The organism is Pseudarthrobacter sp. NamE5 (assembly GCF_005796225.1).
GTDB lineage: Bacteria > Actinomycetota > Actinomycetes > Actinomycetales > Micrococcaceae > Arthrobacter.
Genome location: NZ_VAHO01000006.1, coordinates 169532 through 225001, shown reverse-complemented (window position 1 = coordinate 225001; position 55470 = coordinate 169532). Strand labels below are relative to the sequence as shown.

Below are 55470 nucleotides of genomic sequence, written 5' to 3'. Positions count from 1 at the left end.
ACCGGCGGTTTACTTTTGGCATCAGTGGTCCGGAAAAACTTTTCACGCAACAGTTCCAAGGACTAATCGTTTTCCTGCTGGCCTGGAGCATGACCTCCTCTTCGTTGTTGCTGCTCCATGCCATAAACCCTGACGCAGCGCCGAACACGGAGTTGCTCACTCTGACAGCAGCTAACATCTTGGCCACACTGATGCGCTTTGTGCTCCTGCGCCTCTGGGTGTTTCGGGTGAGGCGGAACGGCGAGCATGCACGTATTCCGGTCACATCACCCCTCGCACCGACTGGAGGCATCCTATGAGCACAATCCTCGACGATCATGCGCCAAAGGGCACCGAAGGCTTGTCCGAGCCAAGGTCCGGCGGTGAAAAGCCACGGACGCCAAATCACCATCTGTTTTCACTATTTCACAGGGCTTGGCGCGGCCCGGAACACGACGAATATTGGGAACGCCCAGCTCTTCTAGCCTTTCTCACAGGAACGGCAGTGTTGTTCCTCTGGGGATTGGATGCAAACGGGTGGGCAAACCCTTACTACTCAGCGGCAGCTCAAGCTGGCTCACAAGATTGGAAGGCCTTCTTCTTCGGTTCGTTCGAGTGGGGCAACCTCATTACAGTCGATAAGACGCCCCTCAGTATCTGGGTTATGTCTCTCTCTGTGCGACTCTTTGGCCTCAGCAGCTGGAGCATACTTATTCCCCAGGCCTTGATGGGCGTTGTCACAACTTATCTGATCTACAGGGTAATACGACGTGGCTTTGGTCCCCGAACGGCTCTCTTCGGTGCCGCCATTTACGCCACGACCCCCGTAGTGGTCTTGATGTCCCGCTTCAACAATCCGGAGCCGTTAATGGGGCTGCTGATGGTGGCGTCAGTCTTGTTCACGTTAAAGGCCATGGAGTCCGGGCGGCTCCGAACCTTTGCCCTGGCGGGATTCTTGCTTGGACTCGCCTTCATGGCAAAACAAGTTCAGGCACTGTTGGTCGTACCAGCTTTGTGCACGACCGTGCTTATTTTCACCGCAGGTCGCTTTGTGCACCGGCTACGTCCGCTTCTGCTGGCTGCGGGAGCGCTCCTGGCAACAGGCGGCACTTGGCTGGTAGCCGTTGATCTAATTCCTTCCCCTTTCCGGCCCTACGTCGGGGGGTCGGTTACCAACAGCGCGGTCGAGCTCACCTTGGACTACAACGGCCTTTCGCGCTTTATCCATATCCCCATGAACACGGAGGGTGGCCGTGCGACGTCAGGCGACGAATTAGCACCTTACGACGGGGGTATACGCCGCATCTTCAATGGCAACTTTGCCCCGGAAATCGGATGGCTACTTTTTGCCGGAATCATATGTTGCGTCATTGTCCTGGTTCTCCACACGTCACCTGATAGTTCGCCGTACCAACGCCATTTGTCCGTTATGGCCTCCATTTGGTTCACAACTGTTATGGCAGTGCTTTGTTTTATGGGGACGATGGTGCATACCTACTACACATATGCTTTGGCTGCGCCACTTGCCCTTCTGACTGCTACAGGGTTGGCGTATCTCTGGCGTCTTCGAGTACGGCCCGTCCTCCGTCTAACCGGCGCGATACTAATTGGGGCCTCGGCCTATATGGCGTCCAGAATCATGGATTACAGCGATCAATGGCCGCTTGAGCTTAGAGCGGCTCTAATAATCTCGGGAGCCGCAGGAGCAGCGGCTTGGCTGGCGGCGTCCACGGGCAGTCGGTCCCGCACGCCGCTGTTACTGCTGATTGCAGCCACGCTGCTAATCGGACCCACTGCGACTAACTTGTACACCTTGGCGACGCCGCAGAAGGGTACTAACCCGCAATCTGGGCCGGTAGGCAACGATGCCACTTCAATGTCGCGGCTGATGCTCCTGGTGAAAGCGGGGAAGCCTCCCTGGGCGCAGCAAACTGCACTTGGCGCACCTCCCTCCCCTGCAGCAATCGATGTCCTACGCAACACCGCAGGTGCCCAGAGGTGGGCAGCGGCGACCTATTCAGCCCAGAATGCAGCGCTGTACCAGCTTGAATCCGGGCGCCCTGTCATTCCCTTAGGTGGGTGGCTGGGAACCGATCCTGTACCCACTTTGCAACAATTTCAGCGCCTGGTGTCAGAACGTCAAATTGGATACTTCATCTGGCAACAGGACCTTATGGACCGTGGAGAGCTGAGCCCTGAGACAATAAGTATCAGCCAATGGGTTCGAGACAATTTCCGGGAGCAGGTGGTCGACGGTGTCCGCCTCTACGACCTCCGAGGTTAGGAGCGGGAGGCTCCGCCCTTAGCTCCAAGTGGGACTTGCTATAAGAGCCATGTGGGTGGCCGTCGTTTCCCTAGGCGGCATGGTCTGCAGAAGAAGCATCAAGAAGTATCAGCAGTAACACGACCTACAAAAACAGAAGCCCGCCCCGCCATCGGCGGGACGGGCTTCTATGCAAGCGGATTTAGCGCTTGGAGTACTGCTGTGCCTTGCGGGCCTTCTTGAGACCGGCCTTTTTACGCTCGATGACACGGGCGTCGCGGGACAGGTAACCGGCCTTCTTCAGGGTGGCGCGGTTGTTCTCGACGTCGATCTCGTTCAGGGAACGGGCGATGCCGAGGCGCAGGGCACCGGCCTGGCCGGAGATGCCGCCGCCGTGAATGCGGGCGATGACGTCGTAGGCGCCTTCGAGATCAAGGATCTTAAAGGGCTCGTTGACGTCCTGCTGGTGCAGCTTGTTCGGGAAGTAGTTGTCCAGCGCGCGGCCGTTGATGGTCCACTTGCCGGAGCCGGGCACAACGCGGACGCGGGCAACGGCTTCCTTGCGGCGGCCAACAGCTGCGCCGGCAACGGTCAGGGCCGCGCGCTCCTTCTTCGGCGCAGCTTCGGCAGCTGAGCTTTCAGAGGTGTAGCTGGTCAGGGTTTCCTCGGCCTCGACGGCCTCGGTGGTCTCTTCGTTCTGAGCCACGATTCTCCTTGTATTGATAAGTTGTTTGGTGGCCAGGACTACTGGGCGACCTGGGTGATTTCGAAAGTCTTGGGCTGCTGCGCGGCATGCGGGTGCTCAGCACCGCGGTACACCTTCAGCTTGCCGAGCTGCTGGGCAGCAAGGGAGTTCTTGGGGAGCATACCCTTGATGGCCTTCTCAACGGCGCGGACGGGGTTGGATTCCAGCAGTTCCGCGTAGTTGACGGAGGTCAGGCCGCCCGGGTAGCCGGAGTGGCGGTATGCGCGCTTCTGCTCCAGCTTGGCGCCGGTGAGGGCTACCTTTTCAGCGTTGATGATGATGACGAAGTCGCCCATGTCCATGTGGGATGCATAGGTGGCCTTGTGCTTGCCGCGCAGCAGGATTGCGGTCTGGCTTGCAAGACGACCAAGGACAACGTCTGTGGCGTCAATGACGTGCCACTGGCGGTTGATATCGCCGGGCTTCGGGGTGTACGTACGCACGGTGTTTGCCTCGTTCTTGTTCTGGCGTTCTTGTTTAGGTGTCACTAGCTCGTGCACCTACTGTCTGCGCGCTACCGGAACAGAGGTGAGGGCTCTATGTAACCAGTCATCCTGTGGTTCCGAATGTGCACGTTGAGTAGTCATCCTGCAACCGGATTCTCAAGCGGGCACGCACCATCGGAATAGGACACGCACAACGACTACCAAGATTAGCGCGTCAGGGGGTTCAGGGTCAAAATGGGGTAGCCGGACGGTACCTAACTCCACCGGTCTGGCGGACACAGGGGGTTGCGGTGTTTGGAGTGGTTAGCGCGGGTTCGGTCGAGTGGCTCCTTGTAGTTGGCGCCGGCCTCATAGGCCTGACTCTCTCCCCTATCGCCGAGCTCCTCATCGCCAGGCGGCTTCCTAGGCTTGGCGGATTGCCCACACTTCCCGTACGGATTACGACGGCGGCCTTCACAGGCCTCGTGTGCGCCGCCTTTAGCTTGCGGTTTGAAATGAGCCTCACCCTGCCAGCTTTCCTATTCCTTGCCGTAATGGGCGTACAGCTGGCACGCATAGATATCGCCCAGCATCTATTGCCCAACCCGCTCGTAATACTGCTGCTCGCTGGCGGCCTATTGTTGCTTTTGCCGCCCGGGCCATTTGATCAGCAGGCTGAGGATCTGCTGCGAGCAGCGCTTGGTGCATTGATCCTGTTCGCTGGCTACCTTGTTTTGGGACTGATTTCCCCCGGCGGCATCGGGATGGGCGATGTGAAGCTTGCAGCGCCGGTCGGGCTTTACTTGGGGTACCTAGGCTGGAGCCAGCTGTTATACGGGGGCCTTCTCGGGTTCATACTTAACGGCCTGGTTACCGTGCTTATCCTCAGCCGAAAGTGCCGAGAAAAGGCTACAGAAGTGGCCCACGGCCCTACAATGCTCGGCGCCCTAGCTGCCGTCAGTCTTTTCGTCTCATAGCCATCCCGCAGTGCGGGCCGCCCAGCTCTCCTGGCTTAGCCCGCGCCTGACCAAGTAGTCGGCCGCGTACTCGCTTCTCTTTCTGAGTACTACCCTCTTCTTTCGAGTACGTACTTTTGAGAAGACACGAGAAAATCGAGTACTACTACGCATTGTTGCCCCTCCCCCTCGAATGACAATCTCTTCTTAGCGAAATCCAGCCGCTAAAGGATTTATGGGGGCAGCTGGAAATTCGTTGAAATTACCGATTATCCATTTCACCGAATTAAAGGAAATTACAATGACTTCTCTTATGGTCTCGATGATGGCTTTTGTTGCTGGCATCAAGGATCGTTTCGAATCGGAAAAGGGCGCCACGGCAACGGAGTACTCGCTGCTCGTAGGTCTCATTGCACTCGTCCTCGTGGCAGGCGTCGGTTTCTTCGGTGGCGAACTTAACAAGTGGTTCAGCTCCCTGGGCACGACCGTCAGCGGCTGGTAGCCCAATGAGTTCACGGTGTGCCGCGCTCTATGCGCGGCACACCGTAGTCATTTCAGCAGCATTAGTCCAAGGGGTTTTCTTGAAACGCAGGCACAGCAGGCAGCCGGACAAAGAACGAGGTGCGGTGGCAGTCGAATTCGCTCTGATCGCACCGATACTTCTCGCTTTGATCATTGCCATAGTTGAGTTCGCGCACGCCTACAACATCCAAGTCTCTGTTACGCAGGCATCCCGTGAAGCCGCCCGAACCATGGCCATCATGAAGGACGCAACAAAGGCTACGGCTGCCGGCAAGGCAGGTGCCCCTTCGATTAATACGAGCCTGTTGACCTTCGACTATTCCGCAGCAGCCTGTCCGGCGATGACCCCTACACCTAACGCGACTGTCATAGTCACCTACTCCGGTACCTCGCTTACGGGCTTTTTTGGATCGACTTTAACCCTGACAGGAAAAGGAGCCATGCGATGCGGTGGCTAAGAGTGAAGCGTAAGTCTACGGCGCCGGACGAGCGAGGCGCGGCTGGAATTACTGTCGCGGTCATGACGGTCGTGCTTATCGGGGTCGGTGCTGTAGCCGTTGACGTGGGCCAGATATATGCTGAACGGGCCCAGCTCCAAAATGGGGCAGACGCCGGCGCCCTGGCTGTGGCAGCAAGTTGCAAACCCGGACCTTGTACAGCTGCACTAGCCGCGTCTCTTGCCAATGCCAATTCCAACGACGGTGCCAGTGATGCAGCGGTCGACCTAAGCGTTGCCGGGCAAGTTACCGTGACAACCTCGACCAGGAGCGGGTCCTCAGGCTTTCTGAAGAAATTGTTTGCCAGTGCTCTTAATGCCGGGCCGGTCACGGTAGGAGCCACCTCGACGGCTGCGTGGGGATCGCCAGGAACAGGACCTGCGGCTCTCCCACTGACTTTTGCACCGTGCCAATTTGATTTTTCAGGCGCCCTTAAAACCATTCTCATCCACGGGTCGGAAACCTGCATCAGTGACAGCCCTTCCGGAGCAGCTGTTCCAGGAGGCTTTGAGTGGCTGACACCGGACACGGGAAGCTGCGGGACTACGGTAAGGCCGGACGACCCGGCGACCGTCGGTGTGAGAGACCCATACGCGATGACTAGCACTGGTTTGAGCATGCCAGGGACCTGCAAAACCGTAATTGAGGGGCTTCTAAACAAAGTGGTCCTGTTCCCCGTCTACTCCGCTAAGTCGGGCGTAGGGGCAGGCGCCAAGTACTACATCAAGGGCTTCGCTGCCTTCATGTTGAAGGGCTATCGCTTCCCCGGCATGTCAGGAGGCGATCTCACAGGTTTGAGTGGCAGCAACAACGGCATTCGAGGCCACTTCATCGAATGGGTGGCAGATCCCTCGGTCTATTCGGGTGACGGCTACTCGGGCGGTGGGGTCACTTTGCCGCCACATCTGATCAAGTAGAGCACCACTAAGGGGAAAGTAATGAAAGCACGCCTACTGGGAGGCATTGCCGCATTGGTTGTAGCGATCATAGGCACGATCCTTCTCTTCAATTACGTGCAAGGCGCGGATCGTCGCGCACTTGCCAATACCGAAACGAAAGACGTTTTGGTGATCAAGCAGGAAGTGCCTGCCGGCACACCGGCCAGCCAGCTTGGCCAGTACCTCGTTACAAAAACTGTTCCACGGACTGCCGTGGCGGAAGGTGTTGTCGACGACCTCTCGTCCATGACTTCGAAGGTAACGGCGGTAGCGCTGCAACCAGGGGAACAACTTTTGGCGAGCCGTCTCGTTGACACGACCGCCTTCCTGGGGCCGGCGAGGGTAGAAGTTCCTGACGGACTCCAAGAAGTTACAGTGCGCCTCAGCATAGAGCGGGTTGTAGGTGGCAAGATACAGGCCGGCGACACCGTAGGCGTGTTTATTTCACTCGCAGATGAGACGCAACTGACGTTCCACAAAGTGCTGGTGACGGCGGTGCAATTCGGATCCGGGCAGGCTGCACAGACGCAGGGTGAGGCTACGCAAGCCAGCGCCCAGGGCGCCCTCAACTCTGAAAACTCGGACAAGCCAGCTTCGAGCGACTCTTATCTCATCACATTCGCCAGGAACGCCGTTGATGCTGAAAAGCTGGTGTACGCCGCCGAATTTGGGAAGATCTACCTTTCCAAGGAGCCGGCCGACGCTACCGAAGGCACCAGCGGGGTCATCAATAGCACAAAGGTATTCCGATGAGCCGCTTCATATTGATCTCCTCGTCAGTCGACTACGAACGCAAAGTTCGGGCGTCGGTAGCACCCCTGAGCGGGTCGCTCCAGTACTTCCAAGCCGACTACCTGCCCGAATCTCCCGACGACATCCTTCGGCAGCAAGCCGGCGAACCGCCGGAAGTACTCATCCTCGGCCCAGGACTTCCGCAGGATGAAGCTCTCAAGTTTGCCGCGGTGATGGATCTTCAGTTTCCGGAGATCAGTATCGTCCTTGCGGCAGAAGACGACGGAGAGCTGGCCCTAAACGCCATGCGGTCAGGCATCAGGGACCTTCTGCCTCCCTCCGCTGACATGGACCAGGTGCGAGCCTTGGTGGAACGAGCAAGTCTTGCCGCCGCTGGCCGAAGGCGGGGATTGGCTCCCAGCACGGCCGAGCGTCCGACAGCGGAGGGTGGGCGCGTTATTGCAGTCATGTCCCCTAAAGGCGGAGTGGGCAAGACGACCGTCGCCACGAACTTAGCGGTCGGTCTGGGTCAGATTGCACCGATGAGCGTCGTGGTTGTGGATCTGGACTTGCAGTTCGGCGACGTAGCAAGCGGATTGATGCTCGAACCCGATTTCACCATCACAGACGCTGTGGTTGGAGCTGCAAGCCAGGATGCCATGGTCCTCAAGACCTACTTGTCCATGCATCCGGGGAACATATACGTGCTGTGCGCACCACGCAATCCCATCGACATGGACAAAATCAGCGGAGAACACATCAGCCATCTGTTGCGCCAGCTGCGAGCGGAGTTCCAGTACGTCGTGGTCGACACGGCTCCCGGGCTCGGCGAGCATGTGTTGGCGACTTTGGAACAGGCAACAGACGCCGTCTGGGTCTGCGGCATGGACGTCCCAAGCATCCGCGGATTGCGCACCGGGTTCCAGATACTGTCTGAGCTCGACCTGCTCCCAGACAACCGGCATGTTGTCCTGAACATGGCGGACCGCAGGACGGGCCTAACCGTCCAGGATGTCGAAGCCACCATCGGGGCCCCGGTAGACATTGTCTTGCCCAAGTCACGGGCTGTTCCCTTCTCAACCAACAAAGGAGTCCCGCTCCTGCAGGACGGAAGCCGGGATTCCGCAGCTAAAGGCCTGCGGCAGTTGGTTGAGCGTTTCAAACCGAATTGGGAAGCCCCCCGCAAAAAGCTTCATAGAAGGGCGGTAGTGCAGTGACTCTCTCACATCGATTTGCAAAGTTGCGGGGAGAAGCCGGAGACGCGTCAGAGGCCCCTGGCACCATCTTGAGCACGTCTCAGCCCTCCACCCTAGGTGCGATTCAGCAAGCACAGGCGGTCGACAAGAACTCTGCAGCCACTCCAGAACCGGTATCGACCGGCACAGCAAGCGAAGCCCTTGCCAGCCTCAAGGAACGAGCGAGCCAGGCTCTTTACGAAAGGCTTGGCTCCCGGATAACCGACTCCTCCCTGGAGGAAGCTGAGCTTCATCAGTTCGTGAAGGACGAACTGAAAGCCGTCGTCGATGAGGAACAAGTTCCCTTGTCCCAGGGAGAACGACAGCGCCTCACGCGCGAGATCATCGACGACGTTCTGGGCCACGGTCCAATGCAGCGATACCTGGATGACCCATCCGTAACGGAAATTATGGTGAATCGTGCCGACCAGATTTACGTGGAGCGGAACGGCCACCTGTTTCTCACGGACACCAAGTTCAGCAGTGAAGATGCGCTTCGCCGCGTGATCGAACGCATCGTTACCCGCATCGGACGCCGTATCGACGAGTCGTCCCCCTTGGTTGACGCACGTTTACCCGATGGTTCCCGCGTCAACGCCATTATCCCGCCTCTTGCGGTCAACGGAGCGTCCCTGACAATTCGTAAATTTGGGCGTGAGGCACTAACAGTGCAAAAGCTCATCAGTTTCGGAAGCTTGTCCCCCGAAATGGCTGAGCTCCTGCAAGCTTGTGTGCATGCGCGCATGAATATCATCGTTTCCGGCGGTACCGGCACCGGAAAGACGACGATGCTGAACGTGCTCTCGTCGTTCATTCCGGCGACTGACCGCATTGTCACCATCGAGGACGCAGTCGAACTGCAACTCCAGCAGGATCACGTGGTGCGTTTGGAAAGCCGGCCGGCCAACATCGAAGGAAAGGGCGAGGTCTCAATCAGGGATCTGGTCCGCAACTCTCTCCGAATGCGGCCTGACAGGATTGTGGTCGGTGAGGTCCGAGGCGGCGAGTCACTGGACATGCTGCAGGCGATGAACACCGGTCACGACGGATCGATTTCAACTGTGCACGCCAACTCACCACGGGATGCAGTAGCCCGTTTGGAAACTCTGGTGCTCATGGCGGGCATGGACCTTCCACTGCGGGCAATCCGCGAACAAATTGCGTCGGCAGTGAACCTGATCGTCCATATTTCGAGGCTTCGGGATGGATCGCGCCGGGTCACACACATCACGGAAGTACAGGGCATGGAAGGTGACATCGTCACGCTTCAGGATGCCTTTGTCTTTGATTACTCGGCTGGTATCGACGCTAACGGTCGTTTCCTGGGAAAGCCGATTCCTACAGGAGTGAGGCCCAGGTTCACAGACCGGTTCGAAGAACTGGGAATCAGGATCTCGCCCGCGGTATTTGGGGCCCAAGCCGTAAGGGGTCGGTGATGGAGGCTGCCGATGCCCCGCTGATGATGGTAGCGGGCGTACTACTGATTTTTGTGGCGCTGATCATCCTGTTGGCTGTTGTCCTGAAACCTGGCAATCAGATTCCCCTTTCCCGCCGTCGACCAGATGTTCCCGCAACAGCTTCGAGACTCACCATTTTGACCGATACGGCCGTAGGTGCAATTGACAGGCAACTGAAGGGAAAGAGCAGTTTCCTGGTAAGCCGCGAGAAACTGGAACGTGCGGGCCTAAGAACTCCCCCTGCCAATTTCCTGCTCATGATGGGTGCGGGGACTGTTGCAGGGAGCCTCTTCGGTTACCTTCTGGGAGGACCCTTTTTCGCAGTCCTCATGATTGCCGCGGTTCCAGCCTGCATGCTCGGATACCTTTCGTTGCTGACATCAAGGCGTAAAAGCAAGTTTGATGAGCAACTGCCCGACACGCTCCAAATGCTCACGGGAAGCATGCGTGCCGGGCACTCCCTCCTTCGAGCCATTGACGCATCAGCCCGTGAATCGGACGCACCCATGGCGGAGGAACTCAGCAGGATCGTCAACGAAACCAGGATCGGGCGGGACTTGGGGGAATCCATGACGGAGGTTTCTGCTCGTACAGGCAGTGAAGACTTCGGGTGGATCGCCCAGGCCATCGAGATCCACCGTGAAGTAGGCGGAGACCTTGCCGAGGTACTCGACCACGTAGGAGAGACCATCCGGGACCGGAATCAGATCCGGCGGCAAGTGAAAGCACTCAGTGCTGAAGGCAAAATGTCCGCCGCTGTTCTGATGGGCCTGCCAGTGGTGCTCTTCTTCGCACTCATCCTGATCAATGGCCAGTATGCGAAGACCTTCACGAGCACCGTTCCCGGTTACTTGATGCTTGGCGTCGCCGCAGTGATGCTCACTGCCGGCGGCTTCTGGCTCAGCCGGCTGATCAAGCCCAAGTACTAGGAGATGGATATGTCACGAATAGCGCTCGGCGCGATTCTGGCCATCATTTTGCCCATCACCTACCTCGTGTGGTCAGTCGCGGCAACAGACAGGGTGGCGCTGAGGAATATTCAGGCCAACCTCGGACAGCGCGCAAGGAACGTTGGGGCCCAAAGTTTCTCAGCGGACGCGCGTGCGATTGCCCGCAAAGTCACACCGGTGAACTATGTTGCTTGGCTGGATAAACAGCTTGCCGCAGTAGGGCGGCCAAAGGAATGGCCCCTGGAACGCCTCTTGGTTGTGAAACCTATGCTGGCACTGGGAGCGGGTCTCCTCGGCCTGTTCAACTTCCTCGCCTCCCCCGAACCCGCCCGCTTCGCAATTTTGCTCGCAGCTTTAGCTTTCGGGTATTTCGCACCGGACCTACTCGTGCGCAGCAATGCCGAAAAGCGTCGGGGAAAAATCCGCCGAGAACTGCCCAACACTCTCGACCAGATGCTCATCTCGGTGCAGGCTGGCTTGGGCTTCGAGGCCGCCATGGCCCGCACTGCACAAAACGGCAGCGGGCCCTTGGCAGACGAAATGACACGAACTTTACAGGACATGCAAGTCGGCCGCTCACGCAAGGAAGCTTACTTGGCGATGTCAGAAAGAGTAGACGTGCCAGACCTGCGCTCATTCATTCGGGCCATCGTCCAAGCGGACGCTTATGGCATCGCCATAGCGAAGGTTTTGAAGGTGCAGGCCAACGAGATGCGGCTCAAGCGCCGGCAGCGCGCGGAGGAGCACGCGATGAAGATTCCGGTGAAGATTCTCTTCCCACTGATCTTTTTCATCTTTCCAACCCTTTTCATTATTCTGCTGGGGCCGGCAGTTATGAACATCGTCGCGGCCTTCTCCTAGGGAGAATCATGAACAATCGCATCAAACTATTGTCCGTAGTGACGTCATTGCTCGCTCGCCTCCGTAAGGAGCAACGGGGCGCCACCGCTACCGAATACGGCATCCTGGTTGGCTTCATTGCCATAGTCATTGTTGCCGGTGTGGGCCTGTTTGGCGTCGCTCTCGATTCCGTCTTCGGCTTTCTCACCACTGGCATCAAGACGGCACTCGGTATCCCCTAGTCGTCTCATGCTCCTCGCGCCGTAAGTCGCCTTATAGACCGGACCCCCTCGGCACCCAGAACCGAGGGGGTCCCTTTCTGCCCGTTACGGCTAGAAATCCCAGCATCAGCGCAGTGAAACCCAAGCAAAAACGCAGGAAAAGTACATGGCATAAAGCCTTTACGCAGGATGTTCCAAGATACCGATTTTGCCCCTTCTCCCGTTGCTAACTTCGTAGCAGCGCTGGTGCAGGACCAGCCTTCCGTCTCGCACAGGAGTCTCAAATGCTTTCTCTGTTCACAAACCTCATGACCCGCCTTCGCCGTGAAGAGAAGGGTGCCACCGCCGTTGAGTACGGCATTATGGTCGCCCTCATTGCCGTAGCGGTTATCGTCGCCGTAACGCTGCTCGGCGGCAACCTTTCGAAGATGTTTAATGACGTCGCAGGCAAAGTCTCGGTGCCGACAGCTCCTGCCGCACCTGCTGCTCCTGCCGGTTCCTAACACCCCCTCCGGTCCCGGACCCCATATCGGAACCGCCCCCAAACAAGGGCAACGCAGCAAACGAGACATTGAAGAGGAGGAGCAGCAGGTGCCACACGAATCCGAGCGCGGTGCAGCCGCCGTCGAATTCGCGATCCTGCTGCCCCTCCTCTTGATGCTTGTCCTGGGGACCATCGAATTCGGCCGGGCCTACAACGCCCAGATCACGCTCACAAGTGCCGCGCGCGATGGCGTTCGGGTCATGGCGATCGCCAACGACCCTGTTGCCGCCAAAGCAGCAGCCAAGAACGCTGCAGCCTCGGTCAGCACAGCGATTTCAAATTCCGACATCACCTTGAGCACGAGCGTGTGCAGCACGGGTGCCCAGGTGACCCTCACCCTCAAGTACAACCTGTCCACCATCACCGGCATAGCAGGCCCCTTCCCAATGACCGGCAAGGGGGTCATGCTGTGCGGCGGCTGACAATCAAGAACAACAAAGAGCACGGCGCCATCAGCGTCATAGTCGCGATTTTGATGGTGACCCTCCTCGGTTTCGTGGCGATCGCCGTCGACGTCGGCGTCATTTACTCGGAGCGTGCGCAGCTCCAGAACGGTGCGGACGCCTCGGCGATTGCCTTGGCGCAGAAGTGCGCACGCAACGCCGCTGACGCAGACTGTTCCACCACGTCTACGCTCGCGGGCACCCTCGCCAACCAGAACGCACTCGACGGCATGAGCAAGGTCCATGCCATAGAGCTGGACAAGACAGCACGCAAGGTTAGCGTCACCACCACGGCGAAGGAACAGGGCGGCACGGACAACTCGATCTCCCTCCTCTTCGCCAAGGCCATCGGCATTCCTAGCAAGGAAGTCGGCGCCAGATCCTCCGCTGTTTGGGGAACGCCCTCCAGGGGACCCGTTATCCTGCCGCTGGCCATCGCCCACTGCAAATTGAACATTCCAGCAGGTGGAGCCAAGGGCGCCGAACAGGTCCTGGAACAGTCCGTCAATGGGTGCGGCGGTATCCCGGGAGGATTCGGCTGGATGCAAACCACGTCCACAAAATGCTCAATCACCGCCACAGCGGGAGCTTCCAGCAATTCCGGCATCTGGTTCTCCAGCGACACCGGCGCAAGTGCCCCCTCGACATGCACTGCTGCCGACTTCGCCCAGATGAACAACCAAACAGTCCTCCTGCCTTTGTATGACATAGCGACAGGAACCGGCTCCAGCGGCAAGTACTACATCAAGGGCTTTGCGGCCTTCCACGTTACGGGCTACCAGTTTGCAAGTATCGGTTGGACCGCAGGTTCGAAAGTGGCCAACAAGACCATCAGGGGCTACTTCGTAAAGTACGTATCCCTGGCCCAGGGTTTTGAACTCGGCAGCACCCCGGACTACGGGGCTGCAGTCACCCGCCTCACCCTCTGACCCACCACCCAGAAACATCCTTCAGGAGCTGAAAGTGAAGTCTCGCCTGCTCGCCGGAACGGCCGCGGTTGCCCTGGCGCTCGTGGGAGCCCTCCTCATCATCTTCTACGCAAACGGCGCTGACCAACGGGCCCTGGCTACAACAGAACCCGTAGACGTCCTGGTTGTGAAGACCGCAATCCCGGCCGGTACGCCCGTCAATGACATGGCAGCATCGCTGACCGTTGAAACAGTCCCGGCGGCCGGAAAATCAGAGACGGCCCTCAGCAACCTGGAAGGCAAAGCAGGCACCGTCAGCGCTGTTGACCTGGTTCCCGGCGAGCAGCTCCTGGCCGAGCGGCTTGTCGCCCCGGGAGACGTCAAAGCACAGGGCGCAGTTGAGGTCCCCGCAGGTCTCCAGGAAGTATCCTTCGAGGTCGAACCGAAGCGCGTGGTCGGTGGACGGATCGACGCCGGCGACCACGTAGGCGTCTTCCTCACCTTTGACAGTGGGGCCTACAAAGCGAAAGCCGACGACGCCACCACCCAAATGACCATCCGCAAAGCCCTGGTTACGGCTGTCCAGCGCGCACCCCAGACCGCGAACGCGGAAAAGCCCGCAGAAGGCGGGGCAGACCCGCAGGACACCACCCTTCCCCAAGGCACACTGATGCTCACAGTAGCGGTGACAGATGTCGACGCCGGCAAAATCGTCTTCGCCTCGGAGTTCGGCAGGCTCTGGCTTACCAAGGAACCCCTGGACGCCCAGGACAACGGACCCCGGATTGAACGCAAGGAAGTGGTCTACAAGTGAGCCGGTTCGTCCTCCTCTCCCCCAACGGCGAGTTCGACCAGAAGTTGCGCGCCGCCGTCTCCAACGGCCTCCGCGGCTCCGTCCAGACCATCGCCTCGGACATCCTCCCGGCCGGCCCACAGGAACTCTTCGCCCTCCTCAACCAGGAGCAGCCAGAAGTCCTAATCATCGGCCCGGATGTCCCCTACGAGGAGGCACTGCGGTTCGCCAAGGTCTTCGATGTCCAGCTGCCCGGTTTGAGCCTGGTGCTGGTCAGCGACGTGGAGCCGGATTTCCTCCTGTACGCCATGCGCGCCGGCATCCGGGACATCCTCAGTCCGCACGCTGACGCCGCAGAGATCCGGGTGCTGCTGGAGCGCGCCTGCCAGTCCTTCGCCACCAGGCACCGCGGCCCCGAGACACCGGCGGAGAACAACGGCAGGGGCCTGGTAATCGGCGTCTTCTCCCCCAAAGGTGGCGTCGGCAAGACCACCCTGGCCACCAACATCGCCATCGGGCTGGGCCAGATCGCGCCCATGAGCGTTGTCATTGTGGACCTTGACCTGCAGTTCGGCGACGTCGCCTCCGGCCTCTACCTCAACCCGGAGCACACCGTCACCGACGCCGTCACCCCGGCAGCCGCCCAGGACTCCCTGGTCCTCAAGGCCTTCCTCACCGTCCACCCCGCGGGCATCTACGCGCTCTGCGCCCCGCCCAACCCGGTGGACGCGGACCACATCACCCCGGAGCAGGTCAGCCGGCTCATCGAGCAGCTTGCCCAGGAGTTCCAGTACGTGGTCATCGACACCGCTCCCGGCATGCCCGAAATCGGCCTCGCCGCCATGGAGCAGTGCACGGACGTCGTGTGGGTCAGCGCCATGGACGTCCCCAGCCTCCGCGGTCTGCGCTCCGGACTGGAGGTGCTCCGCCAGCTGGACATCATGCCCGAATCCCGGCACGTGGTCCTGAACATGGCTGACGCCAAAGCCGGGCTCAACGTCCGGGACGTGGAGGCTACCATCGGTGCACCCGTAGACGTCAGCATCCCACGCTCCCGCGCCGTTGCCCTGTCCACCAACCGCGGCATACCGGTCCTCCAGGAATCCAAGAAAGACCCCGCCGTGAAGAGCCTCCGCCAACTGGTGGAGCGGTTCAATCCGGCGTGGCGTGCCCAAACCCAGCGCAAGCTTCACCGAAGGGTGGTCATCTAGTGAAACTCTCCGAACGGATCAGCGCCGCGCAGGAACGCAGCCAGGCCTCCGGCACCGCCACTGCGGTGCTTGAACGGCCACGCCCCGCCGCTCCGCCCGCCCCTTCCCCGCTCCCGACGGCGGCCGGGCACCTTCCCGCGGAGCCCGCCGTCGTGATTCCAATGCACGACGCAGGCGCCCAGCAGGCGCCCACCGCACCCAAGGTGGACGTCTTTGCAGCCATGAAGGACCGGGCGGCCACCGCCCTGTTCGAGCGCATGGGGGCGCGCTTCAACGACGCGACGGCTACCGAGCAGGAACTGCGGACCACCGCCAAGGAGGAACTGACCCGCATCATCGATGCCGAACAGGTTCCCCTGACATCCGAGGAACGCACCCGGCTGGTCCGGGACGTGGCAGACGACGTGCTGGGCTACGGCCCCCTGCAACGGCTGCTGGACGACCCCGCCGTCACGGAAATCATGGTCAACCGGATGGACCAGATCTATGTGGAACGCAAAGGCAAGCTCACGCTCACTGAGTCGCGCTTCAGCTCGGAAGAGCACCTGCGCAAGGTCATCGAGCGGATCGTGTCCAAGGTGGGCCGCCGCATCGATGAGTCCTCGCCGCTGGTGGACGCCCGCCTCGAGGACGGCTCCCGTGTCAACGCCGTCATTCCGCCGCTGGCCGTGGGCGGTTCTTCGCTGACCATCCGTAAGTTCAGCAAAACGCCGCTGACGGTCCGGAACCTGATCGACTTCGGCACCCTGACCCCTGAGATGGCTGAGCTGCTCAACGCCTGCGTTAAGGCCAAGCTCAACATCATCGTGTCCGGCGGTACGGGCACCGGCAAGACCACGCTGCTCAACGTGCTGTCCTCCTTCCTCCCGTCTGATGAACGTATCGTCACCATCGAGGATGCCGTGGAACTGCAGATCCAGCAGGAACACGTAGTCCGGCTCGAAAGCCGGCCGCCGAACACCGAAGGCAAGGGCGAAGTGACCATCCGCGAACTGCTCCGGAACTCGCTGCGTATGCGCCCGGACCGGATCGTGGTCGGTGAGGTCCGTGGCGGGGAGTCACTGGACATGCTCCAGGCCATGAACACCGGCCACGACGGCTCGCTCTCCACGGTGCACTCCAACTCGCCCCGCGACGCCGTGGCCCGCCTGGAAACCCTGGTGCTGATGGCCGGCATGGACCTGCCGCTGCGGGCCATCCGCGAGCAGATCGCCTCCGCGGTGAACCTGATCGTCCAGATTTCCCGCCTCCGTGACGGCTCCCGCCGCATCACCCATGTCACCGAAGTCCAGGGCATGGAAGGCGACATCGTCACCCTCCAGGACGCCTTCGTCTTCGACTACTCCGCCGGGGTGGACGCCCAGGGCCGCTTCCTGGGCAGGCCAGTGGCCACCGGTATCCGCCCACGGTTCATCGACCGGTTCGAGGACCTGGGCATCCACGTCTCACCGGCGGTCTTCGCCACGCCCCTGAACCCCTCCGGCCACAACACTCCCGGACGATAGGACGCTGCCGTGATCCTCGCTGTTGGAGCCGTCATCCTGCTGGCAGCCGTCTGCCTGCTGGGCGTCGCCGTCATCCTGCCCGGTACCCCCGCGGTGCCGCTGGACCGCCGTCGTCCTTTTGACACGGACCCACCGTCCTCCTTGTCGCGCGTGGCGCTCTCCGCCGTAAGGTCCTTCGAACGGCTCCTCGCCGGCCGGAGCATCTCCCTGTTTTCCCGGCCTGAGCTGGAAAACGCCGGGCTTCGCCTCAGCCAGGCGGAGTTCTTCCTGCTGGTGGGAATCGGCGCCGGCGTGGGCATGCTGGTGGGCACCGTCACCGTGGGCCCCCTGGTGGGGCTGCTCCTGGCGCTGCTGGCACCATTCGTTGGAAAAGTTGTCCTGGGATTCCTGGCCGGGAAGCGCCGCGCCGCCTTTGACGGCCAGCTGGGTGACACTCTCCAGCTGCTGTCCGGAGGCCTCCGTGCCGGCCACAGCATCCTGCGCGCCATCGACGCTGCGGCCACCGAGTCCCAGAAGCCGACGTCGGAGGAGATGCGGCGGGTGATCACCGAGACCAGCCTGGGCCGCGACCTGCTGGCCGCCCTCAATGACACTGCCGAGCGGATGAAGAACGAGGACTTCGTCTGGATCTCCCAAGCCATCCAGATCAACCGTGAGGTGGGCGGCAACCTGGCCGACGTCCTGGACCAGGTCAACGAGACCATCCGCGAGCGCGCAGAAATCAAGGGCCACATCAAAGCCCTCGCCGCCGAGGGAAAGTTTTCCGCCTACATCCTGATTGCCATGCCGTTCGGCATTGTGGCCATGCTGCTGGCGGTGAGCCCAAACTACATGAACTCCATGTTCACCCATCCCTTGGGCTGGGCCATGATCGGGGCATCCTTTGTCCTCATGACCATCGGTGCGCTGTGGATGCGCAAGATCATTGACCTGAAGTTCTGAGGAAGCCATGAACATGATTGTTCTTCTCTCCATACTCCTGGTTTGCGTACCCGTTGCCGGGCTGGCGTGGTCCGCGTTGACCGTGGACAGGCAGGGCCGCGTGGCGGTCAACGACCTCCTGTCCCGCGGCGCCGCATTGGTCACTGTTGCCCCCGTAACCAAACCCGGCCTGCTCGAGGGCATCGGCCGGCGCCTGACTCCACCGGCCTATGTCGCCTTCCTGGACCGTCTGCTGGCCCTCGCCGGCCGGCCCGCTTCCATGCCGCTGGGCAAGGTGCTGGGGTCCAAGCTGGCGATTGGGTTTGCCGGCATCAGCGTCGGCGTCTACCTCACCGCCATTGGCAGCACTCCCCTGATGAAACTGTCGGGGCTTTTCGTCCTGTTCCTGGGCTACTTCATCCCGGACCTCCTGCTCTACAGCAAAGGCCAGGAACGGCAGAAGGTCATGCAGCTGGAACTGGCCAACACCCTGGACCAGATGCTGATTTCAGTGGAAGCAGGCCTGGGCTTCGAAGGAGCGATGGCGCGTGCCGGAGAGAACGGCAAAGGTCCCCTGGCGGAGGAACTGGTCCGGACCCTGCAGGACATGCAGGTGGGCCGCAGCCGCCGGGAGTCCTACCTGGCGCTGGCCGAGAGGACCAATATCCCCGAGCTGCGCAGCTTTGTGCAGGCAGTGGTCCAGGCGGACACCTACGGTATTGCCATCAGCCGCGTGCTCCGCGTCCAGGCGAAGGTCATGCGCGTCAAACGCCGCCAGCGGGCTGAAGAAAAGGCAATGAAACTGCCGGTCATGATCCTGTTTCCACTGCTGTTCTTCATATTCCCGGTCCTCTTTATCGCAATTCTTGGACCGGCTGTCATCAATACAGTAGTGACCTTCAGCGGACAGTAGGACAGCACAACTCGCTGAATAATCGCTCAAGGTTTCCACAGGAACACCCGAAATAGGACAACGGAAGAATTTCAGGAAGTAGCCTTGAACAATGCACAGTCAAGATTCCGGCTCCAGCAGCGAGGCCGCCGCTGCGGACTCCCTGCAGCCCGGAATCACTCCAGCTGCCGGCACCGCGCCCACACAGGAAGCGGCCGGGCTCTTGCCGCTGATTGACGCCGCGGTCCTGGAGGAGCTTGAGGACGAGCTCGTTGGATCCGGCCTTGCCCAGCGCTTCGCCCGTGACTACGCGGCCATGTGGGATCAGCGCTACACCCGCTTGGCAGCAGCGGTAGACAACCAGGACACGGCTTCAGCCCTGGACGCCGTCATCAGCCTGAAGATCACCTCCGCCATGGTGGGCGGGGTGCGGCTGGCTAAGCTCGCCGAACTGCTGGAGTCCGTAATCCGGCTGGGCGACTTCGGCCAGGGCCAGGTGCTGATGGCGCGGGTTGCCGAAGACGGCGGCCAAACGGTCTCCGAACTCCAGGCAAGCTACATATCGAAGGCAGACTAGGACTTTCCGGCAGTCCGGCTGGGAGCCAGCCGGTACCCCACGCCGCGGACCGTCTGCAGCCATCGCGGCGACACCTGGTCCTCCTTCAGCTTCCGCCGCAGGTTGCCGATATGGACTTCGACAGCGCGTTCGTCCGCCTCGCTGATGTAGGTGTCCTGGTCGTAAAACTCCCCGCGCACGGCCCGCACAAGGTCCGCTCGGGTGCACACGGCCCCGCCGCCGCGGAGCAACACGTGAAGCAAGTCGAACTCGCTGCGCGTCAGCCCCAGCGGTTCGCCGTTGACCTCCACCGTCCGCGTCCTATGGTTCAGGGTGAGTCCGTTGTGCTGCAGCACGGCAGGGTCGTGGGGGCGTGGCACGGCGGCCGGCACGGGAGGCGCTCCCCACGCGGGCACTACCGGCATATGCGCGTTCACTTCATGCCGCGGCCTGCGCATCATCGCTGCCACCCGCGCACGGAGTTCCCTGGGCCGGAAAGGTTTTGCGATGTAGTCGTCTGCTCCGGCATTCAGGGCGGACAGCAGATCCGGCTCCTCGGTCCTGCCGGTCAGCATCACCACATAGGCGTTGCTGAAATGGCGGATCCTGCGCAGCACTTCGAACCCGTCAATATCCGGCAGGCCAATGTCGAGCGTTACAACATTGGCCTGTTTGCTGCGCACAACCTCCACGCCGGCCCGTCCGTCTGCCGCCGTATGGACTTCGAAGCCGGCCTGGGTCAGCACACCCTCAAGGAGGTTGCGTACGTCGGCATCGTCTTCAATTACTACGGCCACACCAAGTTCGTCCATCAAATATCCCTGTGCCAGGCGGACATGGCCCCCCATCAGCCCAGCGCCAATGCCATATCCGCTCCAACCATTTATACGCTATTAGTAAGCCGGGCTGATGACATCTTCTTCCCCATTCATATTCAAAAGTCAATTATCATGACAGGACATGTGGATTACGAGCCGAAAGGATGCGTCAGGGATGACCTGCAGGAATTTGAAACGCACTGACCACCGGGCTCATCGACTTAGGCTCCCGGGGTTGAGTCCCCTTCATGGCTGAACACCTGTTACAGCGCGGACCTGCCCGCCTTTTCCGCGAACTCGGCCCCCGGTCGCAGGTGGCCCTTTGCCAGCTGCCCTTGACGCTGGTTGTCGCCGCGCTTGCAATTGCCACGCCCTTCGCCTGGCCCGCGCTGCTGCATAGTCCCCTATACATGTCCGGCATCCTTCTATTCGCCATCCTTTTCCTGGGGTGCTTCCTGGTGCCCTGGGAGCGCCTCGCCCACCGCCCTTACCTTCTGATTCCGATCCTCGACTTCCTCGCCATTGGACTGCTGCGGAACGGAGCCGCGCCACTGCTCCCGGGACTGGCCGTACTTACCGTGTTTCCGGTCATCTGGCTGTCCGCCTCCGGCATGCTCGCCCGCAGCAGCCTGATCCTGAGCTTCTTCGGCCCCATGCTCATCATGGTTCCGTCGCTGGCCGGGCGCTTCCCCAACCTGACGCCCTCGGACATCACCACCACGCTTCTCTTCCCGCTCATGATGCTGGCCGTCTCCCTCGCGATCCGTTTTGCAAGTGTCCACGTGCGCCTGCAGCAGCGGGAACTGGCGGAGAAGGACAGGGAACTGAGGAAGCTGCTGCGGGAGAGCCGGGAACGGGAAAAGCTGCTCCAGACGGTCCTCGACGCCACCGACGTCGGGATTGCCGCCGTCGACCGTTCCGGCCGGCTCCTGGTGACCAACGACCGCCAACGGCATTTCCGGCGGGCCACCGGCGCGGAGGATGCCGCCCCGGGGCAGGGGCACCAGCTGATCTTCGGGCAGGACCGGCGCACGCTGCTGCCGCCGGAGAAGCGCCCCATCAGCCGGGCCATCACTGGAGAATCCTTCGCGGACTACCTGGTGTGGGCGGGTGAAGGAGCCGAGCAGCGGGCCATGTCCACGGCTGCCCGGCCGCTGACAAGCGAGGACGGCAGCTTTGCCGGTGCAGTTGTGGTCTACAGCGATGTCACCGGCTGGGTAGAGGCGCTGGCAGCAAACCAGGAACTCGTCTCCAATGTCTCCCACGAGTTCAAGACGCCCCTCAACTCCGTCATCGGAAACATCGACCTGATACTGGACGACGACGCCCTGCCGCCACATCTGTCCCGCCGCCTGCTGGTGGTGCAGCGGAACGCCGAACGGCTGCTTGCCCTCGTCTCAGACCTGACGGCAACGGCCTCCTCAGCCCTGAACGTCCACCCCAAGCGCACTGACCTGGCAAGCCTTGTGGAGACCAGCCTTGGCTCCGTGCAGGCCCAGGCGGAACGGGCCCACATTCAGCTCAGTGCCGACGTTCCGTCTCCCCTCTGGGCGTACGCCGATCCCCTGCGCATAGGGCAGGCGCTGGACAACCTGGTGTCCAACGCCATCAAGTACTCCCCCGACGGCGGCAAGGTCAGCATCAGCGCCAGGTCCAGCGAGGACTGGGTCCAGCTCAGCGTCAGCGATACCGGAATGGGCATGTCCCGGGAGGACACCACCCGGGTGTTCAAGCGCTTCTTCCGCACCGAATCAGCCCGGAACGCAGCGATCGCCGGCGCAGGCCTGGGCCTGTCCATCACCAAGATGATCGTGGAAGGCCACGGCGGCACCATCACCTGCGAGAGCGGCCAAGGGAAGGGAAGCACCTTCACGCTGACCCTTCCCGCGGACGGCCCACCACCCTCGTTCTGACTACTCCCGCAGCGCCCGGGTGAGCTCCGCGCGGGCCAGGAGTTCGCCGTCGGACGGGTAGGCGACCTCCTCCAGCACCAGGGGATGCGGCGCGGCCAGCACAGACTTGGCGTCCCGCTTCTGGGCAAGCAGCCGCTCGTACAGCCAGCCGGGATCCACCGTCCCCTCCCCCACGTAAAGGGAGGATCCGATCAGGGCGCGCACCATGTTGTGGCAGAAGGCGTCCGCCTGTACGGTGGCCACAATGACGCCGTCTTCCCCGCGGGCGAACTCGAAGCGCTGCAGTTCGCGGAGGGTGGTGGAGCCCTCCCTTGGCTTACAGAAGGCCAGGAAAGTCTGCAGCCCCAGCAGCCGCGACGCGCCGTCATTCAACAACGCAACATCCAGCGGATTCTTGTGCCACAGCGTGAAGTACCGCTTTAGCGGATCCCAGAGCCCGGGACCGTCCGCTATCCGGTAGCTGTAGCGCCGCCAGAGGGCGGAGAACCGGGCATCGAAGCCGGCGGGGGTCAGTGAAATGCTGTGTACCTCGACCGCTCCGGTCAGGTCGCCGAGGATCCGGCTGAGGGCCCCGCGGATGCGGCGGTGCATGGCGACGGCGGGATCCAGTTCGTGCCCGCGCGGCAGTCCCAGCCACTCGGCTTCCGTCAGGTCGAGGTGGACCACCTGGCCGCGGGCATGCACCCCGGCGTCCGTGCGTCCGGCAACGGTCACACGCACCTGACGGCGGATCAGCAGCTGCAGGGCTTCCTCCAGGACACCCTGGACCGTCCTCAGGCCCGGCTGCACGGCCCACCCGCTGAAGGGGCCACCATCGTACGAAAGATCAAGCCGGATACGCAAAAACCCGCCGCCCCCCAAAACGGGGGCCGCGGGTTTTTGGTGGTTCATAGACCCAAGTCTATGCGAAGCGGATCAGCGAATTACTTCGCGTCCTTCTCCTCGGCAGCCGGAGCTTCGGGAGCTTCCTCAGCGGCCGGAGCCTCTTCGGTTGCAGCTTCTTCTGCGACAGGAGCCTCGGTGGCCTCCTCAGCGGCCGGAGCCTCAGCTGCTTCGGTCTCGGGAGCTTCCTCGGCTGCCGGAGCCTCAGCTGCTTCGGTCTCGGGAGCTTCCTCGGCTGCCGGAGCAGCCTTGGCAGCAGCCTGGGTAGCCTCAGCGACTACGGCCTGCTTGGCGGAAACCGGCTCGAGAACCAGTTCGATGACGGCCATGGGGGCGTTGTCGCCCTTGCGGTTGCCGATCTTGGTGATGCGGGTGTAGCCGCCGTCGCGGTTCTCCACTGCCTGGGCAATGTCGGTGAACAGCTCGTGGACGACGCCCTTGTTGCTGATCAGGCCCAGGACGCGGCGGCGGGAAGCAAGGTCGCCGCGCTTGGCGAAGGTCACCAGGCGCTCTGCGTACGGCTTCAGGCGCTTGGCCTTGGTCACCGTGGTGGTGATCCGCTTGTGCTCGAACAGGGATGATGCCAGGTTCGCGAGCATGAGGCGCTCGTGAGCCGGGCCGCCTCCGAGGCGCGGACCCTTAGTGGGGGTAGGCATAGTTGTTTCTCCTCAAATGGAAGCCGTGGGCTGCACACCGTGGTGCCGCCCGCGGCCAAGGTCTGGTTTAGAGTTCGTCGTCGCCGAAGGCGGCGTCGTCCTCTTCGATTGCTGCGGCGCGTGCTGCGAGGTCAAAACCGGGAGGCGAGTCCTTGAGGGACAGGCCCAGTTCAACCAGCTTTGCCTTGACCTCGTCAATGGACTTGGCACCGAAGTTGCGGATGTCCATCAGGTCAGCCTCGGAGCGGGCAACAAGTTCACCCACGGTGTGGATGCCCTCACGCTTGAGGCAGTTGTAGGAACGGACCGTGAGGTCCAGATCCTCGATCGGCAGTGCCATGTCGGCTGCCAGGGCAGCGTCGGTGGGCGACGGGCCGATCTCGATACCTTCAGCTGCGGTGTTCAGCTCACGGGCCAGACCGAACAGTTCCACCAGGGTGGTGCCTGCGGAAGCAACGGCATCGCGCGGGGCGATGGCCTGCTTGGTCTCAACGTCGACAATCAGCTTGTCGAAGTCGGTGCGCTGCTCAACACGGGTTGCTTCCACGCGGAAAGTAACCTTCAGCACCGGTGAGTAGATGGAGTCGACCGGGATACGGCCGATCTCTGCGTCGCCGGACTTGTTCTGAGCTGCCGAAACGTAGCCGCGGCCGCGCTCGATGGTCAGTTCGAGCTCGAACTTGCCCTTCGAGTTCAGCGTGGCTATGTGCAGATCCGGGTTGTGGAATTCGACGCCGGCCGGCGGAGCGATGTCCGCGGCGGTGACGACTCCGGGACCCTGCTTGCGCAGGTAAGCCACAACAGGCTCGTCGTGCTCGGAGGACACCGACAGGTTCTTGATGTTCAGGATGATCTCGGTGACATCTTCCTTGACACCCGGAACCGTGGTGAACTCGTGCAGCACGCCATCGATCCGGATGCTGGTTACAGCAGCACCGGGGATGGAGGAGAGCAGGGTACGGCGGAGGGAGTTTCCGAGGGTGTAGCCGAAGCCCGGTTCCAGCGGTTCGATGACGAAACGCGAACGGTTTTCGGAGACTACCTCTTCGGAGAGGGTGGGGCGCTGTGCAATGAGCACTTAGGTTTCCTTTCGGCGAGCATCCGCTATATGACGCAACACAGGTGGTGGAAATTCGGTCTGAAGACTTAACGCGCTGGGCTTGCCCGGACCATCGCTGGTCCGGGCAAGCTCATGCGGCGGAAAGCCTTAGACGCGGCGGCGCTTCGGCGGGCGGCAGCCGTTGTGGGCTGCGGGGGTGACGTCCTGGATGGAGCCAACCTCGAGGCCAGCGGCCTGCAGCGAACGGATGGCGGTCTCGCGTCCGGAACCCGGACCCTTGACGAAAACGTCTACCTTGCGCATGCCGTGCTCCTGCGCACGCTTGGCAGCAGCTTCAGCAGCCATCTGGGCTGCGAACGGGGTGGACTTACGCGAGCCCTTAAAGCCAACCTCACCTGAGGAAGCCCAAGAGATAACAGCGCCGGTCGGATCCGTGATGGAAACGATGGTGTTGTTAAAAGTGCTCTTGATGTGCGCCTGGCCAAGCGCGATATTCTTCTTGTCCTTCTTACGCGGCTTGCGAACCGCGCCACGAGTCTTCGGGGGCATTATTTCTCCTACAGAAAGTTATTGGGGAAAGCTCCGTTAATCCCGGCCGGGATTTTAACGGGCCTTCTTCTTGCCGGCGACGGTGCGCTTCGGGCCCTTGCGGGTACGGGCGTTGGTCTTCGTACGCTGTCCACGTACGGGCAGGCCCTTGCGGTGGCGCAGGCCTTCGTAGCTGCCGATCTCAACCTTGCGGCGGATGTCGGCTGCCACTTCGCGGCGAAGGTCACCCTCAACCTTGTAGTTGCCTTCAATGTAGTCACGCAGCTGAACCAGCTGGGCGTCAGTCAGGTCCTTGACGCGAACGTCAGCGCTGATGCCCGTGGCAGCCAGGGTTTCGTGTGCACGGGTCTTGCCCACGCCGTAGATGTAAGTAAGCGCAATTTCCAGCCGCTTTTCGCGGGGAATGTCTACGCCAGCGAGACGAGCCATAGTGGCAGTACTCCTTGAATAAACCGGAGGTCGTAGGCAGTACACCCGCACGTTCTGTGCGGCCCCAGCCTCCGACCGGGGGTTAGCTGTCCGGACTCTTTCGAGCTCAATGTTCCAGATCAGCTTGTGCTGCCTTTATTTACTTGCGTGGGTTAGCAACCCAGGAATTCCCGGTGAAGGGAATTAGCCCTGGCGCTGCTTGTGGCGCGGGTTCTCGCAGATCACCATGACCCGGCCATTACGGCGGATCACTTTGCACTTTTCGCAGATCTGCTTGACGCTCGGCTTGACCTTCATGGCATTCCTTTGCGTGTAACAGTTGGTCAACTGGAGCGGCGGCCAGCTCGCACTGGGCCGCCCAGCAATTTACTTGTAGCGGTAGACGATACGACCACGGGTGAGGTCGTACGGGCTCAGCTCCACCACTACACGGTCCTCCGGGAGGATTCGGATGTAGTGCTGACGCATCTTTCCAGAGATGTGTGCCAGAACGATGTGCTTGTTGGTGAGCTCAACGCGAAACATCGCGTTAGGCAGCGCCTCGGTCACAACGCCTTCGATCTCAATGACCCCGTCCTTCTTGGCCATACCCTCCGCTAACTGTCGTTGCCGCAGCCCCGCCGGATTGCACCGGGCATGGCCACGAACGTTTTTGTTGGATCGATTGCCGGCCCCAGGCCCAAAAGGGCGTGGCAATCCAGACAACCAACAAACAACACTACCCTGTTGGCCGGTAAAAGTTAAATCGGAAATAGTAACCTACAGTGCGCCGTAAGCACCATAGTCGCCGGCGGGGGTGTGTACGGCTTCAGCCGCTGCCACCCCGTCCAGGATGGCCAAACGCACGACGTTGGCTGCAGCGCTTTGCAGGGTGATGAGGCTTAGCTGCCGCGCAGCTTCGTCACTGCGGTCCAGTGCCTTAGCCCGGGTGGACAGACAAAAGACGGTGTCCCCGTCGCCAAGGGTGTGTGAAGGACTGAGAGCCCTGGCAATCCCGGCATGGGAAGCAGAAGCAGTCCGCTTGCACTCAGCAACGTCGAGGACAGCATTGGTGGCGACGACAATAAGCGTGGTGTTGAGCGGGGCGCCGGGTTGAAACACGGATTTCTCGAGAACCGAATGTTCGACCGTTGGTAATCCCAGTGCGTTCACGACCGCGATGGCCCCGACAATCACCCCATGGTCCAGGACGATGGAAGCCGTTCCCACGCCGCCTTTGTAGGTCCTGCCGATGAGAGCTCCGGTCCCGGCACCCACGTTGCCGCGTCCGACGTCGTGCCCGTCCTCTTCTGCTGCAGCGGCGGCGGCCGCCGCGTAGCCCATGTCCGGCGTCGGCCGGGCTGAGAAGTCACCGCCCCTGCCAAGGTCGAAGATCGCGGCGGCCGGCACGATCGGCACCACTCCCCCGGGTACGGCGAAACCCCTGCCGTCTTCCTCACACCACCGCTGGGCGCCGGAGGCCGAGACCAGGCCGTAGGCGCTGCCTCCGGTGAGCACCACGGCGCTGACTTCGCTGACGAGCGTGGTGGGGTCCAGGGCGTCGGTCTCGTGGGTGGCGGGCCCGCCGCCCTGGACGTCCACGGATCCAACTGTGCCAGGCGGGGGCAAGACCACCGTCACCCCGCTCAGCCACCCGTCGTCGGACTTTTGCTCGTGCCCCACGCGGATCCCGGGTACGTCAGTGATTGCTCCCATGGCTCCCATTGTTCCCCCTCCCCCAACTAGGTAGCAGCACATGTCGGAATAAGGGCTCAAACGGACATCTGCTGCTACCTAGTTGGGGAGGGCAGAGGGGACCTAGGGGATCGGCACCGGGGTGACGCCAAGGGGCACCAGGTGCTCCGCACCGCCGTCGGGGGCGGACAGCACCCAGATGCCCTTCTCGTGAACGGCAACGGAGTGCTCCCACTGGCAGGACCGCTTTCCGTCGGTTGTCACCACGGTCCAGTCGTCCTCCAGCACGGCCGTCTCGATGCCGCCGCGCACCAGCATCGGCTCGATCGCCAGGCACAGGCCGGGCTTGATCTTGGGTCCGCGGTGGCTGGTGCGATAGTTAAGCACGTCCGGTGGCATGTGCATTTCCGAACCGATGCCGTGGCCCACGTAGTCTTCCAGGATGCCCAGCGGCTTGCCGGGGACGGAGGAGACGTAGTCGTCAATAGCCGCACCGATGTCACCAACATGCTTCCCAGTGGCCAGGGCTGCGATTCCGCGCCACATGGCGGCCCGGGTCACATCGGAAAGCCGCTGGTCCTCCGGATCAGCGGTGCCCACAATAACGGTGCGGGCAGAGTCGGAGTGCCAGCCGTTGACGATGGCGCCGCCGTCGATCGAGATGATGTCGCCGTCCTCAAGCACCCGGCCGCCCGGGATGCCGTGGACCACCTCCTCGTTGACGGAGGTGCAGATGGTGGCCGGGAAGCCGTGATAGCCAAGGAAGTTGGACTTGGCGCCCGCTTCGTTCAGGACGGCGGCGAAGACGTCATCCAGGTGCTTTGTGGTCACTCCGGGCACGGCGGCGGCGACGGCTGCGTCCAGTGCGCGGCTCAGGACCAGGCCTGCCTCGTGCATGATGCGCATCTGGCTGTTGGTCTTGTATTCGATGCGGGGCTGGCCAAAGGCCATGGTGTTTCCTTTCAAATGGCTGAGGCTCCTCCCGGTTCACGGGAGGAGCCTCGGAAAAACTAACGCACGGATCAGGCTGCCTGGGCTGCCTTGATCGCCTGCATGACGCGCTCTGTGACTTCATCGATGGCGCCGATGCCGTCAACCTGGGTAAGGATGCCTCGCTCGGCATATTTAGCCACTACAGCTTCGGTCTGCTCGTGGTACAGGTCAAGGCGGTGGCGGATGACGGCTTCGTTGTCGTCGCTCCGGCCCGTTTCCTTGGCCCGGCCGAGCAGCCGGTGGACCAGTTCCTCGTCGTCGGCAGTCAACTGCAGGACGACGTCGAGCTTTTCTTCGCCCTTGGCGAGGATCTCGTCCAGGTAGTCCACCTGGGCGGTGGTGCGGGGGTAGCCGTCCAGCAGGAAACCGTTCTCGACGTCGGGCTCGCTGAGCCGGTCGCGCACCATCTTGTTGGTCACGCTGTCAGGAACAAAGTCGCCGTTGTCCATGTACTTCTTGGCCTCAATGCCAAGCGGCGTCTCGCCCTTAACGTTGGCACGGAAGATGTCGCCGGTGGAGATCGCCACAACGCCAAGGCGCTCTGAAATCCGCTCCGCCTGCGTTCCTTTTCCGGAACCGGGAGGTCCAATAATCAGCATTCTCGTCATCGCAAAAGCCCTTCGTAGTGACGTTGTTGTAGCTGCGCATCAATCTGCTTGACGGTCTCAAGGCCAACGCCCACCATGATCAGGATCGAGGTGCCACCGAACGGGAAGTTCTGGTTTGCGTTGATGAGTACCAGTGCCACCAGAGGAATCAACGCCACGAAGCCCAGGTAGAGGGCGCCGGGCAGGGTGATCCTGGAGAGCACATACTGCAGATAGTCAGCGGTCGGCTTGCCAGCCCGGATACCCGGGATGAAGCCGCCGTACTTCTTCATGTTGTCTGAGACTTCTTCAGGGTTGAAGGTGATCGCAACGTAGAAGTAGGTAAAGAACACGATCATGGCGAAGTAGAGCACCATGTAGATCGGCTGGTCGCCGCGGACCAGGTTGTTGTTGATCCATTCGACCCACGGCTGGAGCTGCTCGCCTGCGCGCGGCTGGTTGAACTGTGAGATCAGGCCGGGCAGGTAGAGCATGGAGGAAGCGAAGATCACGGGGATCACGCCAGCCATGTTGACCTTGATGGGGATATAGGTGCTGGTGCCGCCCACGGTCCGGCGGCCGATCATCCGCTTTGCGTACTGCACCGGGACGCGGCGCTGCGACTGCTCCACGAAGACCACCAGCGCCACCGTCAGCAGGCCCACGGCGAGGACGGTGAAGAACGTGGCGGGGCCCTGCGAGGTCCAGATGGCACCCAGGGAGGTGGGGAACGTGGCCGCGATGGAGGTGAAGATGAGCAGGGACATGCCGTTGCCCACGCCCTTCTCCGTCACGAGCTCGCCCATCCACATGATCAGGCCGGTGCCGGCCGTCAGCGTGATGATGATCAGGATGGTGGTGATGACGCTCTCGTCAGGAATGATCGGGAGCGCACAGCCGGGCAGGAGCTGGCCGGAACGCGCCAGGGACACCAGCGTGGTGGCGTTGAGCAGGCCCAGCGCGATGGTGAGGTAGCGGGTGTACTGGGTCAGTTTGGACTGGCCCGAAGCGCCTTCTTCGTAAAGCTGCTGGAAGCGGGGAATGACCACCCGGAGCAGCTGGACGATGATGCTGGCCGTGATGTAGGGCATGATGCCCAAGGCGAAGATGGACACCTGGAGCAACGCGCCGCCGCTGAACAGGTTAACGAGCTGGTACAGCCCGCCTGCGGTCTGACCGTTCTGCAAGCATTGCTGGACATTCTGGTAGTTCACACCAGGCGAGGGAATGAAGGCGCCCAAGCGGAAGATGGTGATGATTCCCAGCGTGAACAACAACTTGCGTCGCAGATCAGGCGTGCGAAAGGCCCGGCCAAATGCGCTAAGCAAGCGTCCTCCTGTGGTGTCAATAAGAGTGGTGTGATGGGGATCTATAAATCCCAACAACCGAGTCTAACGGTTGGATGCGCCATGCGAACAATCCGCGGGGGAAGACCCTGCGCCGGGTGGCGGCGAAAAAACGGCGGGCGGATGGAAAAAACTCCCGGCCCCGGGGACTTAGCCCCAGGACCGGGAGTTCAGGAACGGTCTTTCACCCACCGGCTCTAGAGAGCGGTGGTGCTTCCACCTGCTGCGGCAATCTTTTCAGCAGCGCTGGCCGAGAATGCGTGGGCGGTGACGTCGACCTTGACGGTGATGTCGCCGGTGCCCAGCACCTTGACGGGCTGGTTCTTGCGAACGGCGCCCTTTTCAACCAGGTTCTCCACGGTGACTGCGCCACCTTCGGGGAACAGCTCGTTCAGCTTGTCCAGGTTTACAACCTGGAACTCGACGCGGAACGGGTTCTTGAAGCCGCGCAGCTTGGGCAGGCGCATGTGCAGCGGCAGCTGGCCGCCGGCAAAGCCAGCCTTCACCTGGTAGCGGGCTGCAGTACCCTTGGTACCGCGACCGGCGGTCTTACCCTTGGATGCTTCACCACGACCAACACGGGTCTTGGCGGTCTTAGCACCCGGGGCAGGACGCAGGTGGTGAACCTTCAGGGCGTTCTGCTTGTCAGCAGCCTGTGCCTTATCGGCAGTGTTCTCTGCCATTTACTTCGCCTCCTCTACCTTTACCAGGTGCGGAACCGTGTTGAGCATTCCCACGGTCACGGCGTCGGCGGTGCGGACAACGGTGTGTCCGATCCGCTTCAGGCCGAGGGACCGAAGGGTGTCGCGCTGGTTCTGCTTGCCGCCAATGGCGGACTTGATCTGAGTGATCTCCAACTGGGAGTCGGAGGGAATCAGGTTCTTAGCCATGACTATGCACCTGCCTTCGGGCTCAAAAGGGCCTTCACCAGCGCCTGCGGAGCAATTTCGTCCAGCGGCAGGCCGCGGCGTGCTGCCACTGCTGCCGGCTCTTCGAGGCGCTTCAGTGCATCAACGGTCGCGTGAACGATGTTGATGGCGTTGGAGGAACCGAGCGACTTGGAGAGGATGTCGTGGATGCCCACGCACTCCAGTACCGCGCGGACCGGACCACCGGCGATAACACCGGTACCGGCGGATGCCGGACGCAGCATTACGACGCCGGCAGCAGCCTCACCCTGAACGCGGTGCGGGATGGTGTTGCCAACGCGGGGAACGCGGAAGAAGGACTTCTTAGCTTCCTCAACGCCCTTGGCGATAGCCGCGGGAACTTCCTTGGCCTTGCCGTAACCCACGCCGACCATGCCGTTACCGTCACCAACGACGACGAGTGCGGTGAAGCTGAAGCGACGACCACCCTTGACGACCTTGGAAACGCGGTTGATGGTGACAACGCGCTCTACGAACTGGTTCTTTTCGGCTTCACGTCCGCCGTCGCGGCCGCCACGGCCACCGCGGTCGCCGCGGCCCTGGCCGCGGTCGCCACGCTCGCCGCGGCGGGCACCGCCGCGGCGGTCCTCGCTGGCGGGGGCAGTGGTCTCAGCAGCTGCGGCTTCTGTCGCCTTCTGATCTGCAGACACAGTGTCCTTTTCCTTGTTTGCTTCCGTCACAGTGACAGCCCACCTTCGCGTGCACCGTCAGCGACGGCGGCAATCCGGCCGTGGTACTTGTTACCACCGCGGTCGAAGACAACTGCTTCGACGCCGGCAGCCTTGGCACGCTCGGCAACGAGCTCGCCAACGCGCTTGGCCTTGGCGGTCTTGTCACCGTCGAACGAACGAAGGTCGGCTTCCAGCGTTGACGCGCTTGCTACGGTCTGGCCAATGGTGTCATCGACAACCTGGACAAATACGTGGCGTGCGGAACGGTTGACCACCAGGCGGGGACGCGTGGCGGTACCGGCGATGCGCTTGCGGATACGAAGCTGGCGGCGGCTGCGGGCAGCAGCCTTGCTCTTGTTCGTACGCTTCTTGTTAATGGCGATGGCCATGGTTACTTACCAGCCTTTCCGACCTTGCGGCGGATGACTTCGCCGGCGTAACGGATGCCCTTGCCCTTGTACGGGTCAGGCTTCCGCAGCTTGCGAATGTTGGCAGCAACTTCGCCGACCTGCTGCTTGTTAATACCTGAGACAGAGAGCTTGGTCGGTCCCTCTACTGCAAAGGTGATGCCGGCCGGAGCGGAAACGCTGACCGGGTGGCTGAAGCCGAGAGCGAACTCAAGGTCAGATCCCTTGGCCTGAACGCGGTAACCGGTACCGACGATTTCAAGCTTCTTCTCGTAGCCCTTGGTTACGCCCTCGATCATGTTGGAGATCAGGGTGCGGGTCAGGCCGTGGAGTGAACGGGAGGCGCGCTCGTCGTTCGGGCGGGCGACAGTCAGGGTGTCTGCATCCAGGGTGACCTCGATCGGGCTGGCCACAGTGTGGGTCAGCTCTCCCTTGGATCCCTTGACGCTGACGACAGAGCCGTCAACCTTGACCTCAACGCCGGCAGGAACGGTGATGGGGAGACGTCCAATACGTGACATTTTTCTCTTCCTTTCCCGTTACCAGACGTATGCGAGGACTTCGCCGCCCACGCCCTTCTTGCCGGCCTGCTTGTCAGTCAGGAGGCCGGAAGAGGTGGACAGGATTGCGATACCCAGGCCACCGAGCACGTGCGGCAGGTTGGTGGACTTCGCGTAAACGCGAAGACCCGGCTTGGAGATGCGGCGAACACCCGCGATGGAACGCTCACGGTTCGGACCGAACTTGAGTTCGAGGGTCAGCTTCTTGCCAACCTCAGCGTCCTCTTCCTTCCAGCCGGCGATGAAGCCTTCGGCCTTGAGGATGTCGGCAACGCGTGCCTTGAGCTTGCTGTAAGGCATAGACACGGAGTCGTGGTATGCCGAATTTGCGTTACGCAGGCGCGTAAGCATATCTGCGACAGGATCTGTCATTGTCATGGTGGGCTCTTGCCCTTCCTCGTAACGGTTTCCGCCGGTTGCTCGCAGGGAGCAGAGCGGCCGGACCTTTTACGTAGTAATTAAGCTTCGGTCTTGAACGGGAAACCAAGCGCCTTGAGCAGCGCGCGGCCTTCGTCATCGGTCTTGGCAGTGGTGACGACCGTGATATCCATACCGCGGGTGCGGTCGATCTTGTCCTGGTCGATTTCGTGGAACATAACCTGCTCGGTCAGACCGAAGGTGTAGTTGCCGTTGCCGTCGAACTGCTTGCCACTCAGGCCGCGGAAGTCCCTGATGCGGGGCAGTGCGAGCGTGACCAGGCGGTCCAGGAATTCCCACATGCGGTCGCCACGGAGGGTAGCGTGTGCACCGATGGGCATGCCTTCGCGCAGCTTGAACTGTGCGATCGACTTGCGGGCCTTGGTTACCTGCGGCTTCTGGCCGGTGATCTGGGTGAGGTCGCGGACAGCGCCGTCGATCAGCTTGGAGTCCTTGGCGGCATCTCCAACACCCATGTTCACAACGACCTTCACGAGGCGGGGAACCTGGTTTACGTTCTGGTACTTGAATTCCTCAATGAGCGCGCCCTTGATGGAATCTGCGTACTTGGTCTTCAGACGAGGAACGATCTTCGTTGCCGGAGTCTCGAGAGTCTCAGTCATTAGATGTCCTTCCCGGAGCTCTTGGACACGCGGATGCGGACGGTCTTCTTCACACCGTTCTTCTCGACCGTGTCGAGGCGGAAGCCCACGCGGGTCGGCTTCTTGGTGGACGGGTCAACCAGTGCCACGTTGGAGATGTGGATCGGGGCTTCGACAACCTCGATGCCACCGGTCTTGGTGCCGCGCTGCGACTGACCGACCTTGGTGTGCTTAGTGACGCGGTTGACGCCTTCAACCAACACGCGGTTGGTGTCGGTGAACACGCGCAGGACCTTGCCCTGCTTGCCGCGGTCGCCGCCGCGCTCAGCCTTGGCGCCAGTGATGACCTGAACGAGGTCACCCTTCTTGATCTTTGCAGCCATGAGCTAGAGCACCTCCGGAGCCAGAGAAACGATCTTCATGAACTTCTTGTCACGCAGTTCACGACCAACCGGTCCGAAGATACGGGTACCACGGGGGTCACCGTCGTTCTTCAGGATCACAGCTGCGTTCTCGTCAAACTTGATGTAGGAACCATCCGCACGGCGGCGTTCCTTCTTGGTACGGACGATGACAGCCTTAACGACGTCACCCTTTTTCACGTTGCCGCCCGGAATTGCATCCTTGACGGTGGCGACGATGACGTCGCCGATGCCTGCGTAGCGACGGCCGGATCCACCGAGAACGCGAATGGTAAGGATTTCCTTAGCACCCGTGTTGTCGGCGACCTTGAGTCGCGACTCCTGCTGAATCACTATTTACTCCTTGCGTCGCGCCGGTTCTCAGACCGAAAATCTTCCTACGGAATGAGCCTTGCGGAACGGTTGATCGGGGTGTCTCTTGACCTGCCTGGATTTTGCCAGGCCAGGCCTAAACTCCCGTGCCAAAAGCAGTTGCTCCCTTCCGGTCCAGGAATGCTCCTGGGCGCAAGGGGGCACTATGCTGTGGCACGCTTGTTTACGAGGTTGATGATGGCGCGCGAAAGCGCCATACAAACTCAATATCCTAGCACAGTTTCGGTCCGTCCCCATATCACCGGCTGGGTGCCACACGCAACACGGACGACGGCGCCAAGCACCGGAGCCTTTGGGCCCACCCTTGGTGCCACTCCCCCGGGCCCCCGCCCCACCGCCGTCGCACACTCTCTCACTTAACGCGGCTTTTCAAGCAACGATCTCCCACTTAACGCGGCTTTTCAAGCGACGCTCTGCCATTTCCCTGACGCCAGTGATAAAACGTTCCGGATTTTCCCGCGTTAAGTGAGAGAGCGTCCTGAGGCAGACGCGGGCGACGGCACGCGCCACGCGCTGGGCCCACCGCCGCTACCAGGACCTGCCGTTAAACGAGGGAAGCCCCCGCTCCCAATGGGAGCAGGGGCTTCCGACAACCGAAGCAGCAGGTGCTACTTGGCCTTCTCGAGGATCTCCACGAGCCGCCAGTTCTTGGTGGCGGACAGCGGACGGGTCTCGGCGATGACAACGAGGTCGCCGATGCCGGCGGTGTTCTCTTCGTCGTGCGCCTTGACCTTGGAGGTACGGCGGATGACCTTGCCGTACAGGGCGTGCTTCACGCGGTCCTCAACCTGGACAACGATGGTCTTTTCCATCTTGTCCGAGACCACGTAGCCGCGACGCGTCTTGCGGTAACCGCGCTGACCGGCCTTGGCGGCGGTAGCAGTTTCCGTCACGTTCTCGTCCTTTTCACTCACTTGGCATCCTCCTCGGTCTCAGCCGTCTCAGCCGTGTCGGCCTTCTTGGCTGCAGCCTTCTTGGACTTCTTCTCTTCCTTGGCTTCCACAACCGGTGCGGCAACCTCGGCACGAATGCCCAGCTCGCGTTCACGGAGAACGGTGTAGATGCGGGCGATGTCCTTCTTTACCGCGCGCAGACGACCGTGGTTCTCCAACTGACCGGTGGCGGACTGGAAACGCAGGTTGAACAGCTCTTCCTTGGCCTTGCGCAGTTCTTCAACGAGACGCTCGTTGTCGAAACCGTCCAGCTGTGCGGGAGCCAGATCCTTGGATCCTACTGCCATTTCTATTCACCACCCTCGCGACGCACGATGCGTGCCTTCAACGGCAGCTTGTGGATTGCCAGGCGCAGGGCCTCGCGAGCTACCTCTTCATTGACACCGGAGAGTTCGAACAGAACCCGGCCCGGCTTGACGTTGGCGACCCACCACTCCGGCGAACCCTTACCGGAACCCATACGGGTTTCGGCAGGCTTCTTGGTCAGCGGACGGTCCGGGTAGATGTTGATCCAGACCTTACCGCCACGCTTGATGTGGCGGGTCATGGCGATACGAGCGGACTCGATCTGACGGTTGGTGACGTATGCCGGGCTCAGGGCCTGGATGCCGTACTCACCGAAGGAGACCTGGGTACCGCCCGTAGCAGCGCCGGAACGACCCGGGTGGTGCTGCTTACGGTGCTTTACTCGACGTGGGATAAGCATTTAAGCCTGTCCTCCTTCTGCAGCAGCAGGTGCTGCTTCAACTGCCGGTGCTTCTGCAGCAGGAGCTGCGTCAGCGGCCGGGCGGTCGTTGCGACGGCGGCGGTCACCACGGTCAGCGCCACCCGGGCGGCCCGGACGGTCGCCGGAGCGGCCGCGGGACGGGGCGGAAGCGGCCTGTGCGGCCAGTTCCTTGGCGGTGACGTCACCCTTGTAGATCCAGACCTTCACACCGATGCGACCGAAGGTGGTCTTGGCTTCGTAGAAGCCGTAGTCGATGTTCGCGCGGAGGGTGTGCAGGGGCACACGGCCTTCGCGGTAGAACTCCGAGCGGGACATTTCAGCGCCACCCAGGCGGCCCGAGCAGGCGATGCGGATGCCCTTGGCACCTGCACGCTGTGCGGACTGCATGGCCTTCTTCATCGCACGGCGGAATGCCACGCGGGAAGTCAGCTGCTCTGCGACGCCCTGGGCCACAAGCTGGGCTTCCATCTCGGGATTCTTGACCTCGAGGATGTTCAGCTGGACCTGCTTGCCGGTGAGCTTTTCGAGCTCGCCGCGGATGCGGTCTGCTTCAGCTCCACGGCGGCCGATGACGATGCCGGGACGGGCCGTGTGGATGTCCACGCGGACGCGGTCACGGGTGCGCTCGATCTCAACCTTGGCGATACCGGCACGCTCCATGCCCGTGGACATGAGCTGGCGGATGCGGATGTCTTCGCGAACGAAGTCCTTGTACCGCTGGCCGGCCTTGGTGCTGTCAGCGAACCAGTGCGATACGTGATCGGTGGTGATGCCGAGTCGGAACCCGTGCGGGTTTACTTTCTGTCCCACTTAGCGAGCCTCCTCTTTCTCCGGGGTAGCGACTACCACGGTGATGTGGCTGGTGCGCTTCTTGATCTGAAATGCACGACCCTGGGCGCGCGGCTGGAACCGCTTCATGGTCGGGCCTTCATCAACAAACGCTTCGCTGATGATGAGGTCACCTTCGTCAAACGCCACGCCGTCACGGTCCGCGAGGACCCGGGCGTTGGAGATTGCCGACTGTACTACCTTGAATACCGGCTCCGAAGCTGCCTGGGGGGCAAACTTCAGAATTGCCAGAGCCTCATTCGCTTGCAAACCACGAACAAGGTTGACGACGCGCCGGGCCTTCATAGGCGTTACGCGGATGTGGCGCGCAATTGCCTTGGCTTCCATTGCTTTCCTTCTCTCGTCTTTGACGCAGGTGCAGGCGCCTAGCGGCGCTTGCCCTTACGGTCGTCCTTGACATGGCCGCGGAATGTCCGCGTAGGAGCGAATTCGCCGAGCTTGTGCCCGACCATCGACTCAGTGACAAACACCGGAATGTGCTTGCGTCCGTCGTGTACGGCGATCGTGTGTCCGAGCATGTCGGGAATGATCATCGAACGGCGGGACCAGGTCTTGATGACGTTCTTGGTGCCCTTTTCGTTTTCCCTGGCTACCTTCACAAAGAGGTGCTGGTCGACGAAAGGACCTTTTTTCAGGCTGCGTGGCATGTGTCCAGGCTCCTATCGCTTGTTCTTGCCAGTACGACGGCGACGCACAATAAGCTTGTCGCTCTCTTTGTTGGGGCGGCGCGTGCGGCCTTCCCGCTGACCGTTGGGGTTGACGGGGTTACGTCCACCGGACGTCTTACCCTCACCACCACCGTGCGGGTGGTCAACCGGGTTCATGGCGACACCACGGACGGTCGGGCGGACGCCCTTCCACCGCATGCGGCCGGCCTTGCCCCAGTTGATGTTCGACTGCTCGGCGTTGCCGACCTCGCCGACGGTTGCGCGGCAGCGCACGTCGACGTTGCGGATTTCGCCGGAAGGCAGACGCAGCTGGGCGAAGCGGCCTTCCTTGGCAACGAGCTGAACAGAGGCACCTGCGGAGCGGGCCATCTTGGCGCCGCCGCCCGGACGCAGTTCAACCGCGTGGATAACGGTACCCACGGGGATGTTGCGCAGGGGCAGGTTGTTGCCCGGCTTGATGTCAGCGTTGGGGCCAGCCTCAACGAAGTCACCCTGGGACAGCTTGTTGGGGGCGATGATGTAACGCTTGGTGCCATCAACGTAGTGCAGGAGCGCGATGCGGGCCGTACGGTTCGGATCGTACTCAATTTCTGCAACGCGGGCGTCAACGCCGTCCTTGTCGTGGCGACGGAAGTCGATCAGACGGTACTGGCGCTTGTGTCCGCCACCCTTGTGACGGGTGGTGATCTTACCGGTGTTGTTACGGCCGCCCTTTTTGGGCAGCGGACGTACCAACGACTTTTCCGGCGTCGACCGCGTGATTTCGATGAAGTCCGCTACGCTCGAGCCACGACGGCCCGGGGTAGTCGGCTTGTACTTACGGATTCCCATAATTTATTTCCTCGTTAAAGTGGTCTCCGCTACGCGAGCGGACCGCCGAAGATGTCGATGGTGCCTTCTTTGAGGGTGACAATCGCACGCTTGGTGTTCTTGCGGGTACCCCATCCGAATTTGGTGCGCTTGCGCTTACCGGCACGGTTGATGGTGTTGATCGATTCGACCTTGACGGAGAAGATTTTCTCCACGGCCAGCTTGATCTCGGTCTTGTTCGAACGGGGGTCCACCAGGAAGGTGTACTTGCCCTCATCGATCAGGCCGTAGCTCTTTTCGGACACGACGGGTGCAAGCACGACGTCGCGGGGATCCTTGATGGTGGCTGCACTCACTTGGCATCCTCCTCGTTCTTAGCTGCCTTGGCGGCAACGAATGCGTCGTAGGCAGCCTTGGTGAAGACAACGTCATCAGACACGAGAACGTCGTAGGTGTTCAGCTGGTCTGCGTACAGAACGTGAACGCCGGCGAGGTTGCGCACAGACAGTGCAGCAACATCGTTGTCACGCTCGATGACGACCAGCAGGTTCTTGCGGTCGGAAACGCCACGCAGGGTTGCCAGTGCAGTCTTGGCGGAGGGCTTGGTGCCTTCAACCAGGTCGGCGACAACGTGGATGCGTCCGTTGCGGGCCCGGTCAGAGAGTGCGCCGCGCAGTGCAGCAGCAATCATCTTCTTGGGGGTGCGCTGGCTGTAGTCACGCGGGGTGGGACCGTGGACAACGCCACCGCCGGTCATGTGCGGAGCACGGATTGAACCCTGGCGGGCGCGGCCGGTGCCCTTCTGCTTGAACGGCTTGCGTCCTGCACCGGAAACTTCAGCGCGGGTCTTGGTCTTGTGGGTACCCTGGCGAGCAGCAGCGAGCTGTGCAACGACGACCTGGTGCAGCAGCGGCACGTTGGTCTGGACGTCGAAGATCTCTGCAGGCAGGTCAACCTGGACAGTGTTAGCCATTGGACTAGGCTCCCTTCACGGCGGTGCGTACGAGTACGACCTGGCCGCGGGCACCGGGAACGGCACCCTTGATAAGGAGCAGCGACTTCTCGACGTCAACCGCGTGGACCGTGAGGTTCAGCGTGGTGTGACGGACGGCGCCCATGCGGCCGGCCATTTTCATGCCCTTGAAGACGCGGCTCGGGGTGGATGCGCCACCGATTGAACCGGGCTTACGGTGGTTCTTGTGGGCACCGTGGGAAGCTCCAACGCCGTGGAAGCCGTGACGCTTCATTACACCGGCGAAGCCCTTACCCTTGGTGGTGCCGATGACGTCGATCTTCTGTCCGGCTTCGAAGACCTCTACGGAGAGCTCCTGGCCCAGCTCGTACTCGGCAGCATCTGCGGTACGGAGTTCGACGACGTGGCGGCGAGGCGTAACGCCTGCCTTTTCAAAGTGACCAGCCAGCGGCTTGGTGACCTTGCGGGGATCGATCTGGCCGTAGCCGATCTGAACGGCGACATAGCCATCAGCTTCTGCGTTGCGCAGCTGGGTGATGACGTTCGAATCTGCCTGGACCACAGTGACGGGGATGAGCTTGTTGTTCTCGTCCCAGACCTGGGTCATGCCGAGCTTCGTGCCCAGCAGGCCCTTTACGTTACGGGTTGCGGTCATAGTTTCTCAGCACCTCCCTACAGCTTGATTTCGATGTTCACGTCTGCCGGCAGGTCGAGACGCATGAGCGAGTCAACAGCCTTCGGCGTGGGATCGATGATGTCGATAAGACGCTTGTGCGTGCGCATTTCGAAGTGCTCGCGGCTGTCCTTGTACTTGTGCGGAGAGCGGATCACGCAGTAAACGTTCTTCTCCGTGGGCAGCGGCACGGGGCCGACTACCGTTGCGCCTGCGCGCGTGACCGTCTCAACGATCTTCCGTGCTGAAACGTCAATGACCTCGTGGTCGTATGACTTCAGCCGGATGCGGATTTTTTGTCCCGCCATGTCGCCTGACTCTCTTTCAGTCTGTGCTTCCCCTGGTTAGGGCTGCCCTGTTCACTTACTCGTTGTATGGCTGCCGAAGCAATTGAGGTCGTAACCACCATCCGCCGCACAAACTGAATCCGGAAAATCCGGGTTCCTCACCTTGCCGGCGCAACCGACCCCCGCGGTCGGGCGTGTCGCGCTTGGCACGCGTACAAATCCGCTATTCCAGGGGAGTGGGTTATGTTTGGTCTTCAACTTGGACCCTGGCACCCGGCATTATCCGGATCGGGACGCGAAGAAGCGCTTGAACAACTCATCTAGTATGCCGGAAATCGGCGCCAGATGCGAATCGGGCCCGCCGGGCGCGCTGTGAGGCCATTGCCCACGGTTGCTTCCGAATGGATGATAGGGGCATGACCCTGGAAAGCACAGAATCGGCGACGGAACTGGCCAGCCGAATGCCGCCGTCGTTCACGCTTGGAGTGGCCGCGGCCGCCTTCCAGATTGAGGGAGCATTGTCCGACGGCGGGCGTGGCCCCTCCGGCTGGGACGCCTTCGCCGAAAAGCCGGGAGCCATTATGGACGGGCACTCCCCCGCCGTTGCCTGCGACCACTACAACAGGCTTCCGGAGGACATCGCCCTGCTGCAGGACCTGGGGGTTGATTCCTACCGTTTCTCCCTCTCCTGGCCGAGGATCCAGCCCGAAGGCCGCGGCGGCTTCAACAGGGAGGGCCTTGAGTTCTACGACCGGCTGATCGATCAACTGCTTGCCGCCGGCATCTCACCCATGGCAACCCTCTATCACTGGGATACACCGCTGCCTTTGGAGCATCGCGGCGGCTGGATGAACAGGGAGACGGCGGAGCGGTTCGGCGAGTATGCCGGTGCGGCGGGTGAACGTTTCGGTGACAGGGTGGCGCAGTGGGTGACCTTGAATGAGCCCGTCTCCGTCACCCTGAACGGCTACGCCCTGGGAGTGCACGCTCCTGGCCGGGCCCTGATGTTCGACGCCCTCCCCTCCATCCACCACCAGCTTCTGGCACACGGCCTGGGCGCGCAGGCGCTTCGGGCAGCCGGCGTTGCCGGCGGAATCGGCGTCACCAACCTGCACGCCCCGGTCCGTCCCGCGTCCCGCAAGATCGGCGACACGCTGGTGGCCCACCTCTATGACCTGCTGATGAACAGGGTTTATGCAGACCCAGTCCTGCTGGGCCGCTACCCGGCACTCCCCCTCTATGCCAGGCCATGGTTGCGCTCCCTCGGAAAGATTTCCGACGCGGACCTGCGCACCATTCACCAGCCGCTGGACTTCTACGGCCTCAACTACTACTTCCCCGTGAAGGTTGCCTTGGGCCCGGGAGCGGCGTCGATTCCGGCGGATGTACACAAAGCGGTGGCACGGCTTCCGTTCCATGAGGTGGGTTACCCCGAATACAGCAGCACCGGCTTCGGGTGGCCGGTGGCCCCCGGCCATCTGGGCATCCTGCTGAAGGAACTTCACGACCGCTACGGGGACGCCCTTCCGCCGGTGTACATCACCGAGGGCGGAGCCAGCTTCCCGGAGCCCGAGACCGTTTCCGGAACACTTCAGGACGACGACCGGGTGCAGTATTTGGCAGCACACCTGCGGTCGGCGCTGGAAGCAACGGCTCCCGGCGGAATCGCCGCAGGGGTAGACCTGCGTGGATACTACGTCTGGACCCTGATGGACAACTTCGAATGGGCGGCCGGATATTCGCAGCGCTTCGGCCTGGTCCACGTGGATTTTTCGACACAGGCGCGGACACCCAAGGAGTCCTTCTACTGGTACCAGGCGCTGAGCCGGGCGCGGAAATCCAGGGAACCCTAGGCTACTGGTCCTTGTTTGCCCGGTTGATCCGCTTGGCGCGGTCAATCTCGTGGCGGAAGTACCGCTTTGCCCAGAACACACCTGCCACGACGGCAACGATGATGATCAGGAAAATGAGCCAGCTCATGGTGATCTCCTTTCGGTCCAGCAAGATTATCAGGCACGGGTTAACCAAAAAGAACAGCCCCGCTGCATCAGCAGCGGGGCTGTTCTTTAGTTCAACAAGAATTACTTGATGATCTTGGTAACACGTCCTGAACCAACAGTGCGGCCGCCTTCGCGGATTGCGAAGCCGAGGCCCTCTTCCATAGCGATCGGCTGGATGAGCGCAACGGTCATCTCAGTGTTGTCGCCGGGCATAACCATTTCCGTGCCCTCGGGCAGGGTGATAACGCCGGTAACGTCCGTCGTACGGAAGTAGAACTGCGGGCGGTAGTTGGAGTAGAACGGGTTGTGACGTCCGCCTTCGTCCTTGGAGAGGATGTAGACGTTGGCCTCGAAGTCGGTGTGCGGGGTGATGGAACCCGGCTTGACGACAACCTGGCCACGCTCGACATCGTCGCGCTTCAGACCACGGAGCAGGAGGCCACAGTTCTCGCCGGCCCATGCTTCGTCGAGCTGCTTGTGGAACATCTCGATACCGGTAACCGTGGTCTTCTGGACCGGGCGGATACCAACGATCTCGACCTCGGAGTTGATGGCGAGGGTGCCACGCTCGGCGCGGCCCGTAACAACGGTGCCACGGCCGGTGATGGTGAAGACGTCCTCGATCGGCATCAGGAACGGCTTGTCGCGGTCACGTACGGGGTCCGGAACGGACTCGTCGACTGCGGCCATCAGGTCCTCAACGGACTTGACCCACTCGGGGTCGCCTTCCAGAGCCTTGAGGCCGGAAACGCGAACGACGGGTGCTTCGTCGCCATCGAAGCCCTGCGAGCTCAGGAGCTCACGAACTTCCATTTCAACGAGGTCCAGCAGTTCCTCATCGTCAACCATGTCAGCCTTGTTCAGCGCGACCAGCAGGTAGGGAACACCAACCTGGCGGGCGAGCAGAACGTGCTCGCGGGTCTGTGCCATCGGGCCGTCAGTGGCGGCAACCACGAGGATCGCGCCGTCCATCTGGGCAGCACCGGTGATCATGTTCTTGATGTAGTCAGCGTGACCCGGGGCGTCTACGTGTGCGTAGTGGCGCTTTTCGGTCTGGTACTCCACGTGGGAGATGTTGATGGTAATGCCACGCTGACGCTCTTCGGGAGCAGAGTCGATCGACGCGAAGTCGCGCTTCTCGTTGAGATCCGGGTACTTGTCGTACAGCACCTTGGAAATGGCGGCCGTCAACGTCGTCTTACCGTGGTCAACGTGACCAATGGTGCCGATGTTAACGTGCGGCTTAGTCCGCTCGAACTTTGCCTTTGCCACAGGTTCCTCCTAGAACGTTTTCAAATGACTTACCTTTCAGCCGCGCTTGTCGCGGCAGAAACTCAGGCAAGTCTACTTGGGGGCTTTGGATTGGTGAAATTGCAGATTCAGGAACTAATACTAGTGCCTTGAGCCTGTTCGTGCAGATGCCCGGATCCGGCCCGACCGGATGGTTCCGGCCGGTCCGGCCATCTGCACCGGCTGCGCTTTCCGATACCGGCAGGCGCACCCGAGGTTTGTCGCTGCGAAAGTCCTGAGACTATTCGCCGCGGGTCTTCTGGATGATCTCGTCGGCAACTGCCTTCGGGACCTCGGCGTAGCTGTTGAAGGTCATGGAGTACACAGCACGGCCCTGGGTCTTCGAGCGCAGGTCACCGATGTAGCCGAACATGCCGGACAGCGGAACGTGCGCACGGATGACCTTGACGCCCTGTGCATCTTCCATGGACTGCATCTGGCCACGGCGGGAGTTGAGGTCACCGATAACTTCACCCATGTATTCCTCAGGGGTGCGGACCTCGACATCCATCAGCGGTTCAAGCAGGACAGGGTTCGCCTTGCGTGCAGCTTCCTTGAAAGCCATACGGCCGGCGATCTTGAACGCCATTTCCGAGGAGTCGACATCGTGGTACGCGCCGTCAACCAGCGTGGCCTTGATGCCGACAACCGGGTAACCGGCCAGGACGCCGTCGTTCAGCGCATCCTGGATACCGGCGTCCACGGACGGGATGTACTCGCGGGGAACGCGGCCACCAGTGACCTTGTTCTCGAACTCGTACAGCTCGCCTTCGGCTGTGTCCAGCGGCTCGATCGCGATCTGGATCTTTGCGAACTGGCCTGAACCACCGGTCTGCTTCTTGTGCGTGTAGTCGTGACGCTCCACAGCACGCTTGATGGTCTCGCGGTAGGCGACCTGCGGCTTGCCAACGTTGGCCTCGACCTTGAACTCACGGCGCATGCGGTCCACCAGGATGTCCAGGTGGAGCTCGCCCATGCCGGCGATGATGGTCTGGCCGGTGTCTTCGTTGAGGGACACCTGGAAGGTGGGGTCCTCAGCGGAGAGCTTCTGGATGGCCGTGGAGAGCTTCTCCTGGTCACCCTTGGTGTTGGGTTCGATGGCAACCGAGATCACGGGCTCCGGGAAGCTCATGGACTCGAGGACAATCTGGTTGGCAGCGTCGCACAGGGTGTCACCCGTGGTGGTGTCCTTCAGACCGATGGCTGCGTAGATGTGGCCGGCGGTAGCGCCCTCAACGGGCATTTCCTTGTTGGCGTGCATCTGGAAGAGCTTGCCGATGCGCTCCTTCTTTCCCTTGGTGGAGTTGACCACCTGTGCGCCTGCCTCCACATGACCTGAGTACACGCGGATGAAGGTGAGCTGGCCGAAGAAGGGGTGCGCAGCAATCTTGAAGGCCAGTGCTGAGAAGGGCTCTTCAGCGGAAGGCTTGCGGGTGAGCTCCTTCTCTTCGTCGCGAGGATCGTGGCCGACCATCGGGGGGACGTCGAGCGGGTTCGGCAGGTAGTCGACAACTGCATCGAGCATCGGCTGAACGCCACGGTTCTTGAAGGCGGAACCGCAGAAGATCGGGTACAGCTCAGAGTTGATGGTCATCTTGCGGATGCCGGCCTTGAGCTCATCGATCGAGATCTCTTCACCCTCGAGGTACTTCTCCATGAGTTCCTCGGAGGACTCGGCGACGGTCTCAACGAGGTTCGCGCGGTACTCCTCGGCCTTTTCCTGGAGGTCAGCCGGGATCTCGCGGATCTCGTACTTCGCACCCATGGTCACGTCGCCCTTGGCGTCGCCGGGCCATACCAGCGCGCGCATGTAGAGCAGGTCGACGACGCCGATGAAGTCGTTCTCGGCACCGATCGGCAGCTGCATGACCAGCGGCTTAGCGCCGAGGCGGCTGATGATCGTATCTACGGTGAAGTAGAAGTCAGCACCGAGCTTGTCCATCTTGTTGACGAAGCAGATGCGGGGAACGTTGTACTTGTCAGCCTGGCGCCAAACGGTTTCGGACTGCGGTTCAACGCCTTCCTTGCCATCGAAGACTGCAACGGCACCGTCGAGGACGCGCAGGGAGCGCTCCACCTCGACGGTGAAGTCAACGTGGCCAGGGGTGTCGATGATGTTGATCTGGTTGTTTTCCCAGAAGCAGGTCACGGCGGCAGACGTGATGGTGATGCCGCGTTCCTTTTCCTGTTCCATCCAGTCGGTGGTCGAAGCGCCGTCGTGCGTTTCGCCGATCTTGTGGTTCACACCCGTGTAGAACAGGATGCGCTCGGTTGTGGTGGTCTTGCCGGCATCAATGTGGGCCATGATGCCGATGTTGCGGACCTTACTAAGGTCGGTAAGCACGTCCTGTGCCACGGGGTCTCCTTTTGGGATGGACTACGCGTTCGCCGCCGGCTCTTTAGAGCCGGCGGCGTCCGGGGAGTATTACCAGCGGTAGTGTGCGAAGGCCTTGTTGGACTCGGCCATCTTGTGGGTGTCTTCGCGACGCTTCACAGCGGCACCGAGACCGTTGGAGGCATCCAGGATTTCGTTCTGGAGGCGCTCGGTCATCGTCTTCTCGCGGCGGGCCTTGGAGTAGCCAACCAGCCACCGCAGGGCGAGAGCGGTGGAGCGGCCCGGCTTGACTTCAACCGGAACCTGGTAAGTGGCGCCACCGACACGGCGGGAGCGGACCTCAAGGGAAGGCTTGACGTTGTCCATGGCCTTCTTCAGTGCAGCTACGGGATCGCCGCCGGACTTGGCGCGTGCGCCTTCGAGTGCACCGTAAACGATGCGCTCTGCCGTGGACTTCTTGCCGTCAACGAGCACCTTGTTGATGAGCTGGGTTACCAGCGGGGAACCGTAGACCGGATCCGAAACGAGCGGCCGCTTGGGGGCCGGACCCTTGCGAGGCATATTACTTCTTCTCCATCTTTGCGCCGTAGCGGCTGCGTGCCTGCTTACGGTTCTTCACACCCTGGGTATCGAGGGCGCCACGGACGATCTTGTAGCGAACACCCGGGAGGTCCTTCACACGGCCACCGCGGACGAGCACAATGGAGTGCTCCTGCAGGTTGTGGCCAACACCGGGGATGTAGGCGGTAACTTCAATGCCGCCGTTGAGGCGCACACGAGCCACCTTACGCAGAGCCGAGTTCGGCTTCTTCGGGGTGGTGGTGTAAACGCGGGTGCAAACACCGCGGCGCATGGGGCTGCCCTTAAGCGCGGGAGCCTTGGTCTTTGAGACCTTAGGCGTGCGGCCCTTACGGACCAGCTGGTTAATCGTAGGCACTCTCGTGTTCTCCGTTTTATCCGGAGTGGCCGCTTCCGGTCACTCTCTTGTTGCGTTGCCCCGCCGCCCGGGCCTTGAAGAAGATCTCCACGGCGGCGAAGGCGAAGCCTTAATAGTCGGATCGCATTCCTTGGCTGCGGCTCGCGCGCACAGTTCCCTAGGCATGCAAAAATGTGGCATACGTTGCACAAGAACCCTGCAAACCGGAAACGTCGCTCTGGTCCAGCTTCACAGCTGATACCGGCGCACTCATCCACTGCCACAATAACAATTGGTAACAAGTCTAGCATGGACGGCTCCCATGCCTTAATTAGCCGCCCCACTCCCCTAACTAGGCAGCAGGAGATGTCGCTTTGAGCCCTCAAACCGACATCTGCTGCTACCTAGTTGGGTTAAAAAGGCGAGCCCCGCCTCCCAGCGCCGAAGCACTGCAGAGACGGGGCCCGTTCACGAACTTCTAGCGGAAGTCGTTGCCCAGGTCGTAGTCGTCCAGCGGGATGGCGTGGAACTCAGGAGCTCCGTCGCCGCCCAGGGTGTCGTACGAGAAGTCACTGAACGCGCTCGGGCCGGTGAACAGGTTGGCCTTTGCTTCTTCAGTGGGCTCGACGGTGACCTCGGTGTAGCGCGGGAGGCCCGTGCCGGCCGGGATCAGCTTACCGATGATCACGTTCTCCTTCAGGCCCAGCAGCGGGTCGCTCTTGCCTTCCATGGCCGCCTGCGTCAGGACGCGGGTGGTCTCCTGGAAGGAAGCTGCGGACAACCAGGATTCGGTGGCCAGCGACGCCTTGGTGATGCCCATGAGTTCAGGACGTCCGGATGCCGGAGTCTTGCCCTCGGACACAACGCGGCGGTTGGCGTCCTCGAAGCGGCTGCGCTCGGCGAGCTCACCGGGCAGCAGGTCCGATTCGCCGGACTCGATGACCGTGACGCGGCGCAGCATCTGGCGGACGATAACCTCGACGTGCTTGTCGTGGATACCGATGCCCTGGCTGCGGTACACGCCCTGGACCTCGTCCACCAGGAACTTCTGTGCCGCACGCGGACCCATGATGCGCAGGACCTGCTTGGGATCCACCGGTCCGTTGATCAGCTTCTGGCCGACGGTGACGTGGTCGCCATCCTCGATCAGCAGGCGTGAACGGCGCAGGACCGGGTAGGCGATCTCTTCGCTTCCGTCATCCGGGGTGATGACCAGGCGCATCTGGCGCTCGGACTCTTCAATGGTGATGCGGCCGGCTGCTTCGGCAATCGGTGCAACACCCTTCGGAGTACGGGCTTCGAAGAGCTCCTGGATACGGGGCAGACCCTGGGTGATGTCGTCGCCACCGCTGGCGGAGACTGCACCACCGGTGTGGAACGTACGCATGGTCAGCTGGGTACCCGGCTCACCGATGGACTGTGCGGCGATAATGCCCACGGCCTCGCCGATGTCCACGGTCTTGCCGGTGGCCAGCGAACGGCCGTAGCACAGGGCGCAGGTGCCAACGCTGGACTCACAGGTGAGTACGGAGCGGACCTTGACCTCGGTGATACCTGCCTTGAAGAGCTCGGCAATGACCACGTCGCCGCAGTCGGTGCCGGCAGCCGCGAGGACGTTGCCCTCAGAGTCCACGACGTCGACGGCGAGGGTACGTGCGTAAGCACTGTTCTCGACGTTCTCGTCCAGGACCAGCTCACCGTTGGAGTCGGCGACGGCGATCGGCGTGACCAGGCCGCGCTCGGTGCCGCAGTCCTCTTCCCGGACGATGACGTCCTGGGACACGTCCACCAGGCGACGAGTCAGGTAACCGGAGTTTGCGGTACGGAGAGCGGTGTCAGCCAGACCCTTACGGGCACCGTGCGTGGCGATGAAGTATTCCAGCACCGACAGGCCCTCACGGTAGGAGGACTTGATGGGACGCGGGATAATCTCACCCTTCGGGTTGGCCACCAGGCCACGGATACCCGCGATCTGGCGGACCTGCATCCAGTTACCACGTGCACCGGAGGACACCATGCGGTTGATGGTGTTCATCGGTGACAGGCTCTCGCGCATCACGGAGGCAATCTCGTTGGTTGCCTTGTTCCAGATCTCGATCAGTTCCTGGCGACGCTCGTCGTCGTCGATCAGGCCCTTGTCGTACTGGCCCTGGATCTTGGCAGCCCGCTCCTCGTACCCGGCAAGGATTTCAGGCTTGGCGGCCGGAACCTCGATGTCGGAGATGGCGACGGTGACGCCTGAACGGGTGGCCCAGTAGAAACCGGCGTCCTTCAGGTTGTCCAGCGTTGCCGCGGTAACAACCTTCGGGTAGCGCTCCGCGAGGTCGTTGACGATGCGGGACAGTTCGCCCTTGTCGGCAACAGCCTCAACCCACGGGTAGTCCTCGGGCAGGGTCTCGTTGAAGAGCACCTGGCCCAGGGAGGTCTGGACGAGCGCGGGCTGACCCGGCTCCCAGCCTTCCGGAGCTTCCCAGCCGGCGTAGGGCACGAAGCCTTCGAGACGGATCTTGACCTGCGAGTTCAGGTGCAGCTCGCGGGCGTCGAACGCCATGATGGCCTCGGCAACCGAGCCGAACACGCGGCCTTCGCCGGCTGAACCCTTGCGCTTGGTGGTCAGGTGGTAGAGGCCGATGATCATATCCTGCGAGGGCAGGGTGACCGGGCGTCCGTCAGACGGCTTCAGGATATTGTTCGAGGACAGCATCAGGATGCGGGCCTCAGCCTGGGCTTCGGGGCTCAGCGGCAGGTGCACTGCCATCTGGTCGCCGTCGAAGTCGGCGTTGAAGGCGCCACACACCAGCGGGTGCAGCTGGATTGCCTTACCTTCAACAAGCTGCGGCTCGAACGCCTGGATGCCGAGGCGGTGCAGGGTAGGTGCACGGTTGAGCAGCACCGGGTGTTCGGTGATGATCTCTTCCAATACGTCCCAGACCTGCGGGCGGTAACGCTCCACCATCCGCTTGGCCGACTTGATGTTCTGGGCGTGGTTGAGGTCAACCAGGCGCTTCATCACGAACGGCTTGAAGAGCTCCAGCGCCATCTGCTTGGGCAGGCCGCACTGGTGCAGCTTCAGCTGCGGGCCGACGACGATGACCGAACGGCCGGAGTAGTCGACGCGCTTGCCGAGGAGGTTCTGCCGGAAACGGCCCTGCTTGCCCTTGAGCATGTCGCTCAGGGACTTCAGCGGACGGTTGCCCGGCCCGGTGACCGGGCGGCCGCGGCGGCCGTTGTCGAAGAGGCTGTCAACAGCTTCCTGAAGCATGCGCTTCTCGTTGTTGACGATGATCTCCGGAGCACCGAGGTCAAGCAGGCGCTTGAGTCGGTTGTTGCGGTTGATCACGCGCCGGTACAGGTCGTTAAGGTCGGAGGTCGCGAAGCGGCCACCGTCCAGCTGGACCATGGGGCGCAGTTCCGGCGGGATCACCGGGACGGCGTCGAGGACCATGCCAAGCGGGCTGTTGTTGGTGGTCAGGAACGCGTTGACCACCTTGAGGCGCTTGAGGGCACGGGTCTTGCGCTGGCCCTTGCCGTTGGCGATGACGTCGCGCAGCAGGTCGGACTCGGCCTGCATGTCGAAGCTCTCGAGGCGCTTCTTGATGGCTTCGGCACCCATGGAGCCTTCGAAGTACATGCCGTAGCGGTCGCGCAGTTCGCGGTACAGGCCTTCGTCACCTTCGAGGTCTGCGACCTTCAGGTTCTTGAAGCGGTCCCAGACCTGCTCGAGGCGCTCGATGTCGGCGTCGGCGCGCTTACGCACGTTGGCCATCTGGCGGTCGGCGGAGTCGCGGGCCTTCTTCTTGTCCGCAGCCTTCGCACCTTCACCCTCAAGGCGGGCAATTTCGCCTTCAAGGTCGCGGGCGATCGCCGCGATGTCCGAGTCGCGGTTGTCGATCAGCTGCTTCTTCTCGATGTCATGCTCAACCTGCAGGTTGGGCAGTTCCTCGTGGCGGGCGGCCTCGTCAACGCTGGTGATCATGTAGGCAGCGAAGTAGATGACCTTTTCGAGGTCCTTCGGTGCCAGGTCAAGGAGGTAGCCCAGGCGGGAGGGAACGCCCTTGAAGTACCAGATGTGGGTAACGGGAGCGGCCAGCTCGATGTGGCCCATGCGCTCACGGCGGACCTTTGCACGGGTGACTTCAACGCCACACCGCTCACAGATGATTCCCTTGAAGCGCACGCGCTTGTACTTGCCGCAGTAGCATTCCCAGTCCCGGGACGGACCGAAGATCTTCTCGCAGAAGAGTCCGTCCTTCTCGGGCTTGAGCGTGCGGTAGTTGATGGTTTCCGGCTTCTTAACCTCGCCGTACGACCAGCCGCGGATGTCTTCCGCGGTGGCGAGGCCGATCTGCATGAGGCCGAAGGAGGATTCGCTGGACATATGGTCCCTGTTCTCTCTTGTTCTCTAAACTCTGAAGTCTTTGGGTGCGGGATGAGGGAGGTGATGTACGACGGCGGGCGGTCGCCCGCCGTCGTATCCCTTAGACCTCTTCTACGGAACTGGGCTCTGCACGGGACAGATCGATACCCAGTTCCTCCGCAGCCGTGAAGACTGCGTCATCAGAGTCACGCATCTCAATTGTGGTTCCGTCCGTGGAAAGGACTTCCACGTTCAGGCACAGCGACTGCATTTCCTTGATCAGGACCTTGAAGGACTCGGGAACGCCGGGCTCCGGGATGTTCTCGCCCTTGACGATGGCTTCATAGACCTTCACGCGGCCGTGGATGTCGTCGGACTTGATCGTGAGGAGTTCCTGAAGCGTGTAGGCGGCGCCGTAAGCTTCGAGCGCCCACACTTCCATCTCACCGAAGCGCTGGCCACCGAACTGTGCCTTACCACCCAGCGGCTGCTGCGTGATCATGGAGTACGGGCCGGTGGACCGGGCGTGGATCTTGTCGTCCACCAGGTGGTGGAGCTTCAGGATGTACATGTAGCCGACCGAGATCGGATCCGGGAACGGCTCGCCGGAGCGGCCGTCGAACAGGCGGGTCTTGCCGGAGGAGTTGATCAGGCGTTCGCCGTCACGCGTCGGGTTGGTGGAGTCCAGCAGGCCCGTGATTTCCTCTTCCCGGGCACCGTCGAACACCGGCGTTGCAACAGTGGTCTGGCCACTTTCGCGCGGCAGGTTCGGCAGCTGCTTGACCCACTCGGGCTCGCCTTCGATCTTCCAACCGGTCTTGGCAACCCAGCCGAGGTGCGTTTCGAGCACCTGGCCCACGTTCATACGGCCCGGGACACCCAGCGGGTTCAGGACGATATCAACGGGGGTGCCGTCGGCAAGGAAGGGCATGTCCTCAACGGGGAGGATCTTGGAGATAACACCCTTGTTGCCGTGGCGGCCGGCGAGCTTGTCACCGTCGGTGATCTTGCGCTTGGCAGCCACGTAGACGCGGACCAGCTGGTTGACCCCCGGGGGCAGCTCGTCGTCGTTGTCGCGGTCGAAGACGCGCACGCCGATGACGGTACCGGACTCGCCGTGGGGCACCTTCAGGGAGGTGTCACGCACTTCGCGGGACTTCTCACCGAAGATGGCGCGCAGCAGGCGCTCTTCCGGGGTCAGCTCGGTTTCACCCTTCGGGGTGACCTTTCCGACCAGGATGTCCCCTGCTTCAACCTCGGCACCGATGTGGATGATGCCGCGCTCGTCCAGGCCCGCCAGGACTTCCTCGGACACATTGGGGATGTCACGGGTGATTTCCTCGGCACCAAGCTTGGTGTCGCGGGCATCGATCTCGTGCTCCTCGATGTGGATGGAGGACAGGACGTCCTCGGCAACGATGCGCTGCGAGAGGATGATGGCGTCCTCGAAGTTGTGGCCTTCCCATGACATGAATGCCACGAGCAGGTTCTTACCGAGGGCGAGCTCGCCCTGGTCCGTTGCCGGGCCGTCGGCGATAATGCCGCCAACTTCCAGGCGCTGGCCTTCGTTCACCAGGACGCGGTGGTTGTAGCAGTTGCCCTGGTTGGAGCGGGCGAACTTGTTGATGCGGTAGTTGGTCTCGGTGCCGTCGTCGTTGAGCATGATGACGAGCTCGGCGGAAACCTCGGTGACCACACCGGCCTTCTTCGCGATGACGACGTCACCGGCGTCCACGGCAGCGGCGCGCTCCATGCCGGTGCCCACGAACGGGGCCTCGGAACGGACCAGCGGCACGGCCTGGCGCTGCATGTTGGCACCCATGAGTGCGCGGTTTGCATCGTCGTGCTCGAGGAACGGGATCAGGGCGGTTGCCACGGACACCATCTGGCGCGGGGAAACGTCCATGAACTCAACGTCCTCGGCGGGAACCAGGACAGGCTCGCCTCCACCACCGCGGGCACGGACCAGGACGGTGTCTTCGGCGAACTTGTTGTTCTCGTCCAGCGGGGCGTTGGCCTGGGCGATCAGCACCTCGGCCTCGTCGTCGGCCGTCAGGTACTGGACGTCGTCGGACACGACGCCGTCCTTGACCTTGCGGTACGGGGTCTCGATGAAGCCGAACGGGTTGATGCGTCCGTAGGATGCCAGCGAACCGATCAGACCAATGTTCGGGCCTTCAGGGGTTTCGATGGGGCACATACGTCCGTAGTGGGACGGGTGCACGTCACGGACTTCCATGCCGGCGCGGTCACGGGAAAGACCACCCGGGCCAAGGGCCGACAGGCGGCGCTTGTGGGTCAGGCCCGAGAGCGGGTTGTTCTGGTCCATGAACTGCGACAGCTGGGAGGTTCCGAAGAACTCCTTGATGGCAGCGACCACGGGGCGGATGTTGATCAGGGTCTGCGGCGTGATGGCCTCGACGTCCTGGGTGGTCATACGCTCGCGGACAACGCGCTCCATGCGGGACAGGCCGGTGCGGACCTGGTTCTCGATGAGCTCGCCAACGGCGCGGATGCGGCGGTTGCCGAAGTGGTCGATGTCGTCGATCTCGACGCGCAGGTCCACTTCCTGGCCGTCACGGACGCCCTTGATGGTCTTCTCGCCGGCGTGCAGCGCGACGAGGAACTTGATCATGGCCACGATGTCTTCAACGTGCAGGACCGAGGCTTCCTTGTCACCAAGGGAGCGGTCAATGCCGAGCTTGCGGTTGATCTTGTAGCGGCCAACCTTGGCCAGATCGTAGCGCTTGGAGTTGAAGTACAGGTTGTCCAGCAGGGACTGGGCAGCCTCAACGGTGGGCGGCTCGCCCGGGCGCAGCTTGCGGTAGATGTCCAGCAGCGCGTCTTCGCGGGTTTCGGTGGCGTCCTTCTCCAGCGTTGCACGCATGGAGTCGTACTGGCCGAACTCTTCGAGGATCTGGCCTTCGGTCCAGCCGAGGGCCTTCAGCAGGACGGTGACCGACTGCTTGCGCTTGCGGTCGAGGCGGACGCCAACCTGGTCGCGCTTGTCGATTTCGAGCTCAAACCAGGCGCCGCGGGACGGGATGATCTTCGCGGTGAAGATGTCCTTGTCGCTGGTCTTGTCGGCGGCGCGCTCGAAGTAGGCGCCCGGGGAACGGACCAGCTGGGAGACAACAACACGCTCGGTGCCGTTGACCACGAAGGTGCCCTTCTCGGTCATCAGCGGGAAGTCGCCCATGAACACGGTCTGCTGCTTGATTTCGCCCGTGTTGTTGTTCATGAACTCGGCCTTGACGTACAGCGGAGCGGAGTACGTAGCGTCCCGGTCCTTGCACTCGGCCATGGTGTACTTGGGATCGGCGAACTCCGGATCGGAGAAGCTCAGGGACATGGTGCCCTGGAAGTCCTCGATCGGGGAGATCTCTTCGAAGATGTCCGACAGGCCGGACGTGGTGGCGACGCTGAGATCGTTTTCTTCCACAGCCTTCGCTACCCGGGCCTGCCAGCGCTCATTTCCGACCAGCCAGTCGAAGCTGTCCGTCTGGAGGGCAAGCAGATTCGGAACGTCAAGAGGTTCGTGAATCTTTGCGAATGAGAGCCGGCGAGTGGCACCATCAGTGCTGTCGGCGGTGTTAGCGGTTTCGTTATTAGAGGTGCTCGAGGCGACCAAGAGGGATCCTTCCACAGACCTTCAGGCGTTTTCAGATCTCCCCCGCTGTGCACCCTGCGGAATGACTCCGCAGCGCTACCATCCGGTTCCGCTATATGACCCGGGGCCCGTACCGGCTATGCTGTGACGTTGTCACGGCACGTTGATTGCCAGCTGCCAGGCGAAGCCCACCGCTATATGA

64 protein-coding genes and 1 pseudogene (1 of these 65 running past the window's edge) are annotated in these 55470 nt (G+C 61.7%); 24 read left to right on the top strand and 41 right to left on the bottom strand.

The features are described from left to right. Both FDW84_RS10170 and FDW84_RS10165 read left to right on the top strand, forming a co-directional pair. Positions 1-299 carry the final stretch of a bifunctional glycosyltransferase family 2/GtrA family protein gene (locus FDW84_RS10170; protein ID WP_138609017.1) on the top strand. Its footprint begins 946 nt before the window's first position, so the window shows 299 of its 1245 coding nt (coding positions 947-1245); its start codon lies beyond the left edge, outside the window; the stop codon is at positions 297-299. Continuing rightward, positions 296-2263, top strand: a complete 1968-nt coding sequence (locus FDW84_RS10165) for an ArnT family glycosyltransferase (RefSeq protein ID WP_240721471.1) — start codon at positions 296-298, stop codon at positions 2261-2263. Before FDW84_RS10170 ends, FDW84_RS10165 begins: the two co-directional genes overlap by 4 nt. A gap of 181 nt (positions 2264-2444) precedes the next feature. Here FDW84_RS10165 and rpsI read toward each other — a convergent pair whose 3' ends face one another. Both rpsI and rplM read right to left on the bottom strand, forming a co-directional pair. Then, the gene (gene rpsI, locus FDW84_RS10160; protein WP_138609015.1) at positions 2445-2948 is read right to left on the bottom strand and encodes a 30S ribosomal protein S9; all 504 of its coding nucleotides are present in this window, start codon (positions 2946-2948) and stop codon (positions 2445-2447) included. 38 nt (positions 2949-2986) lie between these two features. Next, a complete protein-coding gene (gene rplM / locus FDW84_RS10155; protein ID WP_009358699.1) occupies positions 2987-3430 on the bottom strand; it encodes a 50S ribosomal protein L13 in 444 nt (147 codons plus the stop codon). 497 nt (positions 3431-3927) lie between these two features. Between rplM and FDW84_RS10150 the strand changes: the two genes are divergently transcribed. The 20 genes and pseudogenes from FDW84_RS10150 (at position 3928) to FDW84_RS10060 (ending at position 19554) form a co-directional block, all read left to right on the top strand. Then, on the top strand, positions 3928-4389 hold the full coding sequence (locus tag FDW84_RS10150; RefSeq protein WP_371419159.1) for a prepilin peptidase: 462 nt from the start codon (positions 3928-3930) through the stop codon (positions 4387-4389). 280 nt (positions 4390-4669) lie between these two features. Next, positions 4670-4870, top strand: coding sequence for a Flp family type IVb pilin (locus FDW84_RS10145; protein ID WP_138609013.1), 201 nt, complete (start codon positions 4670-4672; stop codon positions 4868-4870). Between the two features lie 124 nt (positions 4871-4994). Then, positions 4995-5348, top strand: a complete 354-nt coding sequence (locus tag FDW84_RS10140; protein ID WP_240721470.1) for a TadE/TadG family type IV pilus assembly protein — start codon at positions 4995-4997, stop codon at positions 5346-5348. Next, positions 5336-5512, top strand: a pseudogene (locus FDW84_RS19900) (pilus assembly protein TadG-related protein); the annotation flags it as partial. The gene FDW84_RS10140 and the pseudogene FDW84_RS19900, both read left to right, overlap by 13 nt. A 471-nt stretch (positions 5513-5983) precedes the next feature. Further along, positions 5984-6304, top strand: coding sequence for a hypothetical protein (locus FDW84_RS19730; protein ID WP_240721475.1), 321 nt, complete (start codon positions 5984-5986; stop codon positions 6302-6304). Positions 6305-6325: 21 nt separating this feature from the next. Continuing rightward, positions 6326-7078: a Flp pilus assembly protein CpaB gene (locus FDW84_RS10130; RefSeq protein WP_138609007.1), complete on the top strand. Its 753-nt coding sequence runs from the start codon at positions 6326-6328 to the stop codon at positions 7076-7078. Continuing rightward, positions 7075-8274 carry a CpaE/TadZ family protein gene (locus FDW84_RS10125; protein WP_138609005.1) on the top strand — a complete coding sequence of 400 codons (1200 nt, stop codon included), beginning with the start codon at positions 7075-7077 and terminating at the stop codon, positions 8272-8274. The genes FDW84_RS10130 and FDW84_RS10125 overlap by 4 nt, the downstream gene beginning before the upstream one ends. A gap of 68 nt (positions 8275-8342) precedes the next feature. After that, positions 8343-9728: a TadA family conjugal transfer-associated ATPase gene (locus FDW84_RS10120; protein ID WP_240721469.1), complete on the top strand. Its 1386-nt coding sequence runs from the start codon at positions 8343-8345 to the stop codon at positions 9726-9728. Continuing rightward, on the top strand, positions 9728-10678 hold the full coding sequence (locus FDW84_RS10115) for a type II secretion system F family protein (RefSeq protein WP_138609003.1): 951 nt from the start codon (positions 9728-9730) through the stop codon (positions 10676-10678). Before FDW84_RS10120 ends, FDW84_RS10115 begins: the two co-directional genes overlap by 1 nt. 9 nt (positions 10679-10687) lie before the next feature. Further along, positions 10688-11560, top strand: coding sequence for a type II secretion system F family protein (locus FDW84_RS10110; RefSeq protein WP_138609001.1), 873 nt, complete (start codon positions 10688-10690; stop codon positions 11558-11560). Positions 11561-11568: 8 nt separating this feature from the next. After that, positions 11569-11781, top strand: coding sequence for a Flp family type IVb pilin (locus FDW84_RS10105; RefSeq protein ID WP_138608999.1), 213 nt, complete (start codon positions 11569-11571; stop codon positions 11779-11781). A 263-nt stretch (positions 11782-12044) separates the two neighbouring features. Then, positions 12045-12263, top strand: a complete 219-nt coding sequence (locus tag FDW84_RS10100) for a Flp family type IVb pilin (protein WP_138608997.1) — start codon at positions 12045-12047, stop codon at positions 12261-12263. An 88-nt stretch (positions 12264-12351) separates the two neighbouring features. Then, positions 12352-12726 (top strand): TadE/TadG family type IV pilus assembly protein, encoded by a 375-nt coding sequence (locus FDW84_RS10095; RefSeq protein ID WP_171046742.1) that lies wholly within the window; start codon positions 12352-12354, stop codon positions 12724-12726. Continuing rightward, positions 12714-13676 carry a pilus assembly protein TadG-related protein gene (locus tag FDW84_RS10090; protein ID WP_138608993.1) on the top strand — a complete coding sequence of 321 codons (963 nt, stop codon included), beginning with the start codon at positions 12714-12716 and terminating at the stop codon, positions 13674-13676. The genes FDW84_RS10095 and FDW84_RS10090 overlap by 13 nt, the downstream gene beginning before the upstream one ends. Positions 13677-13710: 34 nt before the next feature. Next, positions 13711-14469, top strand: coding sequence for a Flp pilus assembly protein CpaB (cpaB, locus tag FDW84_RS10085; protein WP_138608991.1), 759 nt, complete (start codon positions 13711-13713; stop codon positions 14467-14469). Then, on the top strand, positions 14466-15659 hold the full coding sequence (locus tag FDW84_RS10080) for a CpaE/TadZ family protein (protein ID WP_138608989.1): 1194 nt from the start codon (positions 14466-14468) through the stop codon (positions 15657-15659). The genes cpaB and FDW84_RS10080 overlap by 4 nt, the downstream gene beginning before the upstream one ends. Beyond that, positions 15659-17164 carry a TadA family conjugal transfer-associated ATPase gene (locus FDW84_RS10075; protein ID WP_138608987.1) on the top strand — a complete coding sequence of 502 codons (1506 nt, stop codon included), beginning with the start codon at positions 15659-15661 and terminating at the stop codon, positions 17162-17164. The genes FDW84_RS10080 and FDW84_RS10075 overlap by 1 nt, the downstream gene beginning before the upstream one ends. 9 nt (positions 17165-17173) lie before the next feature. After that, positions 17174-18106 carry a type II secretion system F family protein gene (locus FDW84_RS10070; protein WP_138608984.1) on the top strand — a complete coding sequence of 311 codons (933 nt, stop codon included), beginning with the start codon at positions 17174-17176 and terminating at the stop codon, positions 18104-18106. Between the two features lie 7 nt (positions 18107-18113). Continuing rightward, on the top strand, positions 18114-18998 hold the full coding sequence (locus FDW84_RS10065; protein WP_138608982.1) for a type II secretion system F family protein: 885 nt from the start codon (positions 18114-18116) through the stop codon (positions 18996-18998). A 91-nt stretch (positions 18999-19089) separates the two neighbouring features. After that, the gene (locus FDW84_RS10060; RefSeq protein WP_171046741.1) at positions 19090-19554 is read left to right on the top strand and encodes an Hpt domain-containing protein; all 465 of its coding nucleotides are present in this window, start codon (positions 19090-19092) and stop codon (positions 19552-19554) included. On the opposite strand, the gene FDW84_RS10055 is transcribed toward FDW84_RS10060, so the two are convergent. Then, on the bottom strand, positions 19551-20345 hold the full coding sequence (locus tag FDW84_RS10055; RefSeq protein WP_138608980.1) for a response regulator transcription factor: 795 nt from the start codon (positions 20343-20345) through the stop codon (positions 19551-19553). The two genes, FDW84_RS10060 and FDW84_RS10055, sit on opposite strands and share 4 nt — an antisense overlap. Before the next feature lie 254 nt (positions 20346-20599). Between FDW84_RS10055 and FDW84_RS10050 the strand changes: the two genes are divergently transcribed. Continuing rightward, positions 20600-22264 (top strand): ATP-binding protein, encoded by a 1665-nt coding sequence (locus tag FDW84_RS10050; protein ID WP_138608978.1) that lies wholly within the window; start codon positions 20600-20602, stop codon positions 22262-22264. On the opposite strand, the gene FDW84_RS10045 is transcribed toward FDW84_RS10050, so the two are convergent. The 31 genes from FDW84_RS10045 to rpsJ form a co-directional block, all read right to left on the bottom strand. Continuing rightward, positions 22265-23155, bottom strand: a complete 891-nt coding sequence (locus FDW84_RS10045; RefSeq protein ID WP_171046740.1) for a tRNA pseudouridine synthase A — start codon at positions 23153-23155, stop codon at positions 22265-22267. 32 nt (positions 23156-23187) lie between these two features. After that, positions 23188-23802, bottom strand: a complete 615-nt coding sequence (gene rplQ / locus FDW84_RS10040; RefSeq protein WP_138608976.1) for a 50S ribosomal protein L17 — start codon at positions 23800-23802, stop codon at positions 23188-23190. A gap of 67 nt (positions 23803-23869) precedes the next feature. Continuing rightward, complete coding sequence (locus FDW84_RS10035; RefSeq protein WP_009358719.1) at positions 23870-24880, bottom strand: DNA-directed RNA polymerase subunit alpha; 1011 nt, start codon at positions 24878-24880, stop codon at positions 23870-23872. A 129-nt stretch (positions 24881-25009) separates the two neighbouring features. Beyond that, positions 25010-25411, bottom strand: coding sequence for a 30S ribosomal protein S11 (gene rpsK, locus FDW84_RS10030; protein WP_009358720.1), 402 nt, complete (start codon positions 25409-25411; stop codon positions 25010-25012). A 54-nt stretch (positions 25412-25465) separates the two neighbouring features. Continuing rightward, positions 25466-25840 (bottom strand): 30S ribosomal protein S13, encoded by a 375-nt coding sequence (gene rpsM, locus FDW84_RS10025; RefSeq protein ID WP_138133173.1) that lies wholly within the window; start codon positions 25838-25840, stop codon positions 25466-25468. Between the two features lie 183 nt (positions 25841-26023). Next, the gene (gene rpmJ / locus FDW84_RS10020; protein WP_009358722.1) at positions 26024-26137 is read right to left on the bottom strand and encodes a 50S ribosomal protein L36; all 114 of its coding nucleotides are present in this window, start codon (positions 26135-26137) and stop codon (positions 26024-26026) included. 69 nt (positions 26138-26206) lie between these two features. Further along, a complete protein-coding gene (infA, locus tag FDW84_RS10015; RefSeq protein WP_009358723.1) occupies positions 26207-26428 on the bottom strand; it encodes a translation initiation factor IF-1 in 222 nt (73 codons plus the stop codon). 171 nt (positions 26429-26599) lie between these two features. Continuing rightward, positions 26600-27535, bottom strand: coding sequence for a P1 family peptidase (locus FDW84_RS10010; protein WP_138608974.1), 936 nt, complete (start codon positions 27533-27535; stop codon positions 26600-26602). 102 nt (positions 27536-27637) lie between these two features. Further along, complete coding sequence (map, locus tag FDW84_RS10005; protein ID WP_138608972.1) at positions 27638-28465, bottom strand: type I methionyl aminopeptidase; 828 nt, start codon at positions 28463-28465, stop codon at positions 27638-27640. 71 nt (positions 28466-28536) lie between these two features. Then, positions 28537-29106, bottom strand: coding sequence for an adenylate kinase (locus FDW84_RS10000; protein ID WP_171046747.1), 570 nt, complete (start codon positions 29104-29106; stop codon positions 28537-28539). Positions 29107-29111: 5 nt separating this feature from the next. Next, positions 29112-30422, bottom strand: coding sequence for a preprotein translocase subunit SecY (gene secY / locus FDW84_RS09995; protein WP_138133169.1), 1311 nt, complete (start codon positions 30420-30422; stop codon positions 29112-29114). A gap of 215 nt (positions 30423-30637) precedes the next feature. Next, positions 30638-31123 (bottom strand): 50S ribosomal protein L15, encoded by a 486-nt coding sequence (gene rplO, locus FDW84_RS09990; RefSeq protein WP_138133168.1) that lies wholly within the window; start codon positions 31121-31123, stop codon positions 30638-30640. Continuing rightward, a complete protein-coding gene (gene rpmD, locus FDW84_RS09985; protein ID WP_013601818.1) occupies positions 31124-31330 on the bottom strand; it encodes a 50S ribosomal protein L30 in 207 nt (68 codons plus the stop codon). A gap of 2 nt (positions 31331-31332) precedes the next feature. Then, positions 31333-32049: a 30S ribosomal protein S5 gene (gene rpsE, locus FDW84_RS09980; RefSeq protein ID WP_138608968.1), complete on the bottom strand. Its 717-nt coding sequence runs from the start codon at positions 32047-32049 to the stop codon at positions 31333-31335. Further along, positions 32046-32429 carry a 50S ribosomal protein L18 gene (rplR, locus tag FDW84_RS09975; RefSeq protein ID WP_138608966.1) on the bottom strand — a complete coding sequence of 128 codons (384 nt, stop codon included), beginning with the start codon at positions 32427-32429 and terminating at the stop codon, positions 32046-32048. Before rplR ends, rpsE begins: the two co-directional genes overlap by 4 nt. Positions 32430-32431: 2 nt before the next feature. After that, positions 32432-32968 (bottom strand): 50S ribosomal protein L6, encoded by a 537-nt coding sequence (gene rplF / locus FDW84_RS09970; protein WP_138608964.1) that lies wholly within the window; start codon positions 32966-32968, stop codon positions 32432-32434. Positions 32969-32986: 18 nt separating this feature from the next. Next, positions 32987-33385 carry a 30S ribosomal protein S8 gene (rpsH, locus tag FDW84_RS09965; protein WP_018769139.1) on the bottom strand — a complete coding sequence of 133 codons (399 nt, stop codon included), beginning with the start codon at positions 33383-33385 and terminating at the stop codon, positions 32987-32989. 80 nt (positions 33386-33465) lie between these two features. After that, the gene (rplE, locus tag FDW84_RS09960; RefSeq protein WP_138608962.1) at positions 33466-34047 is read right to left on the bottom strand and encodes a 50S ribosomal protein L5; all 582 of its coding nucleotides are present in this window, start codon (positions 34045-34047) and stop codon (positions 33466-33468) included. Further along, positions 34047-34409: a 50S ribosomal protein L24 gene (gene rplX, locus FDW84_RS09955; RefSeq protein WP_138608960.1), complete on the bottom strand. Its 363-nt coding sequence runs from the start codon at positions 34407-34409 to the stop codon at positions 34047-34049. The genes rplE and rplX overlap by 1 nt, the downstream gene beginning before the upstream one ends. A 3-nt stretch (positions 34410-34412) precedes the next feature. Next, a complete protein-coding gene (rplN, locus tag FDW84_RS09950) occupies positions 34413-34781 on the bottom strand; it encodes a 50S ribosomal protein L14 (protein ID WP_003803789.1) in 369 nt (122 codons plus the stop codon). Positions 34782-35428: 647 nt separating this feature from the next. After that, entirely contained in the window at positions 35429-35734 is a 306-nt protein-coding gene (gene rpsQ / locus FDW84_RS09945) for a 30S ribosomal protein S17 (RefSeq protein WP_138133162.1), read from the bottom strand. Further along, positions 35731-36060, bottom strand: a complete 330-nt coding sequence (gene rpmC / locus FDW84_RS19930) for a 50S ribosomal protein L29 (RefSeq protein WP_138608958.1) — start codon at positions 36058-36060, stop codon at positions 35731-35733. The genes rpsQ and rpmC overlap by 4 nt, the downstream gene beginning before the upstream one ends. A gap of 2 nt (positions 36061-36062) precedes the next feature. Further along, on the bottom strand, positions 36063-36479 hold the full coding sequence (gene rplP / locus FDW84_RS09935) for a 50S ribosomal protein L16 (RefSeq protein ID WP_043454603.1): 417 nt from the start codon (positions 36477-36479) through the stop codon (positions 36063-36065). Beyond that, positions 36480-37310, bottom strand: a complete 831-nt coding sequence (rpsC, locus tag FDW84_RS09930) for a 30S ribosomal protein S3 (protein ID WP_138608955.1) — start codon at positions 37308-37310, stop codon at positions 36480-36482. It abuts the gene before it with no gap. Next, on the bottom strand, positions 37311-37676 hold the full coding sequence (gene rplV, locus FDW84_RS09925) for a 50S ribosomal protein L22 (protein ID WP_009358304.1): 366 nt from the start codon (positions 37674-37676) through the stop codon (positions 37311-37313). 38 nt (positions 37677-37714) lie between these two features. Continuing rightward, complete coding sequence (rpsS, locus tag FDW84_RS09920; RefSeq protein WP_003803803.1) at positions 37715-37996, bottom strand: 30S ribosomal protein S19; 282 nt, start codon at positions 37994-37996, stop codon at positions 37715-37717. A 12-nt stretch (positions 37997-38008) separates the two neighbouring features. Further along, positions 38009-38848 carry a 50S ribosomal protein L2 gene (rplB, locus tag FDW84_RS09915; protein WP_138133159.1) on the bottom strand — a complete coding sequence of 280 codons (840 nt, stop codon included), beginning with the start codon at positions 38846-38848 and terminating at the stop codon, positions 38009-38011. Positions 38849-38877: 29 nt separating this feature from the next. Then, positions 38878-39183 (bottom strand): 50S ribosomal protein L23, encoded by a 306-nt coding sequence (rplW, locus tag FDW84_RS09910; protein WP_011692807.1) that lies wholly within the window; start codon positions 39181-39183, stop codon positions 38878-38880. Further along, positions 39180-39800, bottom strand: coding sequence for a 50S ribosomal protein L4 (gene rplD / locus FDW84_RS09905; RefSeq protein ID WP_138133158.1), 621 nt, complete (start codon positions 39798-39800; stop codon positions 39180-39182). The genes rplW and rplD overlap by 4 nt, the downstream gene beginning before the upstream one ends. A gap of 4 nt (positions 39801-39804) precedes the next feature. Further along, positions 39805-40455: a 50S ribosomal protein L3 gene (rplC, locus tag FDW84_RS09900; protein WP_013601833.1), complete on the bottom strand. Its 651-nt coding sequence runs from the start codon at positions 40453-40455 to the stop codon at positions 39805-39807. Between the two features lie 17 nt (positions 40456-40472). Further along, positions 40473-40781, bottom strand: coding sequence for a 30S ribosomal protein S10 (rpsJ, locus tag FDW84_RS09895; RefSeq protein WP_003803825.1), 309 nt, complete (start codon positions 40779-40781; stop codon positions 40473-40475). Positions 40782-41176: 395 nt separating this feature from the next. Here rpsJ and FDW84_RS09890 point away from each other — a divergent pair, with 395 nt between their 5' ends. Next, the gene (locus FDW84_RS09890) at positions 41177-42613 is read left to right on the top strand and encodes a GH1 family beta-glucosidase (RefSeq protein WP_138608953.1); all 1437 of its coding nucleotides are present in this window, start codon (positions 41177-41179) and stop codon (positions 42611-42613) included. A gap of 1 nt (position 42614) precedes the next feature. Here the strand turns inward: FDW84_RS09890 and FDW84_RS19895 are convergent, their stop codons facing one another. The 7 genes from FDW84_RS19895 to rpoB all read right to left on the bottom strand — a co-directional run bounded on the left by FDW84_RS19895 (position 42615) and on the right by rpoB (position 55289). Then, on the bottom strand, positions 42615-42740 hold the full coding sequence (locus tag FDW84_RS19895; RefSeq protein ID WP_256371721.1) for a hypothetical protein: 126 nt from the start codon (positions 42738-42740) through the stop codon (positions 42615-42617). A gap of 101 nt (positions 42741-42841) precedes the next feature. Then, the gene (gene tuf, locus FDW84_RS09885; RefSeq protein WP_056334246.1) at positions 42842-44032 is read right to left on the bottom strand and encodes an elongation factor Tu; all 1191 of its coding nucleotides are present in this window, start codon (positions 44030-44032) and stop codon (positions 42842-42844) included. Between the two features lie 259 nt (positions 44033-44291). After that, positions 44292-46406, bottom strand: coding sequence for an elongation factor G (gene fusA / locus FDW84_RS09880; protein ID WP_138608952.1), 2115 nt, complete (start codon positions 46404-46406; stop codon positions 44292-44294). A 69-nt stretch (positions 46407-46475) separates the two neighbouring features. Beyond that, entirely contained in the window at positions 46476-46946 is a 471-nt protein-coding gene (gene rpsG, locus FDW84_RS09875) for a 30S ribosomal protein S7 (protein ID WP_003803829.1), read from the bottom strand. 1 nt (position 46947) lies between these two features. After that, positions 46948-47322 (bottom strand): 30S ribosomal protein S12, encoded by a 375-nt coding sequence (gene rpsL / locus FDW84_RS09870; RefSeq protein WP_003803830.1) that lies wholly within the window; start codon positions 47320-47322, stop codon positions 46948-46950. Between the two features lie 457 nt (positions 47323-47779). Continuing rightward, positions 47780-51679 (bottom strand): DNA-directed RNA polymerase subunit beta', encoded by a 3900-nt coding sequence (locus FDW84_RS09865; protein WP_138608950.1) that lies wholly within the window; start codon positions 51677-51679, stop codon positions 47780-47782. Between the two features lie 100 nt (positions 51680-51779). Further along, a complete protein-coding gene (gene rpoB, locus FDW84_RS09860) occupies positions 51780-55289 on the bottom strand; it encodes a DNA-directed RNA polymerase subunit beta (protein ID WP_138608949.1) in 3510 nt (1169 codons plus the stop codon). Between the last annotated feature and the right edge of the window lie 181 nt (positions 55290-55470).

Excerpts from the sequence above, each read along its gene's own strand:
- rplC (WP_013601833.1), bottom strand. The coding sequence starts at position 40,455 with ATGACCGCAACCCGTAACGTAAAGGGCCTGCTGGGCACGAAGCTCGGC.
- rplP (WP_043454603.1), bottom strand. The coding sequence starts at position 36,479 with ATGCTTATCCCACGTCGAGTAAAGCACCGTAAGCAGCACCACCCGGGT.
- FDW84_RS10110 (WP_138609001.1), top strand. The coding sequence starts at position 10,688 with ATGTCACGAATAGCGCTCGGCGCGATTCTGGCCATCATTTTGCCCATC.
- FDW84_RS10125 (WP_138609005.1), top strand. The coding sequence starts at position 7,075 with ATGAGCCGCTTCATATTGATCTCCTCGTCAGTCGACTACGAACGCAAA.
- FDW84_RS10055 (WP_138608980.1), bottom strand. The coding sequence starts at position 20,345 with ATGGACGAACTTGGTGTGGCCGTAGTAATTGAAGACGATGCCGACGTA.
- rplV (WP_009358304.1), bottom strand. The coding sequence starts at position 37,676 with ATGGAAGCCAAGGCAATTGCGCGCCACATCCGCGTAACGCCTATGAAG.
- FDW84_RS10145 (WP_138609013.1), top strand. The coding sequence starts at position 4,670 with ATGACTTCTCTTATGGTCTCGATGATGGCTTTTGTTGCTGGCATCAAG.
- rplO (WP_138133168.1), bottom strand. The coding sequence starts at position 31,123 with ATGGCAGAGAACACTGCCGATAAGGCACAGGCTGCTGACAAGCAGAAC.
- FDW84_RS10150 (WP_371419159.1), top strand. The coding sequence starts at position 3,928 with ATGAGCCTCACCCTGCCAGCTTTCCTATTCCTTGCCGTAATGGGCGTA.
- rpsM (WP_138133173.1), bottom strand. The coding sequence starts at position 25,840 with ATGGCTCGTCTCGCTGGCGTAGACATTCCCCGCGAAAAGCGGCTGGAA.
- rplR (WP_138608966.1), bottom strand. The coding sequence starts at position 32,429 with ATGGCCATCGCCATTAACAAGAAGCGTACGAACAAGAGCAAGGCTGCT.
- rpsK (WP_009358720.1), bottom strand. The coding sequence starts at position 25,411 with ATGCCCCCGAAGACTCGTGGCGCGGTTCGCAAGCCGCGTAAGAAGGAC.
- rpsG (WP_003803829.1), bottom strand. The coding sequence starts at position 46,946 with ATGCCTCGCAAGGGTCCGGCCCCCAAGCGGCCGCTCGTTTCGGATCCG.
- FDW84_RS10130 (WP_138609007.1), top strand. The coding sequence starts at position 6,326 with ATGAAAGCACGCCTACTGGGAGGCATTGCCGCATTGGTTGTAGCGATC.
- rpsH (WP_018769139.1), bottom strand. The coding sequence starts at position 33,385 with ATGACAATGACAGATCCTGTCGCAGATATGCTTACGCGCCTGCGTAAC.
- infA (WP_009358723.1), bottom strand. The coding sequence starts at position 26,428 with ATGGCCAAGAAGGACGGGGTCATTGAGATCGAAGGCGTTGTGACCGAG.
- FDW84_RS10100 (WP_138608997.1), top strand. The coding sequence starts at position 12,045 with ATGCTTTCTCTGTTCACAAACCTCATGACCCGCCTTCGCCGTGAAGAG.
- rpmJ (WP_009358722.1), bottom strand. The coding sequence starts at position 26,137 with ATGAAGGTCAAGCCGAGCGTCAAGCAGATCTGCGAAAAGTGCAAAGTG.
- rplB (WP_138133159.1), bottom strand. The coding sequence starts at position 38,848 with ATGGGAATCCGTAAGTACAAGCCGACTACCCCGGGCCGTCGTGGCTCG.
- FDW84_RS10000 (WP_171046747.1), bottom strand. The coding sequence starts at position 29,106 with ATGCTGATTATTGGACCTCCCGGTTCCGGAAAAGGAACGCAGGCGGAG.
- FDW84_RS19895 (WP_256371721.1), bottom strand. The coding sequence starts at position 42,740 with ATGAGCTGGCTCATTTTCCTGATCATCATCGTTGCCGTCGTGGCAGGT.
- FDW84_RS10115 (WP_138609003.1), top strand. The coding sequence starts at position 9,728 with ATGGAGGCTGCCGATGCCCCGCTGATGATGGTAGCGGGCGTACTACTG.
- rplE (WP_138608962.1), bottom strand. The coding sequence starts at position 34,047 with ATGACTGAGACTCTCGAGACTCCGGCAACGAAGATCGTTCCTCGTCTG.
- FDW84_RS09890 (WP_138608953.1), top strand. The coding sequence starts at position 41,177 with ATGACCCTGGAAAGCACAGAATCGGCGACGGAACTGGCCAGCCGAATG.
- rpmD (WP_013601818.1), bottom strand. The coding sequence starts at position 31,330 with ATGGCTAAGAACCTGATTCCCTCCGACTCCCAGTTGGAGATCACTCAG.
- FDW84_RS10050 (WP_138608978.1), top strand. The coding sequence starts at position 20,600 with ATGGCTGAACACCTGTTACAGCGCGGACCTGCCCGCCTTTTCCGCGAA.
- FDW84_RS10060 (WP_171046741.1), top strand. The coding sequence starts at position 19,090 with ATGCACAGTCAAGATTCCGGCTCCAGCAGCGAGGCCGCCGCTGCGGAC.
- FDW84_RS10105 (WP_138608999.1), top strand. The coding sequence starts at position 11,569 with ATGAACAATCGCATCAAACTATTGTCCGTAGTGACGTCATTGCTCGCT.
- rplX (WP_138608960.1), bottom strand. The coding sequence starts at position 34,409 with ATGGCTGCAAAGATCAAGAAGGGTGACCTCGTTCAGGTCATCACTGGC.
- FDW84_RS09865 (WP_138608950.1), bottom strand. The coding sequence starts at position 51,679 with ATGTCCAGCGAATCCTCCTTCGGCCTCATGCAGATCGGCCTCGCCACC.
- map (WP_138608972.1), bottom strand. The coding sequence starts at position 28,465 with ATGGCCTTTGGCCAGCCCCGCATCGAATACAAGACCAACAGCCAGATG.
- rplQ (WP_138608976.1), bottom strand. The coding sequence starts at position 23,802 with ATGCCTACCCCCACTAAGGGTCCGCGCCTCGGAGGCGGCCCGGCTCAC.
- rpsS (WP_003803803.1), bottom strand. The coding sequence starts at position 37,996 with ATGCCACGCAGCCTGAAAAAAGGTCCTTTCGTCGACCAGCACCTCTTT.
- rplD (WP_138133158.1), bottom strand. The coding sequence starts at position 39,800 with ATGGCTAACACTGTCCAGGTTGACCTGCCTGCAGAGATCTTCGACGTC.
- rplF (WP_138608964.1), bottom strand. The coding sequence starts at position 32,968 with ATGTCACGTATTGGACGTCTCCCCATCACCGTTCCTGCCGGCGTTGAG.
- FDW84_RS10065 (WP_138608982.1), top strand. The coding sequence starts at position 18,114 with ATGAACATGATTGTTCTTCTCTCCATACTCCTGGTTTGCGTACCCGTT.
- FDW84_RS10165 (WP_240721471.1), top strand. The coding sequence starts at position 296 with ATGAGCACAATCCTCGACGATCATGCGCCAAAGGGCACCGAAGGCTTG.
- FDW84_RS19730 (WP_240721475.1), top strand. The coding sequence starts at position 5,984 with ATGACTAGCACTGGTTTGAGCATGCCAGGGACCTGCAAAACCGTAATT.
- FDW84_RS10045 (WP_171046740.1), bottom strand. The coding sequence starts at position 23,155 with ATGAACCACCAAAAACCCGCGGCCCCCGTTTTGGGGGGCGGCGGGTTT.
- rpsJ (WP_003803825.1), bottom strand. The coding sequence starts at position 40,781 with ATGGCGGGACAAAAAATCCGCATCCGGCTGAAGTCATACGACCACGAG.
- FDW84_RS10010 (WP_138608974.1), bottom strand. The coding sequence starts at position 27,535 with ATGGGAGCAATCACTGACGTACCCGGGATCCGCGTGGGGCACGAGCAA.
- rpmC (WP_138608958.1), bottom strand. The coding sequence starts at position 36,060 with ATGGCAGTAGGATCCAAGGATCTGGCTCCCGCACAGCTGGACGGTTTC.